This is a genomic window from Thalassovita aquimarina, assembly GCF_018219815.1.
In the GTDB taxonomy this organism is placed as follows: Bacteria; Pseudomonadota; Alphaproteobacteria; order Rhodobacterales; family Rhodobacteraceae; genus Thalassobius; species Thalassobius aquimarinus.
This window is the reverse complement of record NZ_JADMKU010000006.1, coordinates 1-55046: the sequence shown is the minus strand read 5'-3', so window position 1 is coordinate 55046 and position 55046 is coordinate 1. Positions and strand designations below refer to the sequence as shown.

General features: G+C 62.3%; 58 protein-coding genes and 1 tRNA gene (1 of these 59 running past the window's edge). 31 read left to right on the top strand and 28 right to left on the bottom strand.

Annotated elements, in window-relative coordinates:
- The 3 genes from IT775_RS08825 to IT775_RS08815 all read right to left on the bottom strand — a co-directional run.
- Positions 1-1304: the 5' portion of a xanthine dehydrogenase family protein molybdopterin-binding subunit gene (locus IT775_RS08825; protein ID WP_212700734.1), read on the bottom strand. 1072 nt of this gene lie to the left of the window's left edge; 1304 of the gene's 2376 nt are visible here — the first part of the coding sequence; the start codon lies at positions 1302-1304; its stop codon lies beyond the left edge, outside the window.
- A 94-nt stretch (positions 1305-1398) separates the two neighbouring features.
- Positions 1399-1884, bottom strand: coding sequence for a (2Fe-2S)-binding protein (locus IT775_RS08820; RefSeq protein ID WP_212700733.1), 486 nt, complete (start codon positions 1882-1884; stop codon positions 1399-1401).
- 54 nt (positions 1885-1938) lie between these two features.
- Positions 1939-2463, bottom strand: coding sequence for an SRPBCC family protein (locus IT775_RS08815; protein ID WP_212700732.1), 525 nt, complete (start codon positions 2461-2463; stop codon positions 1939-1941).
- 178 nt (positions 2464-2641) lie between these two features.
- On the opposite strand from IT775_RS08815, the gene IT775_RS08810 reads away from it, so the two are divergent.
- The 3 genes from IT775_RS08810 to IT775_RS08800 are packed head-to-tail and all read left to right on the top strand — an operon-like array spanning position 2642 to position 6779.
- Complete coding sequence (locus tag IT775_RS08810; protein ID WP_212700731.1) at positions 2642-3331, top strand: response regulator transcription factor; 690 nt, start codon at positions 2642-2644, stop codon at positions 3329-3331.
- Positions 3332-3373: 42 nt separating this feature from the next.
- Positions 3374-4555: an FIST N-terminal domain-containing protein gene (locus IT775_RS08805; RefSeq protein WP_212700730.1), complete on the top strand. Its 1182-nt coding sequence runs from the start codon at positions 3374-3376 to the stop codon at positions 4553-4555.
- A 4-nt stretch (positions 4556-4559) separates the two neighbouring features.
- Positions 4560-6779, top strand: a complete 2220-nt coding sequence (locus tag IT775_RS08800) for a hybrid sensor histidine kinase/response regulator (RefSeq protein ID WP_212700729.1) — start codon at positions 4560-4562, stop codon at positions 6777-6779.
- Between the two features lie 276 nt (positions 6780-7055).
- Here IT775_RS08800 and IT775_RS08795 read toward each other — a convergent pair whose 3' ends face one another.
- Positions 7056-7220, bottom strand: a complete 165-nt coding sequence (locus IT775_RS08795; protein WP_212700728.1) for a hypothetical protein — start codon at positions 7218-7220, stop codon at positions 7056-7058.
- On the opposite strand from IT775_RS08795, the gene IT775_RS08790 reads away from it, so the two are divergent.
- Positions 7219-9741, top strand: coding sequence for a hybrid sensor histidine kinase/response regulator (locus tag IT775_RS08790; RefSeq protein WP_212700727.1), 2523 nt, complete (start codon positions 7219-7221; stop codon positions 9739-9741). The genes IT775_RS08795 and IT775_RS08790 overlap by 2 nt on opposite strands.
- Here IT775_RS08790 and IT775_RS08785 read toward each other — a convergent pair whose 3' ends face one another.
- The gene (locus IT775_RS08785; RefSeq protein ID WP_212700726.1) at positions 9742-9981 is read right to left on the bottom strand and encodes an Lrp/AsnC ligand binding domain-containing protein; all 240 of its coding nucleotides are present in this window, start codon (positions 9979-9981) and stop codon (positions 9742-9744) included. It abuts the gene before it with no gap.
- A 145-nt stretch (positions 9982-10126) separates the two neighbouring features.
- Between IT775_RS08785 and hisB the strand changes: the two genes are divergently transcribed.
- The gene (gene hisB, locus IT775_RS08780; protein WP_212700725.1) at positions 10127-10714 is read left to right on the top strand and encodes an imidazoleglycerol-phosphate dehydratase HisB; all 588 of its coding nucleotides are present in this window, start codon (positions 10127-10129) and stop codon (positions 10712-10714) included.
- Between the two features lie 48 nt (positions 10715-10762).
- On the opposite strand, the gene IT775_RS08775 is transcribed toward hisB, so the two are convergent.
- The gene (locus IT775_RS08775) at positions 10763-11500 is read right to left on the bottom strand and encodes a helix-turn-helix transcriptional regulator (RefSeq protein WP_212700724.1); all 738 of its coding nucleotides are present in this window, start codon (positions 11498-11500) and stop codon (positions 10763-10765) included.
- A 93-nt stretch (positions 11501-11593) separates the two neighbouring features.
- Between IT775_RS08775 and IT775_RS08770 the strand changes: the two genes are divergently transcribed.
- Both IT775_RS08770 and hisH read left to right on the top strand, forming a co-directional pair.
- Positions 11594-12130 (top strand): peroxiredoxin-like family protein, encoded by a 537-nt coding sequence (locus tag IT775_RS08770; RefSeq protein ID WP_212700723.1) that lies wholly within the window; start codon positions 11594-11596, stop codon positions 12128-12130.
- Positions 12131-12261: 131 nt separating this feature from the next.
- Complete coding sequence (gene hisH, locus IT775_RS08765) at positions 12262-12900, top strand: imidazole glycerol phosphate synthase subunit HisH (RefSeq protein ID WP_212700722.1); 639 nt, start codon at positions 12262-12264, stop codon at positions 12898-12900.
- Here hisH and IT775_RS08760 read toward each other — a convergent pair.
- Entirely contained in the window at positions 12884-13279 is a 396-nt protein-coding gene (locus IT775_RS08760) for a DUF2147 domain-containing protein (RefSeq protein WP_212700721.1), read from the bottom strand. The genes hisH and IT775_RS08760 overlap by 17 nt on opposite strands.
- A gap of 105 nt (positions 13280-13384) precedes the next feature.
- Positions 13385-13768 (bottom strand): DUF2147 domain-containing protein, encoded by a 384-nt coding sequence (locus tag IT775_RS08755; protein ID WP_212700720.1) that lies wholly within the window; start codon positions 13766-13768, stop codon positions 13385-13387.
- Positions 13769-13923: 155 nt separating this feature from the next.
- Here IT775_RS08755 and hisA point away from each other — a divergent pair, with 155 nt between their 5' ends.
- The 6 genes from hisA (at position 13924) to IT775_RS08725 (ending at position 18232) form a co-directional block, all read left to right on the top strand.
- Positions 13924-14646, top strand: a complete 723-nt coding sequence (gene hisA / locus IT775_RS08750; RefSeq protein WP_212700719.1) for a 1-(5-phosphoribosyl)-5-[(5-phosphoribosylamino)methylideneamino]imidazole-4-carboxamide isomerase — start codon at positions 13924-13926, stop codon at positions 14644-14646.
- Entirely contained in the window at positions 14643-14933 is a 291-nt protein-coding gene (locus tag IT775_RS08745) for a hypothetical protein (RefSeq protein WP_212700718.1), read from the top strand. The genes hisA and IT775_RS08745 overlap by 4 nt, the downstream gene beginning before the upstream one ends.
- 105 nt (positions 14934-15038) lie before the next feature.
- Positions 15039-15509 carry a DUF2867 domain-containing protein gene (locus IT775_RS08740; protein WP_212700717.1) on the top strand — a complete coding sequence of 157 codons (471 nt, stop codon included), beginning with the start codon at positions 15039-15041 and terminating at the stop codon, positions 15507-15509.
- Positions 15510-15542: 33 nt separating this feature from the next.
- Complete coding sequence (hisF, locus tag IT775_RS08735; protein ID WP_212700716.1) at positions 15543-16322, top strand: imidazole glycerol phosphate synthase subunit HisF; 780 nt, start codon at positions 15543-15545, stop codon at positions 16320-16322.
- Positions 16319-16630 carry a phosphoribosyl-ATP diphosphatase gene (locus IT775_RS08730; protein ID WP_212700715.1) on the top strand — a complete coding sequence of 104 codons (312 nt, stop codon included), beginning with the start codon at positions 16319-16321 and terminating at the stop codon, positions 16628-16630. The genes hisF and IT775_RS08730 overlap by 4 nt, the downstream gene beginning before the upstream one ends.
- A 279-nt stretch (positions 16631-16909) precedes the next feature.
- Positions 16910-18232 (top strand): diguanylate cyclase, encoded by a 1323-nt coding sequence (locus tag IT775_RS08725; protein WP_212700714.1) that lies wholly within the window; start codon positions 16910-16912, stop codon positions 18230-18232.
- Positions 18233-18256: 24 nt separating this feature from the next.
- Here the strand turns inward: IT775_RS08725 and IT775_RS08720 are convergent, their stop codons facing one another.
- Positions 18257-18730 carry a CoA-binding protein gene (locus IT775_RS08720; protein WP_212700713.1) on the bottom strand — a complete coding sequence of 158 codons (474 nt, stop codon included), beginning with the start codon at positions 18728-18730 and terminating at the stop codon, positions 18257-18259.
- A 215-nt stretch (positions 18731-18945) separates the two neighbouring features.
- Entirely contained in the window at positions 18946-19191 is a 246-nt protein-coding gene (locus tag IT775_RS08715) for a hypothetical protein (protein ID WP_343231122.1), read from the bottom strand.
- A gap of 154 nt (positions 19192-19345) precedes the next feature.
- On the opposite strand from IT775_RS08715, the gene IT775_RS08710 reads away from it, so the two are divergent.
- Positions 19346-20179, top strand: a complete 834-nt coding sequence (locus IT775_RS08710) for a hypothetical protein (protein WP_212700711.1) — start codon at positions 19346-19348, stop codon at positions 20177-20179.
- A gap of 4 nt (positions 20180-20183) precedes the next feature.
- On the opposite strand, the gene rlmB is transcribed toward IT775_RS08710, so the two are convergent.
- A complete protein-coding gene (gene rlmB, locus IT775_RS08705) occupies positions 20184-20960 on the bottom strand; it encodes a 23S rRNA (guanosine(2251)-2'-O)-methyltransferase RlmB (protein WP_212700710.1) in 777 nt (258 codons plus the stop codon).
- A 133-nt stretch (positions 20961-21093) separates the two neighbouring features.
- Here rlmB and IT775_RS08700 point away from each other — a divergent pair.
- Positions 21094-21177: transfer RNA gene (locus tag IT775_RS08700), tRNA-Tyr, on the top strand.
- Positions 21178-21250: 73 nt separating this feature from the next.
- On the opposite strand, the gene IT775_RS08695 is transcribed toward IT775_RS08700, so the two are convergent.
- Entirely contained in the window at positions 21251-21781 is a 531-nt protein-coding gene (locus IT775_RS08695) for a hypothetical protein (protein WP_212700709.1), read from the bottom strand.
- A 93-nt stretch (positions 21782-21874) separates the two neighbouring features.
- On the opposite strand from IT775_RS08695, the gene IT775_RS08690 reads away from it, so the two are divergent.
- Positions 21875-22879, top strand: coding sequence for a hypothetical protein (locus tag IT775_RS08690; RefSeq protein WP_212700708.1), 1005 nt, complete (start codon positions 21875-21877; stop codon positions 22877-22879).
- 21 nt (positions 22880-22900) lie between these two features.
- Here the strand turns inward: IT775_RS08690 and IT775_RS08685 are convergent, their stop codons facing one another.
- Positions 22901-23314, bottom strand: a complete 414-nt coding sequence (locus IT775_RS08685) for a VOC family protein (protein WP_212700707.1) — start codon at positions 23312-23314, stop codon at positions 22901-22903.
- A gap of 99 nt (positions 23315-23413) precedes the next feature.
- Here IT775_RS08685 and IT775_RS08680 point away from each other — a divergent pair, with 99 nt between their 5' ends.
- Together IT775_RS08680 and IT775_RS08675 are read left to right on the top strand one after the other, a co-directional pair.
- Complete coding sequence (locus IT775_RS08680; RefSeq protein WP_212700706.1) at positions 23414-24706, top strand: O-acetylhomoserine aminocarboxypropyltransferase/cysteine synthase family protein; 1293 nt, start codon at positions 23414-23416, stop codon at positions 24704-24706.
- A 240-nt stretch (positions 24707-24946) separates the two neighbouring features.
- Positions 24947-27526 carry a hypothetical protein gene (locus IT775_RS08675; RefSeq protein WP_212700705.1) on the top strand — a complete coding sequence of 860 codons (2580 nt, stop codon included), beginning with the start codon at positions 24947-24949 and terminating at the stop codon, positions 27524-27526.
- 162 nt (positions 27527-27688) lie between these two features.
- Here IT775_RS08675 and IT775_RS08670 read toward each other — a convergent pair whose 3' ends face one another.
- Entirely contained in the window at positions 27689-28468 is a 780-nt protein-coding gene (locus tag IT775_RS08670; RefSeq protein WP_212700704.1) for a hypothetical protein, read from the bottom strand.
- Positions 28469-28689: 221 nt separating this feature from the next.
- Here IT775_RS08670 and IT775_RS08665 point away from each other — a divergent pair, with 221 nt between their 5' ends.
- Positions 28690-29256, top strand: a complete 567-nt coding sequence (locus IT775_RS08665) for a CDP-alcohol phosphatidyltransferase family protein (protein ID WP_212700703.1) — start codon at positions 28690-28692, stop codon at positions 29254-29256.
- A gap of 147 nt (positions 29257-29403) precedes the next feature.
- On the opposite strand, the gene IT775_RS08660 is transcribed toward IT775_RS08665, so the two are convergent.
- Positions 29404-30123: a helix-turn-helix transcriptional regulator gene (locus IT775_RS08660; RefSeq protein WP_212700878.1), complete on the bottom strand. Its 720-nt coding sequence runs from the start codon at positions 30121-30123 to the stop codon at positions 29404-29406.
- A gap of 87 nt (positions 30124-30210) precedes the next feature.
- Between IT775_RS08660 and IT775_RS08655 the strand changes: the two genes are divergently transcribed.
- On the top strand, positions 30211-31155 hold the full coding sequence (locus IT775_RS08655; protein WP_212700702.1) for an alpha/beta fold hydrolase: 945 nt from the start codon (positions 30211-30213) through the stop codon (positions 31153-31155).
- Positions 31156-31247: 92 nt separating this feature from the next.
- On the opposite strand, the gene IT775_RS08650 is transcribed toward IT775_RS08655, so the two are convergent.
- Positions 31248-32045: a glutathione S-transferase family protein gene (locus IT775_RS08650; RefSeq protein ID WP_212700701.1), complete on the bottom strand. Its 798-nt coding sequence runs from the start codon at positions 32043-32045 to the stop codon at positions 31248-31250.
- Positions 32046-32050: 5 nt separating this feature from the next.
- Complete coding sequence (locus IT775_RS08645; protein WP_212700700.1) at positions 32051-32494, bottom strand: cupin domain-containing protein; 444 nt, start codon at positions 32492-32494, stop codon at positions 32051-32053.
- A gap of 111 nt (positions 32495-32605) precedes the next feature.
- Here IT775_RS08645 and IT775_RS08640 point away from each other — a divergent pair, with 111 nt between their 5' ends.
- Positions 32606-33532 carry a LysR family transcriptional regulator gene (locus IT775_RS08640; RefSeq protein WP_212700699.1) on the top strand — a complete coding sequence of 309 codons (927 nt, stop codon included), beginning with the start codon at positions 32606-32608 and terminating at the stop codon, positions 33530-33532.
- Here IT775_RS08640 and IT775_RS08635 read toward each other — a convergent pair.
- Positions 33523-34509 carry an MBL fold metallo-hydrolase gene (locus IT775_RS08635; RefSeq protein ID WP_212700698.1) on the bottom strand — a complete coding sequence of 329 codons (987 nt, stop codon included), beginning with the start codon at positions 34507-34509 and terminating at the stop codon, positions 33523-33525. The genes IT775_RS08640 and IT775_RS08635 overlap by 10 nt on opposite strands.
- Positions 34510-34654: 145 nt before the next feature.
- Between IT775_RS08635 and IT775_RS08630 the strand changes: the two genes are divergently transcribed.
- Complete coding sequence (locus IT775_RS08630) at positions 34655-35506, top strand: helix-hairpin-helix domain-containing protein (protein WP_212700697.1); 852 nt, start codon at positions 34655-34657, stop codon at positions 35504-35506.
- Positions 35507-35555: 49 nt separating this feature from the next.
- Here IT775_RS08630 and IT775_RS08625 read toward each other — a convergent pair whose 3' ends face one another.
- Positions 35556-35888, bottom strand: coding sequence for a hypothetical protein (locus IT775_RS08625; protein WP_212700696.1), 333 nt, complete (start codon positions 35886-35888; stop codon positions 35556-35558).
- A gap of 133 nt (positions 35889-36021) precedes the next feature.
- Positions 36022-36549: a flavodoxin domain-containing protein gene (locus tag IT775_RS08620; protein WP_212700695.1), complete on the bottom strand. Its 528-nt coding sequence runs from the start codon at positions 36547-36549 to the stop codon at positions 36022-36024.
- A gap of 59 nt (positions 36550-36608) precedes the next feature.
- Between IT775_RS08620 and IT775_RS08615 the strand changes: the two genes are divergently transcribed.
- Positions 36609-36824, top strand: coding sequence for a hypothetical protein (locus IT775_RS08615; protein WP_212700694.1), 216 nt, complete (start codon positions 36609-36611; stop codon positions 36822-36824).
- Positions 36825-37058: 234 nt separating this feature from the next.
- Complete coding sequence (locus tag IT775_RS08610; RefSeq protein ID WP_212700693.1) at positions 37059-38783, top strand: hypothetical protein; 1725 nt, start codon at positions 37059-37061, stop codon at positions 38781-38783.
- 69 nt (positions 38784-38852) lie between these two features.
- On the opposite strand, the gene hppD is transcribed toward IT775_RS08610, so the two are convergent.
- Positions 38853-39950: a 4-hydroxyphenylpyruvate dioxygenase gene (hppD, locus tag IT775_RS08605; protein WP_212700692.1), complete on the bottom strand. Its 1098-nt coding sequence runs from the start codon at positions 39948-39950 to the stop codon at positions 38853-38855.
- A gap of 141 nt (positions 39951-40091) precedes the next feature.
- Between hppD and IT775_RS08600 the strand changes: the two genes are divergently transcribed.
- Together IT775_RS08600 and IT775_RS08595 are read left to right on the top strand one after the other, a co-directional pair.
- Positions 40092-40547: an Lrp/AsnC family transcriptional regulator gene (locus tag IT775_RS08600; RefSeq protein ID WP_212700691.1), complete on the top strand. Its 456-nt coding sequence runs from the start codon at positions 40092-40094 to the stop codon at positions 40545-40547.
- Positions 40548-40564: 17 nt separating this feature from the next.
- Entirely contained in the window at positions 40565-42439 is a 1875-nt protein-coding gene (locus IT775_RS08595) for a monovalent cation:proton antiporter-2 (CPA2) family protein (RefSeq protein WP_212700690.1), read from the top strand.
- A 115-nt stretch (positions 42440-42554) separates the two neighbouring features.
- Here the strand turns inward: IT775_RS08595 and cobT are convergent, their stop codons facing one another.
- A complete protein-coding gene (cobT, locus tag IT775_RS08590) occupies positions 42555-43568 on the bottom strand; it encodes a nicotinate-nucleotide--dimethylbenzimidazole phosphoribosyltransferase (RefSeq protein WP_212700689.1) in 1014 nt (337 codons plus the stop codon).
- 81 nt (positions 43569-43649) lie between these two features.
- Between cobT and IT775_RS08585 the strand changes: the two genes are divergently transcribed.
- A complete protein-coding gene (locus tag IT775_RS08585; protein ID WP_212700688.1) occupies positions 43650-44408 on the top strand; it encodes an adenosylcobinamide-GDP ribazoletransferase in 759 nt (252 codons plus the stop codon).
- Between the two features lie 56 nt (positions 44409-44464).
- On the opposite strand, the gene IT775_RS08580 is transcribed toward IT775_RS08585, so the two are convergent.
- The 6 genes from IT775_RS08580 to IT775_RS08555 all read right to left on the bottom strand — a co-directional run bounded on the left by IT775_RS08580 (position 44465) and on the right by IT775_RS08555 (position 50275).
- On the bottom strand, positions 44465-45082 hold the full coding sequence (locus IT775_RS08580; RefSeq protein WP_212700687.1) for a DUF6869 domain-containing protein: 618 nt from the start codon (positions 45080-45082) through the stop codon (positions 44465-44467).
- A 210-nt stretch (positions 45083-45292) separates the two neighbouring features.
- Positions 45293-45802 (bottom strand): CarD family transcriptional regulator, encoded by a 510-nt coding sequence (locus tag IT775_RS08575; protein ID WP_212700686.1) that lies wholly within the window; start codon positions 45800-45802, stop codon positions 45293-45295.
- A gap of 291 nt (positions 45803-46093) precedes the next feature.
- Positions 46094-46432 (bottom strand): ferredoxin FdxA, encoded by a 339-nt coding sequence (fdxA, locus tag IT775_RS08570; RefSeq protein WP_212700685.1) that lies wholly within the window; start codon positions 46430-46432, stop codon positions 46094-46096.
- Positions 46433-46484: 52 nt separating this feature from the next.
- Positions 46485-46859, bottom strand: coding sequence for an RNA-binding S4 domain-containing protein (locus IT775_RS08565; RefSeq protein WP_212700684.1), 375 nt, complete (start codon positions 46857-46859; stop codon positions 46485-46487).
- A gap of 31 nt (positions 46860-46890) precedes the next feature.
- Positions 46891-49746, bottom strand: a complete 2856-nt coding sequence (locus IT775_RS08560; protein WP_212700683.1) for a helicase-related protein — start codon at positions 49744-49746, stop codon at positions 46891-46893.
- 16 nt (positions 49747-49762) lie between these two features.
- Positions 49763-50275, bottom strand: a complete 513-nt coding sequence (locus IT775_RS08555) for a tetratricopeptide repeat protein (RefSeq protein WP_246525427.1) — start codon at positions 50273-50275, stop codon at positions 49763-49765.
- 128 nt (positions 50276-50403) lie between these two features.
- Here IT775_RS08555 and IT775_RS08550 point away from each other — a divergent pair, with 128 nt between their 5' ends.
- The 4 genes from IT775_RS08550 (at position 50404) to IT775_RS08535 (ending at position 54604) form a co-directional block, all read left to right on the top strand.
- Positions 50404-50694, top strand: coding sequence for an SCP2 sterol-binding domain-containing protein (locus IT775_RS08550; RefSeq protein ID WP_212700681.1), 291 nt, complete (start codon positions 50404-50406; stop codon positions 50692-50694).
- A gap of 24 nt (positions 50695-50718) precedes the next feature.
- On the top strand, positions 50719-51714 hold the full coding sequence (locus IT775_RS08545; protein ID WP_246525425.1) for an alpha/beta fold hydrolase: 996 nt from the start codon (positions 50719-50721) through the stop codon (positions 51712-51714).
- A 22-nt stretch (positions 51715-51736) separates the two neighbouring features.
- Positions 51737-52660 carry a hypothetical protein gene (locus tag IT775_RS08540; RefSeq protein ID WP_212700679.1) on the top strand — a complete coding sequence of 308 codons (924 nt, stop codon included), beginning with the start codon at positions 51737-51739 and terminating at the stop codon, positions 52658-52660.
- A gap of 123 nt (positions 52661-52783) precedes the next feature.
- Positions 52784-54604 (top strand): M3 family oligoendopeptidase, encoded by a 1821-nt coding sequence (locus IT775_RS08535; protein WP_212700678.1) that lies wholly within the window; start codon positions 52784-52786, stop codon positions 54602-54604.
- The last annotated feature ends 442 nt before the right edge of the window (positions 54605-55046 follow it).

The window sequence follows — 55046 nt, the reverse complement described above, 5'->3', positions numbered from 1 at the left end:
AGCGCCTTGTCGAGCGTGGCGTGGTAATTACCGGTGTCGTAGGCAACCGCGACCGGGGTTTCATAGGGGAACTGTTCCGGCTTGATGAAGTTGATCCGACGCAGTTCGGCCGGATCGACGCCCAGTTCGCGCGCCGCCTTGTCGATCACCCGCTCCAGCTGGAAGGTCGCCTCGGGGCGACCCGCGCCGCGATAGGCATCGACCGGCACGGTGTTGGTGAACACCGCCTTCACGTTCACATAGATCAGCGGCGTGGTGTAGTTGCCGGCCATCAGCGTCCCGTGAAGCCAGGTCGGAACCGAAGGCGCGAAGGTCGACAGGTAGGCCCCCATATTGGCATAGGTATCGGTGCGCAGCGCGGTGAACTTGTTGTCGGCATCCAGCGCCAGTTCGATCTTGGTCACGTGATCGCGGCCGTGCGCGTCCGAAATGAACGCCTCGGACCGGCTGGAGGTCCATTTGACCGGACGGTTCAGCGCCTTGGCGGCGAAGGTGACGAAGGCTTCTTCGGCATAATGGAAGATCTTGGTGCCGAACCCGCCGCCCACATCGGGAGCCACCACACGCAGCTTGTGTTCGGGAATACCCAGCACGAAAGCGCCCATCAGCAGGCGGATCACATGCGGGTTCTGCGACGTGGTATAAAGCGTGTGTTCATCGTTGGCGCGGCTGTAATCGCCGATCGCCACGCGCGGTTCCATCGGGTTCGCGACCAGGCGGTTGTTCACCAGTTCAAGCGTGGTGACATGGGCGGCGTTTTTGAACGCCTCGTTCACCGCTTCCTTGTTTTCCTCGACGAAGCCCCAGTCATAGCAAAGGTTGGAGGTCAGATCGTCATGCACCTTGGTGGCACCGTCTTCCAGAGCCGCCTTCATGTCGACCACGGCGGGCAGTTCATCGATGTCCACCACGATCGCCTCGGCCGCGTCGCGCGCCAGTTCGGGCGTTTCGGCCACCACAGCGGCGATCGGATCGCCGACATGGCGCACCTTGCCCTCGGCCAGGATCGGGTGTTTCGGTTCCTGCATCACCTCGCCGAACCGGTCGGTCACCTGCCAGCCGCAGGGCAGTCCGCCCACCGCTTCGAAATCCTTGGCGGTGAAAACCTTCAGCACCCCATCCATCGCCTCGGCTTCCGAGGCGTCGATGCTGTTGATCGTCCCATGCGCCACGTCAGAGCGCAGGAAATGGACATAGGTCTGCCCATGCACATTGATGTCGTCGGTGTAATTTCCGGCTCCGGTCAGGAACCGCACGTCTTCGCGCCGCTTCGGGCTGGCGCCGATGCCATGATCTTTCGGCATTTCAAATCCTCCCTGTGATCGGGTCCGGGGTCGCCCCCTGCCCTTTCATCGTTCTGAAAATACGTTTCCCCGCGCGAAACCCGCGCGGTGGCGATCATTCCGCGGCAACTGCCGGCACGTCCTGACCGCTGGCGGCCATGATCGCGCGAACGATGTTGTGATAGCCGGTACAGCGGCAGATGTTACCTTCGAGGTAATTGCGGATTTCCGCTTCGCTCGGCTTGGGGTTTTCCTTCAGCAGGGCCGCCGCAGACATCACCATGCCCGGGGTGCAGAAACCGCATTGCAGGCCGTGGTAATCCTGGAACGCCTGCTGGATCGCGTTCAGCGACCCGTCCGCATTGGCCTGGCCTTCGATGGTCGCCACGTCGGCGCCCGCCGCTTCCTGCGCGAACATGGTGCAGGATTTCACCGCGTTGCCGTTGACATGCACCACGCAGGCGCCGCATTGCGAGGTGTCGCAACCGACATGGGTCCCGGTCAGACCCAGGTTTTCGCGCAGGAATGTCGAAAGCAGCGTGCGCCCCTCGACATCGCCCGATACCTCGCGGCCGTTCACTGTCATTCTTACTTCTGTCATCGTGCCCTCCCTAAGCCGATAAGCGCCTTCAATTTCGTGAATGAATATCGGGAATTATGCCCCGAAAACCTTTTTCATCCAGCCTTTTTTCTGTTCGCCCTCCGCGCCCGGCTCGGTATCCTCGCCGGTTTCCGAGGGCCCTTCCACGACGGTCTGGAACCGTTCGAAGAACTGGTCCGCCATCTTGCGCGCGACACCGTCGATGATCCGGCTGCCCAGCTGCGCCAGCTTGCCGCCGACCTTGGCGTCGACGTCATAGCCCAGCAGCGTGCCGCCATCGGGCAGGTCGGACAGCGTCACCTTGGCGCCGCCCTTGGCAAAGCCGGCCGCGCCACCCTTGCCTTCGCCGGTCAGGGTCAGGCTTTCGCCCTCGACGATATCCGACAGGCTGACAGCGCCCTTGAAGGTGGCCTTCACCGGCCCGACCTTCTGAACCACGGTGGCTTCGAACCCTTCCTCGGGCGAACCGGCCATGGCCTGACAGCCGGGGACGCATTCCTTCAGTACATCCGCCGAAAGCAACGCGGCCCAGACGGTTTGCCGGTCCGCGGCGATTTCGCGGGAATCTGTCATTTGCATTTGCGAGCCCTCCTGATGTTTCGAAATCCTAGGCGCATTCGCAGCCATAAGGCTATTCGACTATCGGCGTAGACCGGCGATTGCGCAAGCACCCTCGCATACGACTTTCGCCCACTTTCCCGTGACCGCGCAGATTGCTAGTCTGATCCTCAGATCTGACCGACCGGAAGGGAATTCCATGTCCGACAGCGCCGCGCCTTCCGCGCCGACCGAAATCAAGTCGGCACTGGTCGTGGACGATCACCCTCTGTTCTGCGACGCGTTGGCGATGACCCTGCAGGCTGTGACCGGCACCGCCGAGATCCGCGCCACCGCGCACCTGCAGGCGGCGCTGGACGAAATCGCCCAGAACGGCAGCCCCGATATCGTCGTGCTGGACCTGAACCTGCCGGACGTGAACGGGTTCGACGGGCTGATCCGGTTGAAAACCGCGACACGGGCACCTGTGATCATCGTGTCTTCGATGAGCGACAGCAGGGTGATCAGTTCGGCCATCAGGGCGGGCGCGGCGGGGTTCGTACCCAAGCACAGCCAGCGCGATGTCTTCGCCGCCGCCTTCGACGCGATCCGCCGCGGCACCGTTTATGTCCCCGACGGGTACGACCTGCTGGACGATGACAACGATATGGGCTGCGAGGATGCCAGCGCGCGGCTGGCGACGCTGACCAATCAGCAGGCGCGCATCCTGCAGCTGATCTGCGAGGGCAAGCTGAACAAGCAGATCGCCTTCGACCTGTCGATCGCCGAAACCACCGTGAAGGCGCATGTCACCGCGATCATGCGCAAGCTGGGCGTGCAAAGCCGCACCCAGGCGGTTCTGATCGCCAAGGAAACGAGCTTCCGCGCGATCTTGCAAGACGGCGGTTAACCGGCAACAATCGCCGCCGGAGGAAACATGGGAGGACAAAGGATGGACCAGTTCGCGGGTCCGTCGCATTCGGTGCGCTGTGCGCCTGAAATCATGCGCACCGCCAATATCGCCTGCACCGCCCCCGATCCCGTGCTGACCCTGTCGCGTGAGCTTGGCGATGAGGCGTTCGACCTTGTGCTTCTGTTCGTGTCGCCGCAGGCCGATATCGAAAACGTGGCCGCGCGCGCGGCCGAACTGCTTCCCGACAGCCTTGTCCTGGGCTGCACCACGGCGGGGGAACTGACAAGCGAGGGCTATTCAGACGGCAATATCGTCGCGGTGGGATTTCCGCGGGCATATTTCCGTGCCCGGATGCTGCTGGTGGAAGATCTGGACGCATACGATCCGCAGGCGCTGATCGGGCGGATGGTCCAGAGCCGCAACGCCTTGATGCGCGACGTGCCCGACTGGGATTACGAATTCAATTTCCTGATGATCGATGGATTGTCGCGCTGCGAAGACAAGCTGACCGCCGACCTTGCGCTCGGGCTTGGCCCGGTGCCGCTGTTCGGCGGGTCGGCCGGCGATGGCGAAAGTTTCGAGACCACTTTCGTGATCGCGAACGGCCGCGCGATGCGCAATGCCGCCATCGTGGCGCAAATCCGCACCATCTGCCCGATCAAGGTGTTCAAGAGCGACCATCTGGTGCCGACCGAACGGCGCATGGTGGTGACCGGCGCCGATCCAGACCGCCGCATCGTGCACGAAATCAACGCCGAACCGGCGGCGCGCGAATATGCCCGGGTACTGGGCAAGGACCCTGAACAGCTCGACACGTTCACCTTTGCCGCCCACCCGGTGGTGGTGCGGATCGGCGAACAGCATCACGTCCGGTCGATCCAGCGGGTGGCGGATAACGGCGATCTGGTCTTCTTCTCGGCGATCGGCGAAGGGCTCGTGCTGTCGCTGGCCGAACCGATGGACATGGTGGGACATCTGGAAGGGGAAATCCGAAACCTGTCGGCAAACGGCGCCCCGGACGCGATCCTTGCCTGCGATTGCCTGTTGAGAAGGCTGGAAGCGGAACAGAAGCAACTCAAGGGCAAGCTGTCCGACATTCTGGCGTCAAACCATGTCGTCGGATTTTCCACCTACGGCGAGCAGCTGAATTCGATGCATGTGAACCAGACGCTCACCGGGGTCGCGATCTACCCGCCCGAACAGCCGCCGAAAACGGCCTGACCGCATGACCCATCCCCTGATCGATCCCCACGATTCCATCGAGCGGCAGAACCAGAAACTGGTCAAGATCGCCGATGCGCTGATGCGCCGGGTGGAACAGGGCGGCGACGCGTCCGACGCCGCCTATGCCCAGTTCCAGCGCGCCGTCATCCTTGAGGAAGAGGTCCGCGCGCGCACCCGCGACCTGGGCCGCGCGCTCGAATTGCTGAACGAATCCAACGCCAAGCTGGCGCAGGCCAACCGCGAAACCGAAGCCGCCCGCGCCAACCTGACCAACGCGATCGAGACGGTGCAGGAAGGTTTCGCGCTGTTCAATTCGGACGAACGGCTGGTCATGTGCAACAGCCGCTTCGGCATGCACATGCCCGATATCCGCGACAAGATGGTACCGGGGCTTAGCTTTGCCGAGTACATCCGCCTGGTCAGCCACTCGAAATTCCTATCGCTACGCCAGGACGAAACGCCGGAGACTTGGGCGGCACGGCGGATGGAACGACACACCGACAGCCATGTCATTTTCAACGTCCGCATGATCTGGAACCGCTGGGTGCAGGTCAGCGAACACCGCACGCCCGATGGCGGCACGGTGATCCTGCAGACCGACGTGACCGACATCATGCGGCTGGAACGGCGCGAACGCGACCGGATGCTGGACGATCAGGCCAAGCTGATCCGCGCCACGCTGGACCACCTCGATCAGGGCGTGTGCATCTTCGACAGCCAGGCGCGGCTGGTCGGCTGGAACGAACGTGCCAGCGAACTGCTGTCGATCCCGCTGGGGCGGTTCCGCATCGGCATCGGCTTCAACATGCTGTTCGAACGGTTCCGTCACGAACTTGCCTTCGAGGAGGGAATATCGGCGCAAGAGGTGGAAGACTGGGTTCAAACCGAAAAACAGCGCCCGCCGCTGTCATTCGAAGTCCTGCACCGCAACTCCAAAACCCTGACCGTGTCGGCGCAGGAAATGCCCGACAAGGGGTTCGTGTTTTCCTTCACCGATATCAGCGCCGAACGTGCTGCGGTGCAGGCGGTTTACGAGGCCAATGAACAACTGGAACAGCGGGTGATCGAACGCACGCTGGAACTCGAAGATGCGCTGGCCGATGCGGAACGGGCGAACGCGTCGAAATCCCGTTTCGTGGCGGCGGCGAGCCATGACCTGCTGCAACCGTTGTCGGCGGCCAAGCTCTATGTCGGGTCGGTCGCGGCCGATCATCCCGACGATCAGGTGCGTTCGGTATTGGGCCGCGCAAACAACGCGCTGATCAGCGTCGAGAATATTCTCGGGGCGCTGCTGGATATCTCGAAACTGGATTCAGGCCGGGCCTCGGTGCATGTCGGACAGGTGCCGTTGCGAAGGATGATGATCCAGCTTCTCGATGAAATGGCCCCGCTGGCGCAGAAAAAAGGGCTGGACCTGCGGCTGGTCGCGTCATCGGCGGTGGTCGCCAGCGACGCCACCTATCTGCGCCGCATTCTGCAGAACCTGATGGCCAACGCGGTCCGCTATACCCAGACCGGCCGCGTCCTTGTCGGGGTGCGGCATCTGAAACACTCCGTCCGGATCGAAGTGCACGATACCGGCCCCGGCATCCCCGAAGACCAGCAGGAGCTGATCTTCAACGAATTCCACCGCGTCGACAGCCCGAGCAGCGCCAGCGAAGGGCTGGGATTGGGATTGGCCATCGTCGAACGCGCCTGCGCATTGCTGCAACACCCGCTGCAGGTCCGCTCAAGGCCCGGCCGGGGCACGATGTTCGCCGTCGAAATCCCCCGGGCGCCGGCCGAACGAGACCCCGGGCGCGCAGTGGGACCGCAACATGCGGCAAAGACCGACAGCCTTGAAAACATGATCGTGCTGCTGGCGGAAAATGATGCCGAGCTTCGCAATGCGCTGACCGTTGTGATGGACAGCTGGGACGTCACCGTCCTGGCCTGCGCCGACGAGGTCGAGGCACGCGGATTGATCGAGGAATTCGGCGTCACCCCGGATGCGATCGTCGCCGATTATCAACTTGACGACGGCGAACTGGGCACCGATCTGATCGCCGCGCTGCGCCGCGACCTGGGCCCGGTCCCCGCCTGCATCGCCACCGCGACACGCGAGGTCGCAGTCACACAGATTTGCCAGGAGGCAGGGCTGCACTTGCTGCACAAACCGATCGCGCCGCGGGAATTGCGCACTTTCCTGATGCGATCGTTGCGGCAATCCGAAACGCCCTGAAACCGCCACCCCATACTTAGGACGAGCTTCCCTCCGTCTTATTTCATCAATCATTCTTTTGAGGAACAGACATGATCGCTGGTAAACGCTAGACTGATAGGAAAGACTTGGCCTATGTGGCCCGCTTTTTGCCCAGCGGCTTGAAGTCAGGACCTTTTCGGTTCACTTATCCAAACGGAAACGGATCGCGCATTCAGGAAGGTTCCGAGCCGAACAAAAGTACAGCGTATGGTTAGTTAAACCCTGGTTATGGTAAACAGTGCCCGATTCATCATTCTACACCCACCCCACTGAGCGCTCGACAGCACCGGATTCACCGCATAGATTGACCGCCAAAGCATCGCCTGAAAACGCCTTGGGCGAAAAGACGGTCGGCATGGGGAACCGGTTCAATATGGGCAGTACCCGATTACTGATGGCAATTGCGGCCGTCAGTTTCATGTTGGTTGTTTTTCAAACAATTGACGTCATCAACAAAGTCCGGGAACTGCGCATCGCGAATGCCGAAGAGGTGCAATGGTCGCTTGGCCGGGCCGAAAACGAATTCCTGAGGTTCCGCAACAGCGTGCTCCAGGCAGAAGCCGGAGATGCCGAAAGCCTCGACGCGGTGCGGCTTCAGTTCGACATCCTCTACAGCAGGATCAGCATATTCAGGGAATCCTCTTCCTACGAATTCCTGCGCGATATCGAAACGTTCCGGACGTCGACCGAAGCCGTCAGCGGTTTCCTGGATCGCACCCTGCCCCTGATCGATGCGGAAGATGCGCAGTTGGCGGCCGGGATGGCGGCCCTGGATCAAGACGCGGCTGAAGTCGCACCCGACCTGTATCGATTGGCGCAGGTGGGCGTCGCCCAATTCGCACAGGCCCGCGAAACCCGGCGCACCGAAATCGCATCGACCCTGCTGATCCTAACGGCCACGTCGGCCCTGTTGATGGGAACGCTGCTGCTGCTGGCCTATTACTTCAATACGCTCAATCGCCGGTCCGAAGAACGCCGCCGCCAGGTTATCGAGGCCAGCCAGAGAACCCGGGCCGTGATCTCGACCGCGCTGGATGCCGTGATCGTGACCGATTCAGACGGTGTCATCGAGGAATTCAACAATGCCGCGGTGGAAATCTTCGGCTACTCCTACAAGGAAGCGATCGGCCGCAACGTGGCCGACCTGATCGTTCCGGAACAATATGCCGACTCGCATAACACAGCGATGAAGCGCATCCGCAGCGGCGGTCCGTTCCACATCGTCAGCAAGGGGCGGGTTCGGCTGGATGCCAAGCGCTCCAATGGCGAAACGTTCCCGGTCGAACTGGCGCTACAGAAAAGCGATCTGCACGGCCGCCTGTTCTTCATTGCCTTCATCCGCGACATTTCCTTCCGGGTACGCGCCGAACAGGACCTGATCGAAGCCCGCGACCAGGCGCTGGCCGGTGAAAAGGCCAAGGCCCGGTTCCTGGCCGTGATGAGCCATGAAATCCGCACGCCGCTGAACGGCCTGATGGGCAACCTGTCGCTGCTTCAGGAAACGCCGCTGACGGGCAGTCAAAATGCTTACGTGGACAACATGTCCACCTCGGGCCGGCTGCTAATGGATCACATCAACGACGTGCTGGATATCGCCCGTTACGAGGCGGGCAAACCGATCCTGCGCAACCGCCCCACGAACCTGCCCGATGTCGTCGATACGGCGCTGAACAATCTCAGGGACCACGCCGACAAGCGCGGCAACACCATCAACAGCTACTTCCTGGGGCCGGAACGGAAATGGGTCAAAACCGATCCGGGCCGGATCCAACAGATCCTGATCAACCTCGTTAGCAACGCGATCAAGTTCACCAAGGACGGGGAAATCACCGTCGAAGTCATCGCAGAACCCGGAACCGATGTCATCGAATTCAAGGTCGCCGATACCGGCATGGGCATTTCGAACGACGACCTGGCGATGATCTTCGACGATTTCGTGACCAGCGACAGCGCCTACAACCGCGAAGCGGGCGGCACCGGGCTGGGCCTGGGGATCGTCAAGCGCATCACCTCGCTGCTTGGCGGCGAACTGGGCGTTGACAGCACCCTTGGCGAAGGTTCGACCTTCTGGGTCAGGATTCCGATGGAAGATGCCGAAGAACCGCCAGATCAGGCACGGCCCCGCGCAGCGGAAGTGATCGACAGGAACCGTCCCGCGCCGGAAGACGGAGTTGCCGGGCGGAAGCTCGACATTCTCGTGGTCGAGGACAACGAAATCAACCGCAACGTCGTGCGCGCCATGCTGTCGCGCGATGGCCACGGGATCAGCGAAGCCCCCGACGGTCAAAGAGGCGTCACCCAGGCCGCGGCCAAGAAATACGACCTGATCCTGATGGATATTTCGATGCCGATCCTCGACGGGCGCGAAGCCACGAGGCGCATCCGCGCGGGCAATGGCAAATCGAGCGACACGCCGATCATCGCCCTGACCGCGCACGTGCTGCCCGAAAACGTGTCCGAATTCCTGCAGGACGGCATGCAGGACGTTCTGCCCAAACCGCTGATGCGGCGGGACCTGCAACGCATCATCGCCACCTATACCCAGGCCCAACCCGAAGAGGTCGCCCCCGAGACTTCCGGTTCCTGCCCCGACGCCCCGGGTCAGCAACTGATCAACGCCGAAACCAACGGCGCCCTGCGCGACAGCGTCGGGGATGGCTATGCCACCCTGCGCGCGCAGCTGACCGAGGAACTGACCTCGCTTGTCGACTGGCTGCAGGAGGAATGCGGCGACACGATGGAAATCGCCGCGCGATGCCACAAATTCGCATCAAGCGCGGCGCTTTTCGGGGCCGAGAGACTGCGCCAAGCGCTGCTGGACATCGAAATCGCCGGCAAGAAAGGCGATATCGCGGTCATGGCGGTGCGGCGCGAAATGCTGCCCATCCTGCTGCAGGATACGCTCGACGCGCTCGACCGGCTGGACGCCGGTCAGAGCTGATCAGAACGCCTTGAACGTCAGCGTCGTCAGCGTGCGTTCTATCCCTGCGATATTCCGAACGTTTTCGTTGATGTATTTGCCGATATCCTCGCCCTCGGGGATATAGAGCTTCATCAGCAGATCGTATTCGCCGCTGGTCGAATAGAGCTCGGAATGAATTTCGCGCAGCGCGATTTCTTCGGCCACGTCATAGGTCGTGCCGGGTTTGCAGCGGATCTGTACAAATACGCAAGTGGTCATGTCGGCCTCGTTCGTCTTTGCGCCAAGCTGTCACGTCCGCGCCCCCGCTGCAACGGTCATTTGCATTCCCGCGCGGCGCCGCATTGCAGCCTTGGAAATGCCCCCGCCGCGGCCTATAAACCCGCGACAGCACACGGAGAACGACATGCGGACGTCCCAGATCACGCGCAAGACGGCGGAAACCGATATCTCGGTCGAAATCAATCTCGACGGGACCGGTTCCTATGACAACCAGACCGGCGTGGGATTCTTCGACCACATGCTGGACCAGCTGGCGCGTCATTCGCTGATCGACATGACCATCCGCGCCAAGGGCGATTACCACATCGACGATCACCACACGGTCGAAGATACCGGCATCGCTTTGGGCCAGGCGCTGACCCAGGCCCTCGGCGACAAGAAGGGCATCCGGCGTTATGGCGAATGCCATCTGCCGATGGACGACGCCCAGGTGCGCTGTGCGCTGGACCTGTCGGCGCGCCCCTACCTGATCTGGAACGTGGATTTCCAAAGCCCCAAGATCGGCACGTTCGACACCGAACTGGTGCGCGAGTTCTTCCAGGCGATCAGCACCCACGGCGGCATCACCCTGCATGTCGACCAGATTCACGGCTTCAACGCCCACCACGTGGCCGAAGCCGCGTTCAAGGCGGTGGCGCGCGCGCTGCGGCTGGCGGTGGAAACCGATCCGCGCAAGGCCGATGCGATTCCCTCGACCAAAGGGGCGCTGTGATCGGGGCCAGCCCCCGCGCATGATCCGCCTCACGCGACGGCGAGGCGCTCAGGCGGCTTCGCGGCCGGTGCGCAGCGCCGTCGGCGCGATGCCGTAGGCGCGACGGAAGGCGCGGCTGAATCCCTCGGGAGAGCCGTAGGCATAGCGGCGCGCCACGGCATCGACCCGGTCGCCGCGCAGCATGTCCTGCCGCGCCAGGATGAGGCGCCAGCGCCGCAGGTATCCCATCGGGGTTTCGCCCACCTGTTGCGCGAACAATTCGCAGAACCGCGACAGCGATAGGCCCGCCTCCTGTGCGAGGTCGGCGTTGGACCACAACCGCCCCGGATGGTCGTGCATAGCAACGATCGCCCGGCTGAGGCGCGGATCGGCCAGCCCGGCAAGCAACCCGGGTTCCGTCGCGCCGCGTTCGATCTGATCGCGCAGCAGGCGCACCATCAGCACGTCCCCCAGCCGGTTGACCACCGATTGCGCCCCGCAACGGTTGGCCCGCGCTTCGCGATACATCAGACGCACTAGGCCTTGAGTTTCAGCATCGTCTGTCAGGTTGAAATCTACGACTTCCGGCAATGCCGCCAAGAGCGGATTGCCGGGACCCGCCCAGTCGACACGGGCGGCCAGCAGCACATCACCCGCCGCCCCGCCCTGATGACCGTCGCGGGGAAAGAACAAAACGCGCAGCGGCGTTCCATCCGGCGCCTTCAGTATGATCAGGTTGGCCCCTCCCAGCGGCGCGATTTGCACCGACAGATGAAAGCGTTCCACCAATGTCGTCAGACGATCCATAGCATAATCGGGTTTATTGTCAGATTTTCAAGACTTATTAGATGATAACACCTGCAATAAGAGAGAAGCAAGCTAAACCGGAAGGAACTCCAAATGCTGATTCCCCGCCAGAAGACGCCGAACCTGACGCTCCCGACGTTGGACCACGGCCGTTTTGACCTCGCCACGGAACAAAGCGAGCGCGGCACGCTCATCTGCTTCTATCGCGGGCTGCACTGCCCGATCTGTGCAAACTACCTGAAAGAGCTGGAAAAGCGCGTCAGCGAATTCGCCGAACGCGGTGTCAACTGCATCGCGGTCAGTTCGGACGGTGAGGACCGCACCCGCGCGATGGCCGAAAAGATCGGCGCCACGTCCTTGCGTTTCGGGTATGACCTGCCGCTGAGCGTCGCCCGGGACTGGGGTTTGTACATCTCGACTTCGCGCGGCAAGACCTCGATCGGGATCGAGGAACCTGCGCTGTTTTCCGAACCGGGCCTGTTCATGATCACGCCGGAGCAGACGCTCTATTACGGATCGGTGCAGACCATGCCGTTCGTGCGCCCGCATTTCGCCGAACTGGTCGGCGCGCTGGATTTCGCCATTGCCAACGACTACCCCGCGCGCGGCGAATACACCGGTCCGGTCTGATCCGGCGCGATGTCCGGGGGCCGTGTCACACCGCAAACACCCCCGGCGGCAGAGCGCCGGGGCGCCCTGCCCCTTGACCCCGCCGGCGTTTCGTTTCAGGTGAAGGACGGAACGACAAAGGATACCGGCCCATGCTGACAGCGATTGTGGATTACGAAAGCGGCAACCTGCATTCGGCGGAAAAGGCGTTTCAGCGCATGGCGGCGGAAACCGGCGCCGGCGAGGTGACCGTGACCTCCGACCCCGAGGTGATCCGCACCGCCGACCGCATCCTGCTGCCCGGCGACGGCGCCTTCCCGGCCTGCCGCGAGGCGCTGTTCGATCATCGCGGCGTATTCGAAGCGATGGAAGAAGTCGTGATCAAGGGGGGCAAGCCGTTCCTGGGCATCTGCATCGGCATGCAGATGATGGCCACTCGCGGGCTGGAATATACCGAAACTCCCGGCTTCGACTGGATCGGTGGCGACGTGATCAAAATCGAACCAAGCGACCCGGCGCTGAAAGTGCCGCACATGGGCTGGAACGACCTTGTGATCGACCAGCCGCACCCGGTTTTCGACGGGATCGAAACCGGTAATCACGCCTATTTCGTGCATTCCTATCACATGCAGGTGACCGATCCGGCGCATCTGCTGGCGCATGTCGATTACGGCGGCCCGATCACCGCCATCGTCGGGCGCGACAACATGCTGGGCATGCAGTTCCACCCGGAAAAAAGCCAGAAGACCGGGCTGCGGCTGATCGCCAATTTCCTTAACTGGAAGCCCTGATCCGGCGCCAGGTCTGCGACTGGCAAACGAAGGCGATGCAGCCCCGGACCACCATACGATCGCCCTTGACCTTCATCTTGCCGTGAAAGGTGGCATCGAGCAGCGGCACCCAGCCGGTCCCCTGATATTCGCCCGGCGCCACCTGCTTCATGTCCCAGAACAACCGTTTGCCTAGATTGGGCGTGGTGATCGTTTTGCCCGTCTTGTCATAGGTCCGCACGATCCTGCCGCAAACCGCGTCGCCGCAGCGGCGCGCCTCGATATGGGCGGTCTGTCCCTTGCCGTCCGGGGGCGTCAGCCATGTGCCCAGGGCGGGTTCGGCCCAGACCGGCCCCGCCGCCCCAGTCAGCACGGCGCAAATCAGTAATCCGCGAAACATGCCGTACCTCGCTTTGGATTATGTCATCGCTCCAAGATAGGCGCATTTCTTAACATAATCACTTAACGCTATTCACGACACGGCGCAGATCGGCGGATCTATGGCCTATTTCACCCGGCTCCAGGTCTGTTTCTTGCAGATCGGCCCGATGCAGCCCGACACCTTCAGAACATCGCCATTCAGCGACATTTTCGAACTGTAGATCTTGCCGGTCGAGGGCTGCCAGATCTTGCCCTTCTTGTAGCTGCCTCCACCCCTTGCCTGCATATCCCAGACAAGCTTCTTGCCGACATTCTCGGACTGATATTCGCCGCCGGAATTGAAGGTGCGCGAAATGACGCCGCAGATATTTTCGCCGCAGGGCGAAATGGTGACATGGGCATAGGCCCCGTCATCCACCTGCGTTTTCCAGATGCCTTCGACCGGATCGGCAGATGCCGCGCCAGCGCTGGCAAGCCCCAGCACGGCTGCGAAGATGAGCTTCTTCATTCATATCCCTCCCTTGGACGGGGTGATCCTGACCCAAGCCACCGATTCCGATCAAGCCTGACATCGGGTCAAACCGGGTCATCATGCCACCCGCGTTGCATTTTCCGTCCGCCCATGCAAAAGACCGCCCAACGATTATTGTGAAAGGCCGCGCCATGATCCTCTACCCCGCGATTGACCTCAAGGATGGCAATGCCGTCAGGCTGTACAAAGGCGAAATGGATCAGGCCACCGTGTTCAACGACGACCCTGCCGCGCAGGCGATGGAATTCGTCGAAGCGGGTTGCGAATGGCTGCACCTCGTCGACTTGAACGGCGCCTTCGCCGGCGAGCCCGTCAATGCCGCCCCGGTCGAAGCGATCCTGAAGCGCACCAAGGTGCCGGCGCAGCTGGGCGGCGGTATCCGCGACATGGCCACGATCGAAAACTGGCTGTCCAAGGGTTTGGCGCGGGTGATCCTGGGCACCGTTGCGGTGGAAAACCCCGCTCTGGTGCGCGAAGCGGCACGTGAATTCCCCGGCCATGTCGCCGTCGGCATCGATGCGCGCGACGGCCGCGTCGCCACCAAGGGCTGGGCCGAGGAAACCGACGTCATGGTCACCGATCTGGCCAAATCCTTCGAGGACGCGGGCGTGGCGGCGATCATCTATACCGACATCAACCGCGACGGCGCGATGCAGGGCCCCAATGTCGAGGCCACCGCGGCGCTGGCCAATGCCGTTTCCATCCCGGTGATCGCCTCCGGCGGGGTCAGCTCGCTCGACGACCTGCGGGCGCTGAAGAACTGCGGCGCGCCGCTCAACGGTGCGATCTCGGGCCGGGCGCTTTACGACGGTGCCATCGACCTGAAAGAGGCACTGGAGCTGCTGAAGGAATGATCCGGCGGCGGCGCACCCTGCTGATATCCATCGTCCTGCTGATTAGCCTCGCCCCGGCGATCAGCATGTTCTGGGCCAGTTGGTTCGCCGAACGCCACGATTGCGTCCTGCATGAAGGATACGTCAATCCCTGCATCGTGGGCGGCAAGGATTGGGGCGAAACGCTCTATACCGCTTTCGTCATGGGCTGGCTGATGATGCTGACCTTGCCCGTGGCGGCGACCATTCTGCTCGTGTTGACCCTGAAAGCCGCCTTCAACCTGATCCGGCGTGTCATCCGCCGCTGAACCGCGCCACCCGCACACACGCAGGACGTGCATGAGACACTGCACCACAGCCCTGAATTTGTCGTTTTCGGCAAATATCGCCGCAGGTAACGATCGAGGCCACCGATGCAACACATCACTACCACCCCCCTGCCCGCGAAGTCCCGCCTGTGGTCCAAGGTGCGAAAGGGCGATTTCATTGACGGCTACGCGGTGGACAGCCCGCTTTCCCCGCGCGCGGCGGCGGATATCGGCTTCACCATGCCCGGCTGGACCAAGGCCCTGATGAACCTGCGCAACACGCTGATGAAACCCTTCGGCCTGAAGACGGAGAACAGCGATAGCGGCGACGGGGCGATCTTCCCGGTCGAATACGAGGGCGAAGACGAGCTGATCCTCGGCACCGATGACCGCCATCTCGATTTCCGCATCTGCCTGATGCAGGATGGCGGGCGGCTTCATATGGCGACCTGGGTGCACCGCAACAATGCGTTCGGCACCGCCTACCTGACGCTGATCAAACCGTTTCACATCCTGATCGCCCGCAGCACCATGCGCCGCATCGCCCGCGTTGCATCCGGCCCGACCGCGGAGTAAAGACGGGGCAATCCCGCCCGAAGGTGCTCCGACATGCTGAAAACCCGCATCATCCCCTGCCTCGACGTCGCCGATGGCCGCGTCGTCAAAGGCGTGAATTTCGTCGACCTTGTCGATGCCGGCGATCCGGTGGAATCGGCCAAGGCCTATGACGCGGCAGGTGCCGACGAAATCTGTTTCCTAGACATCCACGCAACGCACGAAAACCGCGGCGTGATGCTCGACGTCGTGCAGCGGACGGCGGAACAATGCTACGTGCCGCTGACCGTGGGCGGCGGCGTGCGCAGCGTGCAGGACGTGCGCAAGCTGCTGCTGGCAGGAGCCGACAAGGTTAGCTTCAATTCGGCGGCCGTGGCCAACCCCGACGTGGTAGCCGAAGCCGCCGACCAGTTCGGCAGCCAATGCATCGTGGTGGCGATCGACGCCAAGACCGTGGAAACCGATGCCGACGGCAACGGCATCCGCTGGGAAATCTTCACCCACGGGGGGCGCAAATCCACCGGGATCGACGCGGTCGAATTCGCCAAGCTTGTGGCGGAAAAGGGCGCCGGTGAAATCCTGCTGACCTCGATGGATCGCGACGGCACCCGCGCAGGATTCAACCTGCCCCTGACCAAGGCGATCAGCGACGCGGTGGATATCCCAGTCATCGCAAGCGGAGGCGTCGGCAATCTCGACCACCTGGTCGAAGGCGTCACCAAGGGCGGCGCCAGCGCCGTTCTGGCAGCTTCGATCTTCCATTTCGGCGATTACACCATCCGCGAAGCCAAGGAACACATGGCGCAAGCGGGCATTCCGATGAGGATCGAATGACACTCGACGATCTCGCACAGACCATCGCCGCGCGCGCAGCGGCCGATCCCGACACCAGCTGGACCGCGAAACTGCTGTCCAAGGGCCCGGAAAAATGCGCCGAGAAGTTCGGCGAGGAAGCCGTCGAGGCGATCATCGAGGCGGTCAAGGGCGACCGCGCGCGGCTGACCTCCGAAGCCGCCGACGTGCTGTTCCACCTGCTGGTGATGCTGCAATCGCGCAACGTGCCGCTGGCGGATGTCATGGCCGAACTGGCCCGCCGCCAGGGCACCTCGGGCATCGCCGAAAAGGCCGCGCGCAAACCCTGATCGGGGGCGTCGCAACAAAACACTTCCTTGTGCGTGAATGCGTTGCAACAGCAGAGGGGCAACGCACGCTGCCAATGCGGCAGAATTCGGTTATTTCCCGCTCCTGATCCGCATCCCCTTTCGTTGCAGGAGCTGCGGCACGCGGCAACCGACCGCCGCGTCATCCCGACTTGATCCTCCTCGAAACGGTCGCAGCAAACAGCACTTCTTAACCACATTTAAATCCGAACTGTTTTCAATGGGGCAGGACACGCGGCGGACATTCGGAAAGGCAGTGATGTGATCGGCTTGTTGAAAACCAGATCGTTCCGGTTTTGGATTGGACTTTACGCCGTCCTGGCCCTTTTGCCGATCGCGGTCTCCGCCATTGCCGGTTTCGTGCTCCTCAATCAAAGCGTTATCGTGCCGTTCGAGAATGTTGCGGAGCAACAGCGCTATCATGCCGGGCCGACGCAACAACTAAGCATCTTGATGAAAGATACTCTCGCCCCGGTGGATGAGTTCGCGAGTGGCGCCAATCCTACCGGGCCCCTCACCTATCGACGGTTGCGAGAACAGATCGAAGCGGAATTCGCGATTCTCGAACCGCACTTTCATATCGAGACCGGTGCGAGAGACCTGCTGCAGCGCGCCCGCGAGGACTGGATCGCAGCGGACCGCAGCGCGACGGAGCTGATTTCGTTATCCCCATCGGCCATGGAGAAAGATGCGGGCCGGCTCATGCGGCAGTTCCATGGCCATATCGCCGCCGCTTCCGACAAGCTGTCGGCGGTCTACAGGTTGATTTCCGTCGCGATTTCAGCCGATCACGACAAGGCGGTTTTATATTATGAACGGTCGATCTGGATCATGGGAATCGCCGGTGCCGCGTCCTTTATAACGACGCTCAGCGGGATTTTCCTTGTCGGCCGGATCATGACGCGCAGCGTGAACCGCCTGGTCGACGGGGCGGAACGGTTTGCCCAGGGCGAACGTGATTACCGGATCGAAATCCAGGTGCCGCCAGAACTGCGTCGCGTAGCCGAAGAATTTAACCGGATGATCGGTCGTATCAAAATGTCCGAAACAGCGTTGGCCGATCTTGCCGTCCGCGACAGCCTCACGCGGCTGCTCAATCGCCGCGCGTTCGAGAATGCGCTGACGGAAACCTTCGACCGGGTTCAGCGGCTTGGCGAAACCACCGCGCTTCTGGCGCTGGACATCGATCATTTCAAGTCCATCAACGATACTTACGGGCATGCCGCCGGGGACGTCGTGCTTCAGGAAATCGGCGTTGTCCTGGGCAAGAACCTGCGGTCGTTCGACCGCCCTTTCCGCGTTGGAGGGGAAGAGTTTTCGGTCCTGCTGCCAGGCACGACGATCGCCACGGCCCGCGAAACCGCCGAACGTCTGCGCAAGGCGATCGAAAATCATCAGTTCCGGTATGGCACCGATCGAATAGATGTCACGGTGAGCCTGGGCGTGGCGACCACGAACACCGAAATGGACCGGACAAGCCTTGTCGAGGCGGCCGATTCCGCGCTCTACGAAGCGAAACTCAACGGCAGAAACCGGGTCGAGGTGAGTATCGGAGCCGGCAGAAAGGGTGACAAGGTGGCCTGAGCCCCTGCCCCAGTCATCGACGCTTCAAAGCTTCGACGAGATCACCCCGGTTGCGAAACCACCCATGCGCAGTTCGCCATAAAGCCGCTGATATTCGATCTTGGGGCAGCGGTTCATGATCACGTCCACCCCGCGCGCGCGCGCCTTTTCAGCGGCTTGCGGATGTTCGACCCCGATCTGCATCCAAATCGTTTTCAAATTCGGAAAACAATCCAGCGCCTCGTCGACAATTGGCGGCACGTGATCCGAGCGGCGGAAGATATCGACCATGTCGATCTGTCCCTCGATATCCCGCAGCGATCCGATGACGGTGCTGCCGAACAGGGTCTCGCCAGCATGGCCGGGATTGACCGGCACCACCTTGAACCCCTTCAGCGAAAGGTAACGCGCCACGTAGTAGCTCGGCCTTACGGGATTCATCGACACGCCCACAACAGCAACGCGCTTGCTTTGGGTCAGGACCTTTTTCAGGAATTCGTCGGTATACTGTTCGCTCATACCCAAGCGATACCGCGCCCGCCGCGTCAGGGGAAGACTCTTTGAGCGCAAAGAAAAGCGCCCAAGCGAGCTTGGGCGCCAGTGTCGGAACGAGGGACAGTGAATGAGATCGCAAAGTTCCGGTTTCGCGTCTCTGCTACAACAGATAGGTGCGAATCCGGATTTTTCCAGAGCCTGTCAAAAAGCCGTGAACGAAATGTGAACGGACCCAGGCATCAATCGAATATGTCTTCCACCGCATCGAACAGTTCATCCAGCAGCCTGGCGCCGAAGCCCTTGCGCCGCTTGTAGCTCTTTGCCTTGAACTTCTGCGGTTTGCGCCTGTCCGGCTTGACCCTCGCCGGCTTCTGCGACCTTGACCGTGGCTGCACGGCATCCGAGCGCAACCGCTTGAGATCATGCAAAGGCGCGCCGCAGGAGGCGCAGCTCAGTTCGTGCCGGACTTCCCCGGACAGGACCAACTCGGCGCGGCGGCCGCAATAACAGCAGGTGGCTATTTTTCGACTGTGAGGCATCCGATCACAGATAGACACCGATGCCCCGAGCGCAAGACCGTTCTTGTCACCTTCGTTTCATGCTACCATGAGGTGCATTCCCAAACGCGGAGGACAGCCGATGCAAAGCATAGTGAATATGGTCACCAAAGGCCCGCTGACACGGACGGGAAATCCTTCGCCGGTTCCGCTCGATCAGAAACGGATCGCTCTCTATGTCGGGGTGATCGCCTTTGCTCTGCCCTGCCTGCTCTACGCCTCCTCGTTCATCGGCGACTTCTGCCGGATGAGTTCGATCAGCCATTATTACTACATCCCCTTCTGGGGCAGTTTCTTCGTCGGATGCATGGGATTCATCGCCGTGTTCCTGTTTTGCTACAGGGGACACACGAAGTGGGACAATTATTTTTCCACCGGCGGCGCCGTGGGCGCGCTGTGCATCGCCGTATTCCCCACGCTGGGCCCCGGCTGCGTCAAGGCCTATTCGGGCCGCGCCTTCGTCGCCTACGCCCCCCAGCCCGACAATCCGCTGACCATCACGACGCAGGCCAGTTATGACTATGTGGTGATCCGGGTCTTCGGCCAGCCGTTCAATTCCCAGTTCTTCCACTTCCTGGGCGCCTTCGTGCTGTTTTCGATCCTGGCCTATTTCGCGCTTTACGCCTTCCGCCGCGACAATGGCCAAGGCGTCGTGACAAGCGCCCGGGGCGAGACGGAAATGTCCTTGGCCAAGAAAATCAGGAATACGACCTATCTGTTCTGCGGCCTGACGATCCTGGCCTGCATGGCGGCGATCGGCGTGACCAAGGGTGCCCCCTTCGGCACCTCCGCGATCCTGCCGCCCGTCTTCACCTTCGAAGCAATCGCCCTGTTTGCCTTTGGCCTTTCCTGGATGGTGAAGGGCCGCTTCCTGCCCGTTGTGACGGAAAAACAGGGCCTGCTGGAAGCGGTCTGACGCCTCACCCTCTCGCGGCGTAGAGCGCCACGGCCGCCGCGTTGGACACGTTGAGCGATCCGAAACTGCGGGCGAAATCGATCCGCACCAGCTGGTCGCAGGTTTCCTTGGTCTTCTGCCGCAGCCCCGGCCCCTCGGCACCCAGCACCAGCGCAATGGGGCGATCGCGATGCCCCTCGACCGCCGCGTCGATGGTCACCTCTGCCTCGCCATCCAGCCCCAGGATCAGGTAGCCCATGTCGCGCAGTTCCTGCATCGCCTCGGCCAGGTTTTTCACCCGCAGATAGGGCTGGCGCTCCAGTGCGCCGCTTGCTGTCTTGGCCAGCGCCCCGGTTTCCGGCGCGCTGTGATGGCGCGGTCCAATCACCGCGGAAGCGCCGAACACCTCGGCCGAACGCAATATCGCGCCGACGTTATGCGGATCGGTCACCCGGTCCAGCATCACCACCCGCGGCACCAGCCCCGGCTGACCGGCACAGACCTGATTCAGCCGGCCCCAATCAAGTGGTTTGACCTCGAGCGCCACGCCCTGATGCACCGACTGCGGATCGATCGGGGCGGTGAATTTGCGCGGATCCGCCATTTCCGGTTCGATACCCGCTTCGTCCACTGCGTCGGCCAACTTGTCCAGCGCGTTCTTGGTCACGATCAGCCGCAGCTTTTCACGGTTCGGGTTCAGCAACGCATCGCGTACCGCATGCAAGCCGAACAGCCACACCGTTTCCGACGCGGCGGCCCTTTTCGCCTGCTCCTTGGCGACGACCCATTTCGGTTTTTTCATGCCCCGATCCTTTCCCAGAAGCGTGGCCGCGTTAATGCGCCGGGACATCGTCGCCTGCAAGGGATTTTCTGGTTGACGCCCGTTTCAGAGCACAGTAATCAGCCCATCACCAGACGGCAGTGCCGTCGGAAGTGGGCGACAGGCCGCAAGGTGTGGCAGGGGACTGTAACTCCCTCGCGGAGACGCACGCCTGGTTCGATTCCAGGGTCGCCCACCACTTCCCCCCCAGCAAAACAAGCGACATGAAACCCTTTCGGGACCGTGTGGTTTTCGGGATTGCGGAAAGATGATCAGGGCATCAGCACCGATTTGCGATCGAAGGTGGCCGAATCCGTGGTCATGTCGTCATAGAAAATTTCGACATAGACCTTCTGCACCGAATTCGGTGCCAATCCCATGATCGGCATCGCCTCGTCATCGACCAGAGCGTTGGGCGAGGCGGTGTCTTCGTGGCAAGCTGGCAGCGGATAGACCTGGATCGGCCCGTCATTGAACGAATATCGAATCGCGTTCAACCCGCAGCGCCAGCTGAGCAACTGGGTGAAGTAGACGATGTCCTGACCATTATATTCGCGCACCGCAATCCAGCTGGACTTGGTCATCCCTAATATTGGCTTCACCTCCTGCGCGGTGGTGAACTTGCCGCTGGGCACCTCGGTACTGGGCTGGGGTGTCTGGGTGGTGGCCTGCGGCGCGGCCTGTGTCATTTGCGTGGCGCTTTCGGTCATCGGCGCGGGATCCACCGCGGTACGCGACGTCGTCTTGCCATCGCCGCCCCCCTGGGCCGCCATCGCCACCAGCATCAGAAATACGTCGAGCATGAAAATCCCCTTTCGCAAAATCTGCCGCGGCCCCTTCTGTCGGCACCGCCTTGCCCCTATAGTGAAATGAAATGAGGTCAGGGCAGCCCGAGTATGACCAAAACGGACGAAAAAATCCAACCTTTCAACATCGTCATCGTCGGTCAAACCAACCGCCTGCAATACGAAGCATTACTGTTCGCCGCCTCGCTGCACGCCACCAATCCCGATTTCCCGGGGCGGTTTTTCGTCGCCGAACCGCAGCCCGGATCGCTATGGCAGGACGACCCGAGGATCACCAACGCCCACGTGCTGGACCTGCTTGCAGAATTCGGCGCGGAAATCCTGCCGTTCGAAAACCGGTATTTCGGACAGAAATATCCCCATGGCAACAAGATCGAGGCGCTCGCCGCCCTGCCCACGGGCGAACCCTTCGTTTTCTTCGACACCGATACTTTGATCACCGGTGACCTGACCGAGGTACCGTTCGATTTCGACCGCCCGTCGGCGTCGAATAAGGTCGAAGGCACTTGGCCCAAGCCGGAACTCTACGGCCCCGGATATACGGCGATCTGGAAATCGCTTTATGACCGATTCGGATTGGATTTCGAAAGCTCTCTCGACCTCGGCCAGCCCGACGAATACTGGCGCCGCTACCTTTATTTCAACGCCGGGTTCTTCTACTACAAATGCCCGAAACTGTTCGGCGATCGATTTGCCGACTACGCGGTCGACATCAAGACCGACCCGCCGGAGGAACTGGCCTGCCAGTCACTCAATCCCTGGCTCGATCAGATCGCCCTGCCGCTTGTGATCCACAGTTTCGGCGGCGGGCGCGATGCGCTGCCCGACGGGTACCTGGATGGCGATTACAGCTGCCATTACCGGACGATGCCGCTGCTTTACGCCCGCGAAAGCGACAAGGTGGTGGACCTGCTCGAAGACATCGCCGCCCCCAACAGGGTGAAAAAAGTGCTGAAGCAATACGAGCCGATCAAGCGCTTCGTCTTTCAGGGCAAGGGCGAAAAGGCCCGCGCCCTGTTCGACCGCGATCACCTGCCACGGCGCGAACAGCAGATCCGCCAGCAGCTGAAGAAAAACGGGCTGTGGCTGCGCTAGGGCGCGCGCGCCATCAATTCCCTAGCTTGCGAAGACCTGGTCGAAATCGGCAAACCCCTTGATCTCGATCGGGTTGCCGGACGGATCGCGGAAAAACATCGTCCATTGCTCGCCCGGCTCACCTTCGAACCGGACCGAGGGCGGGATTTCGAAATCGATCCCCGCCGCTTCCAGCCGATGCGCCAGCTGCTTCCATTCGGGCAGTTCCAGAACCACGCCCAGATGCGGCATCGGCACCATGTGATCGCCGACCTTGCCGGTCTTGGCGGTGGCGAAGGGTTCGCCCAGATGCAGGCTGAGCTGATGGGTGAAGAAATCGAAATCCACCCAGGTGTCAGTGCTGCGGCCTTCGCGCGCGCCCAGAAGATCACCATAGAAGGCGCGCGCCTCGTCCAGATCGCGCACGTGATAGGCAAGGTGGAAAACGGATCGCATCGGCAGACCTTTCGATATTTGACTGTTGTGGGGGCCATTTCTATGCCCTATCCAATTTCGGAACCCATCGCCGAACGCGGCTTTCGAGGAGGACACCCCATGACCGACACCCCCAGCTACGGCTTCGACACCCTGCAAATTCACGCCGGCAGCAGGCCCGATCCGGCCACCGGCGCGCGGCAGACGCCGATCTACCAGAGCACGGCCTATGTGTTCCGCGACGCCGAACATGCCGCCGCGTTGTTCAATCTGCAAGAGGTCGGATATATCTACTCGCGCCTGACCAACCCGACCGTGGCGGTGCTGCAGGAACGGGTGGCGACGATGGAAGGCGGCGTCGGTGCGGTCTGCTGTTCCTCGGGCCACGCGGCGCAGATCATGGCGCTGTTCCCGCTGATGGCGCCGGGGCTCAACGTGGTGGTGTCGACCCGGCTTTACGGCGGGTCGATCACCCAGTTCAGCCAGACCATCAAGCGCTTCGGCTGGTCCGCCAAGTTCGTCGATTTCGAAGACACCGCCGCCATCGAAGCGGCGATCGACGACGACACCCGCGCGATCTTCTGTGAATCCATCGCCAACCCGGGCGGCTATGTCACCGACCTGCCCGCGGTGGCCGCCATTGCCGACAAGGCGGGGCTGCCGCTTATCGTCGACAACACCTCGGCCACGCCCTACCTGTGCCGCCCGATCGAACACGGCGCGACGCTGGTGGTGCATTCGATGACCAAGTACCTGACCGGCAACGGCACCGTCACCGGCGGCGTGGTGGTGGATTCGGGCAATTTCGACTGGTCCGCCAGCGGCAAGTTCCCGTCGCTTTCCGAACCCGAACCCGCCTATCACGGGCTGAAATTCCACGAAACCTTCGGGCCGCTGGCCTTTACCTTCCACGGCATCGCCATCGGGCTGCGTGATCTGGGCATGACGCTGAACCCGCAGGCGGCGCATTACACTCTGATGGGGATCGAAACCCTGTCGCTGCGGATGGAACGGCACAGCCAGAACGCCCAGAAAGTGGCCGAATGGCTCGAAGCCAACCCGCATGTGGAAAAGGTCACCTATGCCGGGCTCGAAAGCTCCCCGTACAATGCGCGCGCCAAGGCGCTGTTCCCCAAGGGCACGGGCGGGCTGTTCACCGTGGCGCTCAAGGACGGCTATGACGCCTGCGTGAAATTCGTCGGCAGCCTGGACCTGTTCAGCCATGTCGCCAACCTGGGCGACACCCGCTCGCTGGTCATCCACCCGGCCAGCACCACCCACCGCCAACTGACCGAGGAGCAGCAGATCGCGGCAGGCGCAGGCCCCAACGTGGTGCGGATTTCCATCGGGATCGAGGATGCGGACGACCTGATCCGCGACCTTGGCCAGGCGCTGGACAAGGCCTCGGTCTGATCCGGGCCACGCCCCCTTACACCTAGCCCCGGACCAGCTCGCGCTGCCGGTCCGGGGCACCCATCGGCGGTTTTCCCCGTAGGAACAGGAGGATGGTTCGCTATCCCTTCCCCTGCAGCGGAAGCTGCTTTAGTATCCGCCGCGATAGAAACAGTACTCCCGCTCTCAGGGAGAAGGTGAATAAACGAAGCCATGAAGCCGAACTTTGCTTTAAAGCTCTCGTTTGAAGGCATTGACCTGTTGCATCGCGTGCCAACGGGCTGGCATCTTGTCGGCTCGGTCCGCTTCGACGATGACGACCTGACCGGGGCGCTGGACGACCTTCGCGAAGCCGCGTTCCGGCTCGAACCGGACGGGTTGACCAGCAAGCTGGTCCTGCCCGACGAGCAGATCAAGTATCTCGACATACCAGTCGGCGGCGCAGGTCCGAACAGCTATGAAGCGATGGCAAATCGCGCGATGGAAGGGGCTTCCCCCTACGATCTGTCCGAACTCGCCATCGACTGGGTTGAAAAAGACGGCCAGTTGCAGATCGCCGCCGTCGCCCGCGAAACCCTGGCCGAGGCCGAAGCCTTTGCGCATGAACACCAGTTCAATCCGGTCAGTTTCGTCGCCCGGACGAGCGACGGTGTCTTTTTCGGCGAACCGTTCTTCGGCGGCACCCACGCGGCAACCGAATTGTTCGGCGGCCCGGTCACCCCGGACAAGGAACCGATCAAGATCATCGGCAGCGCCCGGCCGTCCGAACCGGAAACGGCCCCGGAACCGACCCGTGCAGAACAACCGGAAACCGCCGCGGATCCCGCGCCCAAGCCCAAAACGCCGAAACAGGCACCGCTGATCGAGGAAATCGGCGTTCCCAGTTTCGACATCATCAACGGGCCGGAACAGGCGCCGGAAGCATCCCCGGAACCGGCCACCGACGCGACCAGCGAACCCGAGGACTACGAAGAAGCCGCCCGGCTGGCGGAACAGGAACTGGGACCAGACCGGCCGCTGACGCCGGAAGAAGAAGAGATGCTGAAGGCGTTCGAAGCGGAAGCGGCCGACGCGACGGCGGATCTGCCGGCTGCCCCATCGTCCGAACCGCCCGCGGCGGAAACGCCGGCATCGATCAAACCAGCGCCGGAAGCGGAAAACCCCGACGGCACCACCACTCCGCCGTTGTCCTTCTCGACCGTCCGGGCCAAGCGGGACGAGGCCCCGGACAGCGCGCCGCCGCTCAGCGGGGCGCAGCGTGGCTTGGCCGAAGCAAAGGATCCCGACAACCAAGGGCCTGACGTTTCCAAACCGATCCCGGTGGCAGAAACCCAGGCGGACGATCCTTCGGCCGCGATTCTGGACATGGCCGCAAGCCTGCGCCCGACCGAACCGCAGGAACCGGCACGCAGCAGCCGCAAGTCGTTCTTTAACCGTGGCAAGCGCAGCGGCGCCACTTCCGACCGTGGCAACAAAACCGCCACGCGGAAGGAACCATTGCCCGATAGCCTGCCCGCCACCGCACCGGTTTCGGTGCCTGAACCCGAAACCGAAGCGGAACGCCTGACCGTGTTCGGCGCTCGCGAAGGTGATGCCGTCGGCGGCAAACCGCGTTACCTGGGGCTCGTTCTGACCGCGCTGCTTCTAGTGTTCCTGGTTGTCATGGCGGCCTGGGCCTCTTTCAGCACGGACGGGCTTGCCTCCCTGTTCCGCCGCGATGCCGGCGACAGCGTGGCGGCGGCTCTGTCCCCCGAAATGGCCACCGAGGAAGAACTGGCCGAAGCCGGTACTCCGGCCACGGCAACCACCGAACCGCCGTTGGACGAAGCGATCGCCCTGCCCGCGCCGGAACTGGAACCGGAACCCGACCTGCCCGACGCTCTGCAGGACACGCCCGATCCGGCGGCCCTGCCGACGCTGCAGAGTACCGAGGAACGCTATGCCACCACCGGCATCTGGCAGGCGGCCCCGGATCAACCCGACGTGCCGGGAACGTCCGCGCTGGACGATCTTTACGTCGCTTCCATCGACCATCCGGTGCTGGCCTTCGATGCCGTTGCCCTGCCCGACCCGAAGCTGATGAGCGGCGATGCCTCCCCGGCGATGCCCTCCGATCCGGTCGCCGCAGGGACCCGCTTCGATTTCGATCAGCGCGGACTGGTCAAGGCTTCCCCCGAAGGATCGCTGACCCCCGAAGGCATAGTGATCTATTCCGGCAAACCGCCCGCGACCCCGCCGAAATGGCCAGAACGGCAGGAAGGCCGCAGTGAAGTCAACGAGTTAGAGAACACGCGCCTGGCCGCCCTGCGCCCCAGGACACGCCCCGAGGACCTGATCGAACAGACCGAGCGCAACAACCTCGGCGGCCGCACCCGGGTGGAACTGGCCGCGCTGCGGCCGCGGCTGCGGCCGGAGAGCGCGCAGGAACAGGCGGCGGATGACAAGCCGACGGCGAACGCGGTGGTGGCGTCGCTGCTGCCGAAAAACCGGCCGACGAATTTCTCCGACATCGTGGCGCGGACCGAAAAGCAGTCCGAGGTCCAGCTGGCCACCGGGTCGATCTTCAAGCCGGAGGCGGTGCAGCCCGCGCTGCCGACCAAGGCCTCGGTGGCCCGCCAGGCAACCGTCAAGAACCAGATAAACCTTCGCAAAATCAACCTGATAGGCGTCTATGGCCAACCCAGCAACCGGCGCGCGCTGGTGCGGTTGTCGTCGGGGCGCTACAAGAAGGTGAAGGTCGGCGACCGCATCAATGGCGGCAAGGTCGCGGCCATCGGCGAAAGCGAACTGCGCTACGTGAAATCGGGCCGCAGCATCACCCTGAAGATGCCCAAGGGCTGATCCGCCCCGGCAGTCCAGCGACCGCTTCCGCTGCACTTTTTCAGAGACATTTGCGCCTTTTGCAGCGGCAAACGGTACGTATACCCCCAACCGGTGCGCAGTGCGGTTTCCGGTCGAATTTACGGGCATGAACCCTGTGCCCCGCGGCATCGCCGATGGTGGTTATTGAGAAAAAACCTCCCGGATCTGGATCGGCACCTGCAGCACCGATACCAAAACTTCGCGCCCGTCGAAAACCGCCTCCAGCGCCGGGTCGTTCACCGAAAAACTGATCCGCCCCTCCAGCGCCTTCCCCATCGCCGTGCTCATCGCAAGACCCGTCAACTGATCGTACCTGAAGATACGGAATGCGTCCGGTGTCTGGGCGGAAAAGGGCCGGCTTTCCACCCCGGTCGACCATTGCAGTTCCCCCAACCGGTGTTCCAGATCGAGCTTCAGTTCACCCCCCGTTCGTGTCCGAACGGTCCAGACTTCGGATTGCACCCGGTCGCCGCCCCCGGCGTCCCTGTACGCTGCGTGACGATCGACATCGGCGGGGACCGAATTGCCATAGGGGTCGACCAGGGGCGGTTCTTCGTAGACGCGGATCACAAATGCCCGCACGTCCTTTGCGCCGTTCTTGCGCGCATAGGCAAGCAACACCACGATCGGCCCGGACGCCGGGTTTTCCGGTGCGCCCGCGCCATCGAGGATGATGTGCCGGTCGATCAGCGCCACGATCAGGTTCGCCCCTGCAATCGGGCCTTGCGGCAGGGTAAAGCTGTCCCAGCCACCGGGCAGCAAATCCTCAAGTGCTGCATCGTCTATCTTGAAGCCGAGCATCGTTCGGCTGTCCACGACCGATCCGACCTTGGTTTCCGCGAATGCGGGCGCACCTGTCAGCGCCATCACCAGCGCCAACACGGTTCGCGCGACCACGCGTTTGGGAAAAGCAGGCAGCATAATTCTCTCCTCGGGCGGGTATGGCATCAGTCATCGCCGGATGTATGTGATCCCGCCACAGCCTAACCGGCATTGACACATGTCATGGCGCAAGCTTGCATTCCTGTGCGACCGGTTCTGCTGCGCAGTTTTGCCTGGCGATGATCGCGCAGCTTGGCACGGATTGTCCGGGGTCGCGAACGGACCGCGTCGGTATAAAGAAGGTGAAAGGCGTTTCTCGCATGAACATCTCAGACCAGTTGTCCTATTGCAGGCTTGCAGCCGCTCCGGTCACGGCTTGGCTGGCCGCCGCCGGACAGCGCGACGCCTTCTTCATCCTTCTGGGCCTCAGTCTGCTGACCGACCTGGTCGACGGGCCGCTGGCCCGATGGTTGGGACAGGAATCGCGCCTCGGGGCGAAGCTCGACACGATCGCCGACGCGTGCACATTGCTTGCCGGGATTTTCGGGCTCTTCATCTTCGAGGGTCACAACCTTGGGTCCGAACGCGCGTGGCTCTACCTGTTCCTCGCCAGTTATGCCGCCGCCGCGCTTGCTTCGCTGGCGAAGTTCGGCGGGCTGCCGGCCTACCACCTGTACCTGTCAAAGACCGCCGCGTTTTGCGCGGCGGTGTTTTTCGCCTGGCTTTACCTGATCGACTATTCGCGCCAGATCTTCCTTGCCGTCGTCGTTCTCGGGATCCTGGCGAATATCGAGTCGCTGCTTGTCACGCTGCGCTTGCGGCGTTTTCGAACCGACATCACGAGCATCTTCGCCGCAGGTCGCCACGCCCGCGACGATGACAGCTGAAACGGTCGCATTGCGCCGCTTGGCCCCTTTCGTCAGCAAGGCCACGGCGCACATGCGGATGACCCGCAGCGGAAGACCCGTTTTCCGTGCATTGCGGCCGGCACAACAAGCGGCCGGGAGCTTTTGTTTTCTGCACCCAGTCGAAGGTCAGCCAGATGTGTGTCGAATTGGGCGGACGTTATCGTCGAAGGGCACATGCCGGCGGCGAAATGTTGTGCCGTCCATGAATGCCGGTTCGCTGATCCGGTCCATTCGGAAATGCCGAAAGTCCTGGCGCGACGGGTCCCAGGCAACCAAATACCAAAGTGGCGGCAAGATTAGCATGGCTTGCGGTTCGACCTGTCGCGTGGATTCAATTCCCTTCGCGTCGCGATAACGGAAGCGCAAATACAGCCGCTTGAGAAAAGCGGGTTCGAATGCGGGCAGGAGTGCGGGATCCATCGTCCCCATATCGGATATGTCGACTTGTGGCGCGAGCGTTCCGACGTAAAGGCAATCCAGAAACCGGCGCAGGTCCCGGACCTTGTCAGACGGCAGGGATTTCTCGATCTTGGCAAGCCCGGCGTCGGCCAGACCCGAAAATGGAAGGTTTCCGGCAGCGCGCATGCTCGCAACACTGATGAGAAGCGCAAAGACTTCGGCCACCGACAGACGTGCCGTGGTCTGAACCGATTGCGGATCGAGTTGCAGACCGCCCCCACGGCCCGGTTCGGAATGAATGACATACCCTTCGTCCCGCAACGCCGCGATGTCACGCAAGACGGTGCGCCGGGATGCGCCAACTTCCTCCGCCAGCTCAGCGACCGTCGAAGTGCCGTTGCGGCGAAGGCTGCGCACGATGGCGTCATGTCGGAGGCGAGTATTCATTTCAGCAAACCACCACACAAAGGTGCCAATTTTTGGCACCATTCCATTCTAAGCGGCTGTTGAATTGTTAAACAAGGAGACAAAGCAATGTTCAGCCCCGCAGATTTTCCCACGCCCACACTTGTTTCGGTGAACGGCGTCGAACTTGAAGTTTTTGAAACCGGACAGGAAAATGCCGGAAACCCGATTGTGCTTTGTCATGGTTGGCCAGAGCATGCCTTTTCCTGGCGCTATCAGATGCCCGCCCTCGCCGCAGCGGGCTATCATGTCATCGTTCCGAACCAGCGGGGTTATGGCAATTCATCCCGCCCGGCGGACGTGACGGACTATGACATTGAACAGTTGTCTGGTGACCTCGTCGTGCTTCTCGACCACTACGGGTACGAAGATGCCATCTTCGTCGGCCATGACTGGGGTGCGAATGTCGTTTGGGGGCTGACGCTATTGCATCCGGACCGGGTAAGCAAAGTCATAAGCCTGGCCCTGCCTTACCAAGCGCGCACGGAAAAACCCTGGATCGAGTTCCTGGAGGAATTTCTCGGAAGCGACTATTATTTCGTTCACTTCAATCGACAGCCGGGCGTTGCCGACGCCGTGCTGGACCAAAACACGTCCCGGTTCCTGCGCAATTTGTTCCGCAAGAATGTTCCCCCCGCACCGCCGGAACCCGGCATGATGATGATCAACCTCGCCAGGGCGGAAGCATCGCTTGGCGATCCCTTGATGCGTGATGACGAACTGGCCGTCTTCGTCTCTGCCTTTGAAAAAGTCGGGTTCACGGGCAGCATCAACTGGTACAGGAACCTTGACCGCAACTGGCACATATTGGCGGACGTGAACCCGATCATCCAACAGCCTGCGCTCATGATCTATGGCGACCGGGATACGATTCCGAAGTCAGAAAACCTTACAGAATTCGTGCCCAATGTAGACGTGGTCAGCCTTGATTGCGGCCATTGGATTCAGCAGGAAAAGCCCGAAGAAACGACCCGCGCGATCTTGAACTGGTTGGAGGACCAGAACGCTGCATAGACGCTGACAGATCCAAGCTTAACGGGCCTCCCCGCCCGCCTGCGATGATCCCGTCTGCTGTTCCCCGGGGCCGGGCGGGCGACGGCGCCGCCCTAGAGGAGCCCCAGCGCCGCGTCCGACACCGTTCCGGCATATTTGTCGCGCGGTGGCCAGGGGCGGCCCTGCCAGCGCGGGTCGAAGGTGAAGCTGGACACGGCCCGGCCCGCGACCAGAGCGCCGTTGCCGGCGCCCAGCGCGTAGTCGTAGTAGAGCTTGACGATTTCTTCGCGGCTGACCTGATCGGTCCAGGGATGCGCCATGCAGGCCTCGCGCCAGCGCCGCACGCGGGCATAGGCATCGTCCGGCGGCAGGTCGAAGCGTTCGTAGTAGTCGAGGAACCAGAACCGTTTGAAGAGCGGGGTGTAGACCGCCTCGGCCAGTCCGAAATCGTCGAACAGGAAGGTCCGGTCCGGGCTGTACTGCGTCAGGAACGCGTCGAGGCCACGATAGAGGCCGAGGAGCTTGTCGCGGTGGGCGTCGCGCTGACCTGGATCCTGATTCATCACGTAGAGGTAACCGGCCATGGTGAATGGCCCTTCCTGCGCGATCAACATCGATTCGACGGCATGTTCGGCGGCATCGATGCGCCGCAGCGGCGGGCCGGGCAGGATTTCGTCGAGATAACGCAGGATGACGAGGCTTTCCTTCAGGATCGTACCGTCGGGGGTTTCCAGCACCGGCAGGGCCGTGGTGCCACGGGTTTTCGCCAGCAGCGCCGGATCGCGCGGTTTGGTGATGTCGACCACCCGGAATTCGACCGCGCCGGTCAGCCCCCTTTGGGCCAGCAGGATTTCAAGGCGCTGCGAAAACGGGCAGACCGGGATGTGATGGACGATGTGTTTTGCTGTCATGCTGTTCAATCCAAAGGGGGGCCGGTGAAGGACATGTTGTGACGTCTGGCCGCGTCCCCGATCGCGGCCATGTCCCGCGGGATAACGTATTGGCCGGCGGCCATGTCGGCGAAGAAACCTTCGAACCCGCCGGGGGTCAGGATGACGAGGTGGCGCGAGGGTTCGTCGCCCACCACCTTGAAGGTGTGTTCGGTGCCGCGCGGGATGAACATGCTGTCGCCCGGCCCGGCGATCCGTTCCCGTCCGGCGATCCACACCCGGCAACTGCCGGTGATCATGACGAAGACTTCGTCCTCGGCATGATGGATGTGACGCGGCGGGCCGCTGCCCACCGGCGACAGGCTGTCCACGATGGACATGGCGCCGCCGGATTCATCGGGGCCGAGGATGGTTTTGTATATCACGCCGTTCCAATCGATGCTGGCCGGGTCGGTCGTCAGGTCTTTCATCGTTTCCTCCGTCTTGTTCGGGATGAAACGAAAGCGCTTCCGTTGACAGGAGCCTAGCGGCGGCACACGGTATCAGGCAAACCGTTATATTTGATAGAAGGTATCGCTGATATGAATTTCGCGACGCTCGACCTCAACCTGCTGCGGGTGCTGGATGCGCTGTTTCGCGAAGGATCGACGGTGAAGGCGGGCGCGCGGCTGGGCCTGTCGCAATCGGCGGTATCGGGGGCGCTGTCGCGTCTCAGGCATGCGCTGGACGATCCGTTGTTCGTGCGCCACAGCAACCGGCTTGTCGCGACGGATTACGCCGAAACGCTACGTGACGGGCTGCGCGATGAGCTCGAGCGGATCGAGATCCTGCTTTCGCCGCCCGGCACCTTCGATCCGGCCACCGCCACCGGGGCCTTCAAGATCGCCGCCAGCGATTTCATGGCCGAACTGCTGATGCCGCCGCTGGGCGATCTGCTGAACAAGACGGCCCCCAGCCTCAGGGCGCAGCTGATCGACCTGGTGCCGCATGATTACATCAACAGCCTGGAACGATACGGCGCCGATCTGGCGCTGATCCCCGACACCGAGCTGCCGGACTGGGCCAATCGGGAACCGCTGTTCCGATCGCCCTTTTCGGTCATCGCGCGGGCGGGACATCCCGGCATCGGGGCCACCGATGGCGACACCATGCCGATGGAGACCTTTTGCGCCCTGCCCCATGTGCTGTTTTCGCCCGAGGGCAAGCTGAGCGCGATGGGCGACGATGCGCTGGCCCGGGTTGGCAGGGCACGGCACGTCGCGATGACGATGCCGGTGTTTTCCGGGGTGTGCCGGGTGGTCAGCGAAAGCGACCTGATCGCGCTGATCCCGGACCAGTTGGCGCGCAAGGTGGCGGCAGGGTTCGGGTTGCAGGTGTTCCGGCCGCCGATGCTGATCGCCCCGGCGCTGATCGTCGGGGTCTGGCACAAGCGGGCCGACCGCACGCCAATGGCCGCATGGATGCGGCAGCGGGTGTTCGACCTGCTGAAGCCGCTGGATCAGGCGTGATCGAAAGCCGCCCGCATCTCGGTTTCGAAGCCTGAATAGTCATCGTAGCGCGCCGAATGGTGAAACAGCGTGACCCGCCGCACCCCGGTGGCACGGGCGATTTCGCCAGCCGCCCGCGCTGTCAGGTGGCGGGTGGCGGTGGCAAGGTCGCGGTCACGGTCGAGAAAGGCGGATTCGATGAACAGGTGATCGGCGCCGCGGGCCAGATCCGCGATCAGGGCGCGGTTTTCACCCGTGTCGGCGGCATCCGCGACATAGGCGAAATGCTGGCCCCGGGCGGATTGGAACGCGCCGTCACGCAGGACGGCGAGCGTCACCTGCCCCGCCCCGGGCACGACGATGACCTGATCGTCCGGCAGCCCGTCGCGCATCGCCTGCTTGGCGGTGTCGATCCACGGGCCCACCGGCAGGCCCAGATCGTCCAGCCGGTTGCGCAGGACGTTGAACCGCCGCGATTGACGGAAGGCGAAGGCAAGCGATGGCGTGCCGTGATCGAGCGCCGCGGCGCGAATGTCGAATTCCGGTTCGCGCAGCACGGTGCCCGGCGGCAGGTCCGGCGGCGGCAGGCCGCGGCGGCGGTATTGTTCCCGGGCGCGGAATTCGGCGGCTTCTGTGATCGTTTCGCCGTCGAAACTTTGCACGGTGAGCCGGAAGTCGACCGAGGCCTCATTGAGCAGGTTCCAGGTGAAGGAGCCGAGCCTGTTCTGCATCTGGTCCACGAACCCGGCCGGCCCGAGCAGGAGCAGCGGGCGCGGCCGGTGCAGCCGCAGCCGCAACAGACGGTCGAGCCCGGCAATGTGATCCATGTGGGCGTGGCTGACGAAGACATGCGAAACGCGCAGCAATTCCCGCGCCGACAGCGGCGCGGTGTCGCCCAGATCGAACAGGATCGCCCGGCGCCCGAAATGGAAATCCAAGTAAAGCCCCGGATCGCCGGCGGGATCGTTGATCAGGCGGGGCTGCACGAGAACGCTCATCGCGGGTCGGGTCCTTTCGCGGTCTATCCTTCCGGCCTTGGGGCAAGGATAGGTGGCCGGGGGACGCAAGGGAAGCGGTGCGGATTTACAAGCCGGGTAAGGCTGATAGTCTGATCCCGGCCATTCCGGCCAGCTTGGGGGAGCCATGGCAAGAGGATTGTCGCGCGAGCAGATCGCGGATCGGTTGGACGAGGCGGGCGAACTGCTGGAAGCGCAGGGCGCGAACCGGTTTAGGGTGCGCGCCTATCGCGTGGCGGCCGACACGGTGCGGCAGTTGGCGGAGGAGCCGGCGGAGATCCTTGCGCGGGAAGGTTTCGACGGGCTGGTGAAGCTGCCCGGGATCGGCGAGCGGCTGGCGCGCGCCATCGACGAGATGTCCTATACCGGCCGCTGGGTGCAGCTGGAGCGGATGCGCGGCGAGGCGGAACCCGAAGAGCTGTTTCAGGCCATTCCGGGCGTCGGGCCGGATACCGCGCAGCGCATCCATGACGCGCTGCATGTGGACACGCTGGAGGCGCTGGAAATCGCCGCCCATGACGGCAGCCTGGAGGACGTCCACGGCATCGGGCCGCGCAAGGCGGCGGCGATCCGGGCGTCCTTGACGGCGATGCTGGCGCGGCGGTCGCGGCGGGGCGAGGAGGAACACGAGGAACCGCCGGTCGCGGCGCTTCTGGAGATCGACCGCAGTTACCGGCGGCAGGCCGAAGCGGGCACCCTGCGGATGATCGCGCCGCGCCGGTTCAATCCGGACGGCGAGGCCTGGCTGCCGATCCTGCACGAGGAACGCGACGGCTGGGATTTCACCGCGCTTTATTCCAACACCGCGCTGGCGCATGAGCTGGGGCGGACCCGTGACTGGGTGGTGATCTACTTCGCCAAATCCGGCGGGCGCGAACATGTGCGCACGGTGGTCACCGAAACCCACGGGCCGCTGGAAGGGTCCCGCGTGGTGCGCGGCCGCGAGGCGGAGTGCCGGGCGCATTATTTCGACGGGTGAGGCGGGAGCGCAGATCGCCGGGATTGGGTCGCGGGATTGAGCGGGAGCGCTAGGACGTTATCTGAACGTCGAGGTCTCTGTATCCTTTTGGAACATCACAACCGCCCCATGAATGGCACTCGATCGTAAGCTCATGGTTTTCGACGAAAATTATAAATCCGGTCAGTATTTCGTCAGCTTCACCGACAAGTAAAGGCTGATCAAACACCGCTCTCTCGACCGGCAGGTCGTCATGGCGAACCGTGAGAAAATAATCCGTTCCCGAAACCCGGAGATCGACGCGAGTTGCTTCGTCGTTCAGCCTCGACCTCAAGCCTCGTGAGAGACTGCCTTCGGTCAGAAGGTCGACGACCTGTTTTTCGAAATTACTAAAAACAGCCATTCCGCAAAAATACTTCCTTTTCATCCCACGCTTTGCAAAAGCAAAGCCTCAGAACTTCGGACGAAGTTAGTTTGGTTTTCGGTATGGGATCAATCCGCGAAGCGCTGTTTACCGGCACCCGACTGCCCGTCCGTCACGCCCCCAGCCACTCCGCGATCAGGGCGTCGAGCGCGGGCCAGTCGGTATATTCCTTGTCCTGATCCAGGTCGGCCTCGGGGTCCTTTTGGGCCAGGATGCGGCGCATGACAAAGCGGCGGAACACGTCGTATTGCGACGGCATGTAAGCGCCGGCGATCTGTTCCACCCGGCCCGGCGTCCAGCCGGTGGCGTCCTGGAAATCGGCGAGGATCTTGTCGAGCCCGCGCCAGTCCTCGGCATCGTGGCCCGCTGCGGCAAGCGAGACCGACAGGAACAGCGACGGCTTCGCGCCCAGCTGCGCCGCGTGTTTGGCCGCGAACTCGGACACCGCGCGCTGGTAATGGCCGGCATGGACCGAGGCGGCGACGATGACTCGATCGAACCGGTCCAGATCGATATCGTCGGCGTCGTCGATATGGAGGAGTTCGACCATGTGACCGCTGTCGGCGATCCGGTCGGCGAGTGTGCGGGCGATCTTGCGGGTGTGCCCCTCGCTGGTGGCGTAGCTGACCAGAACTTTCATGACGTCCCTCCTATGCGTTTCACGGGCGTATTACGCATGGGCGCGCGGCGGGCGCATTGATGCGGGTCAAATCGGGGGGCGATTGGTGGTCCGGCGGCGTAAAGCGCCTTGTTCCGGGCCATGCGCGCGCGCTGGTGCGGCTTTCCAATGGCCGCTACAAGAAGATCAAGGTCGGCGACCGTATCGACGGCAGCAAGATCGCCGCCATCGGCGAGACCGAACTGCACTATGCGAAGTCGGGGCGTAGCATCACCCTGACCATGCCCAAAGGCTGATTTCCCACCACAACCTCCAACCACCATGCCGCATGCTTTTGTGGCCATTTGTGCATTTTGCAGGACGAAACGCTTCGGATTCCGTCAATGCCGCCAGGGTGGCTGAAACAGCAGATAGATGACGGGGTCACCAACGCCCGCAGGGAATCAATGAAACCCGCATTTGGCGTTTTTTCGATTTGATGATACCCTCATACGGAGATTTCAAACAAAATCATTATGGAAGGATAGAATGTGGCCTGCAGCATCACTATCAATCCTCCGATTGGGTCTTCAACTGGCGGCGTGCTGGACAAGATAAAAGTATCCGGCACTGCGGAAGGATGCCGCTCCGTATCGGTTACCATTTTCTGCCAAAATCAAAGCAAAACGAAATCGGGTATACCGGTCGATACGGGTGTGACGCCGAACACATGGGAGTTCGAATTTGATCCCGCCCTGGATACCTGCGCCTGTGGCAGCCGTATCGATCTGGTCGTCAAATGTGACGATGGCGAAGGAAACTGCGATAACAAGGCCGAGTTCAATCTTGATTGTCCCCCCACGGTGGGGATGTGCCCCACGGTTCAGTGGACCGGCATCTCGATTGGAGACTGCAATGCCAACGGCACATCCACGGTCAACATTTCTGCGCAGCTGAATTCCGCGGGGGCATATTCGGCCGATTTGAAAGACTCGGGCGGGACCGTCCTGGATACCGTGGCCGGACCGGGCGCACAGACCCTGTCTGTCGTCGGTGATTATTCCGGCAGCGAGACATTCACCGTTGAGGTGACATCGCCGGCGAATTGCCCCGGCATTTCCATTCCGCTGTCATTCCCCAGTTGCCAGCCCTGCCCGGACACGATCAGTTCCGATTATGAAATCGGACCGTGCGATGAAGACGGGAATAGGGAACTCACAGTTACCGCTACCCTAACGCCAGCATCGGGCGATCCCTATGCCGCGGAACTCCGTGATGCGGTGGGCAATGTTCTCGCACAACAATCCGGAACAGGCACACTGGTGCTGACCCACACACAGATGGCGCCCGGAGGCAGCTCTGTGGTTTTCAAGGTCGTGGTAACCGATCCGGCCCACTGCAATACCGACCACGAAATCACCATCGACATACCGCCATGTGTGTGCCCGGAAATATCATTCTTCCATGTTGTCGGCGAAAAATGCGACGATCAGGGACGGCGCAGCGTGACGATCCAGGCGACGTTAACCGCGCCAGCACAGTTCGATGCGGAACTGCAGGATTCGAACGGCACGGTTCTGGACCAGGTGTCCGGATCGGGAAGCCAGACTCTTTCGCATACCGGGCCGTATTCCGGAAACACGAACCAGACTTTCAACGTGGTTGTCACGTCCCCGGCGGGATGCGACGGCGGCAGCCTGCAGGTGCAGGTCCCGTCCTGTGAGCCTTCAGAGCCGCCGACGACACCGCCTACGGATGACGAAGGGTTCGGCTGTGGCTTGCTGAGGCTTCTGGTGGCGATCGCTGCGGCGCTCGCGATACTGGCCGGGCTGCTTGCCCTTTGCGTGCCGCCTGCCGCGACAGCGCTTTGGATTGCGGCCGCCGCAGCGGCCATCGCAGCGCTTGTAGGCGGGATCATCTATGCGATTTTCTGCCCCAACAAGCCGTGCAACGTGGCCTTGCTTATATCGGGTCAGTCGACCTTGGCCGCGGGCGTAGTCGCTATTGTCCTTTCCGGCTGCTGCCCCTGGGTGCTTTGGGCAGGTCTCGGGCTGGCCGTTTCCGGATTGGGATTGTTGGAATGGTGGCGCAGGAAATGCGACAAGTCGATCTGCGACCTAGCGAAGGAAATCACCAAGGTCATCGGCGGCGTTATCCTGCCCGTGCTTGGGGCGCTGGTCGGTATACCCGGGCTCGGCGCCTGCTTCAGCGCCATAGCTCTCGCCTGGATCAGCGCCATATTTGGCCCGATCGCGGCGTTTGCCAGCACATGCTGAATGCGCCACCCGGCGCGGTATGAAAGTCCCTGCATGCGCAGGGACTTTCAAAACCGGATGCGGACACCCCTATTCCGCGGCCTGAATCTCGCCGCTTTCGATCTGTTCGCGTTCGATCGATTCGAACAGCGCCTTGAAGTTGCCCTCGCCGAAGCCGTCATCGCCCTTGCGCTGAATGAACTCGAAGAAGATCGGCCCGATCACGGTTTTCGAGAAGATCTGCAGCAGAATCTTGGTTTCGCCGCCATCGACCACGCCTTCGCCGTCGATCAGGATGCCGTGTTTCTTCATCCGGTCGAGCGGTTCATCGTGCCCCACGACCCGTTCCTTCGACAGGTCGTAATAAGCATCGTTGGGGCCGGGCATGAACTTGATGCCGTTTTCGGCAATGGTATCGGTCGCGGAATAGATATCGTCCGACCCGACCGCGATGTGCTGAATGCCTTCGCCGTTGTATTTTTTCAGATAGGCAACGATCTGGCCGGTTTCGCCACGGTCTTCGTTGATCGGGATGCGGATACGGCCGCAGGGCGAGGTCAGCGCGCGGCTGAACAGGCCGGTGAACTTGCCCTCGATATCGAAGAAGCGGATTTCACGGAAGTTGAACAGGTCGCCGTAGAACTTGAACCACTTGTCCATGTTGCCCTTGAACACGTTGTGAGTCAGGTGGTCGAGGTAATAGAAGCCGACGCCTTCGGGCTTGGAATCGCACAGCCAGTCGAATTCCTCGTTATAGGGCGAGGTATCGTGATACTGGTCGGTGAAATAGATCAGCGATCCGCCGATGCCCTTGATCGCGGGCCAGTCCAGCGTCTTGTCGTCGCCTTCATAGGGCTCCGCCCCCATTTTCACCGCGTGATCGAAGGCGTGCTGCGCGTCCACTACGCGCCAGCCCATCGCCGGGGCACAGGGGCCGTGTTCCTCGACGAACTTGCTGGCGAAGCTGCCCGGTTCGTCGTTGATGATGTAGGTGATGTCGCCCTGCTGCCAAAGCTCGACGTTCTTGGTCTTGTGCTTGGCGACCTTGGTGTAGCCCATCTTGGTGAAGAGCTCGCGCAGTTCATCGGCATTCGGGTGGGCGAATTCGACGAATTCGAACCCGTCGGTGCCGGCGGGGTTTTCGGGGGTTATCTTGGCCTGCGGGGCGTCATGTGGGAAAGGTCCCATGCGCGTATCCTCCTGTTCGCTGTGTTGTCGCGCCGAAGATAGGAGCTAACTGGCCGGAAATTTGCGCATTATTTGTATAATTTCGCGGTTGCCATGCGGTGAATTTGCATTAGCTTTGAGAAAAATGGAAAAACCACGCATATGCTTGATGAAACCGATCAGCGGCTGCTGTCCGCGCTGCAGAAAAACGCCCATCTGACCGCGCAGGAACTGTCGGAGATGCTGAACCTGTCGCCGAGCCAGGCCGGGCGGCGGCGGCAGCGGCTGGAGGCGGAGGGCTATATCGTCAACTACGCCGCGAAGCTCGATCCGAAGCGGCTGGGATTGAACGTGCAGGCCTTCGTGCAGGTGCAACTGGGCACGCACGGGCCGGACCAGTCGAAGAGCTTCGCCCGGCTGGTGGGGCTGCGCCCCGAGATCACCAGCGCCTGGACCCTGACCGGGGATGCCGATTACCTGCTGCGGATATTCTGCACCGACCTGACCGCGCTCAACACCCTGATCCACGAAGTTCTGCTGCCCCATCCCGCCGTGTCCCGTGTTCAAAGCCAGATCGTGATGGACCAGTTCAAACAAGACGCCCCCCTGCCGACCTGAAAGGCCGACCCGACATCATGCATGAGTTTCTGTTTGCCGCCACCATCTACCTTCTGGCCGCCGTGATCGCGGTGCCCTTGGCCGCCCGGCTGGGGCTGGGATCGGTGCTGGGCTACCTGACCGCCGGCATCGTGATCGGCCCGGTCCTGGGGCTGGTCGGTGCCGAAACCCGCGACCTGCAGCATTTCGCCGAATTCGGCGTGGTGATGATGCTGTTCCTGATCGGGCTGGAACTGGAACCGCGCGCGCTGTGGGACATGCGGCACAAGCTGATCGGGCTGGGCGGGCTGCAGATCGGGCTGTCGACGGCGGCGATCATGGTGCTGTCGATGGTGCTGGGGCTGGATTGGCGCCCGGCGCTGGCGGTGGGGCTGATCTTCGCGCTGTCCTCGACCGCGATCGTGCTGCAGACCCTGTCGGAAAAGGGATTGATGCAGACCGGCGGCGGACGATCGGCCTTTTCGGTGCTGCTGACGCAGGATATCGCAGTGATCCCGATGCTGGCGCTGCTGCCTCTTCTGGCGCTGAAGCCCGCGGTCAGCCTGCAGCAAGACGGATCGATCGCGCGCGGCGGCGACCACGGCGAGGCGGCGCATAACGCGCTGTCGCTCGTCGAAGGCCTGCCGGGCTGGGGCGTGACTCTGGTCACGCTGGCGGCGGTTGCGGCGGTCATCCTGGCGGGGATTTTCCTGACCCGGCCGCTGTTTGCCTTCATCCATCACGCGCGGTTGCGCGAGATGTATACCGCGCTGGCGCTGCTGATGGTGCTGGGGATCGCGCTGGTGATGGCCTCGGTCGGGCTGTCGCCGGCGCTTGGCACCTTCCTGGCCGGCGTGGTTCTGGCCAACAGCGAATTCCGCCACGAGCTGGAAAGCGATATCGAACCGTTCAAGGGGCTTTTGCTGGGCCTGTTTTTCATCACCGTCGGTGCCGGCATCGATTTCGAGGTATTCCTGCGCGAACCGCTGGACCTGATCGGGCTGACGCTGACCGTCCTGCTGATCAAGGGGGCGGTGCTGTACCTGCTGGGGCTGCTGTTCCGGCTGAAGGGACGCAGCAAGTGGCTGTTCACCCTGTCGCTGGCGCAAGCGGGGGAATTCGGTTTCGTGCTGCTGTCGTTTTCGCGCCAGCAGCACGTGTTGCCCGAAGGGCTGGTCGACCGGTTGTCGCTTGTGGTGGCACTGTCGATGCTGGCGACGCCGCTTTTGTTCATCCTTTATGACGTCCTGTCGCGGCTGAGCGGCGAGGGCGAGGCGCAGGAACCCGACCTGATCGACGAACAGGGGCCGGTGATCATCGCCGGGATCGGCCGGTTCGGTCAGATCGTCAACCGGCTGGTGCAATCGAGCGGGTTCAAGACGGTGGTACTGGACCACGACATGGAAACCATCCGGCTGATGCGGCAGTTCGGCTTCAAGGGGTTCTTCGGCGATCCAACCCGGCCTGAGCTGCTGCATGCGGCGGGGCTGAAGGACGCGCGGGTGCTGGTGGTGGCGCTGGACGATCAGGCGGCGGCGACGCGGTTGGTGACTTTTGCCCGGCGCGAACGGCCCGACCTGCACATCATCGCCCGCGCCCGCGACCGCACCCACGTGTTCCAGCTTTATGCGGCCGGGGCCAACGACATCGTGCGCGAAACCTTCGACAGCTCGCTGCGCGCCGGGCGCTACGTGCTGGAAAACATCGGCCTGACCGAATTCGAGGCCGCCGAGGCCGAGAAGGTGTTTTACCGCCACGACCGGGTGGCGATCCGGGAACTGGCGCAGGTCTGGGATCCGAATGTGCCCTCGGCGCAGAACCCAGCCTATGTGAAACGGGCGCAGGAACTGGAAAAGGATCTGGAAACCGCGCTTCTGGCGCAGCTGGAAAAGCGCGAGGCGGAGCGGGAGTGAGCCGCACGCGCCGGTATAGGGCGGGCTGTACCGGGCATTGGGGGCGCTGCCCCCGCCGCTGAAAATCGGTGATTTTCAGCGGCTCCCCCGGGATATTTTCAAAAAGAAGAAGACCCTAGCCGTCCGAGACGCCAGCTTCGGCGAAGGTGGCCATGCCGGAATGGCAGGCGATGGCGCCTTTCAGCACGCCGATGGCCAGTGCCGCGCCCGACCCTTCGCCGAGGCGCAACCCGAGCGAGAGCAGCGGTTCCTTGCCCAGTTTGCCCAGAAGCGCCTGATGCGCGGCCTCGGCGCTGGCATGGCCCGCGACGCAATGGTCGAGCGCGCCATCCTCGGTGGCGGCGAGGCAGGCGGCGGCGGCGCAGCAGATGAAACCGTCGAGGATCACCGGGATGCGCAAGGACCGCGCCCGCGCGATGGCCCCGGCCATCGCCGCGACTTCGCGGCCGCCGAGACGGCGCAGCACCTCGATCCCGTCGCCCTGACCGCCATGCAGGGCGCTCGCCTCGGCCACGACGCGGGTCTTGTTGGCGAGCCCCGCATCGTCGACACCGGTGCCCCGCCCGGTCCAGTCATCCGCCGCGCCACCATAGAGCGCGTGCGCGATGGCCGCCGCCGAGGTGGTGTTGCCGATGCCCATTTCGCCAGTGACCAGCAGGTCGGTTTCGTCACCAACGGCGCTCCAGCCGGTCAGCAGGGCCGCGACCAGTTCCTGCTCGCTCATCGCGGGGCCCTGGGTGAAATCGGCGGTCGGGGTATCGAGCGACAGCGCATGCACGTCCATCGAGGCGCCAAAGGCTTTCGACAGCTGGTTGATCGCGGCGCCGCCATGTTCGAAGTTCAGCACCATCTGTTCGGTCACTTCCGCCGGGAAGGCTGACACGCCCTGCGCGGTCACGCCGTGATTGCCGGCGAAGACCACGACCTGCGGCGCGGCGAGCTCCGGCCGCGCGGTGCCGCGCCAGCCGGCATACCAGATCGCAAGGTCTTCCAGCCGCCCGAGCGCGCCGGGGGGCTTGGTCAGCTGGCCGTTGCGCGCCTCCGCCTCTTTGCGGGCGGTCAGGTCGGCGGCGGGGGCCTGTGCCAGAAGCGCGCGGAATTCGTCGAGGCTGCGGAAGGCTTGGGTCATGTGCTCGGGTCCTTTTTCCTTTGTTGCCTGCCTGTTTATCCCAATGCTATCGGGGGGCAAGGAATAGATTGGACCCATTCGATGCGCAAAAGCGACACGGTCAGAACGGCGTTGCGGGATATCGCGGTGGCAACGGGATTGCTGACCCGGCTGCCGCTGCGCCTGCCCGATGCCGCCTATGCGCGCGGGGCGCGCGCCGCCTGGGCCTATCCGCTGGCCGGGGTGGCCGTCGGCGCTGTCGCCGCTTTGGTGGCTGCCGGGACGCTGTGGCTGGGGCTGGCGGCGGAACCAACGGCTTTGCTGGTGCTGCTGGCACTGGTGATGGTGACCGGCGCGATGCACGAGGACGGTCTGGCCGACATGGCCGACGGGTTCTGGGGCGGCTGGACCCGCGAGCGGCGGCTGGAGATCATGAACGACAGCCATATCGGGTCCTACGGTGTGATCGCCCTGATCCTGGGGCTTGCGGCGCGCTGGTGGGGCCTGTCGGCGCTGTTGGGACAGGACGGCGGGCTGTGGGCGCTGGTGGCGGTGGCGGCGCTGTCGCGGGCGGGTATGCCGGTTCTGATGGCATGGCTGCCCAATGCGCGCGACGGCGGGCTGTCGAAGGCGCAGGGGCGGCCCGAGGCGCGGGTGGCGCTGATCGGATGCGGCGTGGCCCTGGCTGTGGCGGTGTTGTGCACCGGCTGGGCGGTGATCGGGTTGGCGGTTTTGGCGGGTTTGGCGGTGGCAGGGGTTGGGTTGTTGGCCAAGGTCAAGATCGGAGGGCAGACCGGGGATGTGCTGGGGGCCAGCCAGCAGGTTTGCGAAATCGCACTGTTGCTGGCGCTGAGCGTCTGAAAAGGTTTTCGGGAGGAAATTCAGCATGGCTGTGCTGTTTCCTTTTCAAGTCGCTGTCACCTTACTTTCCTCCAATTCCCCTCGGCATCACGGCGGTAGCGGCATCGGCTTTTATCTTCGTTTACTCGATCCTCTCGGCTGAGAGAGTGAGCCATATACTCCACACCATGTTCGAGCGGAATCATCGTGGACAAAGGATCGGGAACTTCGGCCTGCATCGCGCGCAGACGCATCCAGACATCATCGCTCATGCGATGCCGCCAAACGCCGGTTAACATACGCTTGAAGCGGCAATCTGTACGCGCCCGTGCCTCAAAGTGAGGCATCATTGATCCGTAATGCGCGAGAATATGTTCAGCAAGACCTGTCGCAATCTTGACCAAGTGTTCGTCGTTTTCAGCCACCGATAACGCGTCGAGCATGAAATCCCAGATGGCATGGGGGTGCCCCCAAAAACAAACCAAAACGATCCATTGTCCAACATCACCCTTGGCCAAGCCACTATTCAGGTGATGAACGGCTTGCTGAAGAACAGCATCGAAAACCAATAGGCGTTTTCCTTCGGCAAACTGCCTCAGGCATTCGATACCTCTTCTTTCATCTAGGATTTTCGGATCGTCTTGCAGCCAGTATGCGGCCAACAACTGCTCTACCGTAGCAGTGACGTCTGTCATGTTGTTCCGTGGCTATCACCACGTTTTCAAATATTAAGACTAAATGCCCTTCCAGAGCACAAACTTGGATAGAAAATCACAACAACCAAAGCAATCGTTTATTTTATTCCAATCGCCAGAAAGTTGGTGCCCTTCCAAGCGAAGTAAACTCCCAAAGAAAAAGCCGCGCTCCCGGAGGACCGCGGCCTTTCGTTTCCAATAGCCCGGCGCTTAGGCGGCGCGCGACACCAGAACGTCGTCGACCTTCTTGGCTGCGGCGACCTCGTCCCCACCGGCGACGGCGGCGACTTCGCGGGTCAGCCGTTCCAGCGCGGCCTCGTAAAGCTGGCGCTCGGAATAGCTCTGTTCGCGCTGATCGTCGGTGCGGTGCAGGTCGCGCACCACTTCGGCGATGGCGATCAGGTCGCCCGAGTTGATCTTCTGTTCGTATTCCTGCGCCCGGCGCGACCACATCGCGCGCTTCACCTTGGCCTTGCCCTTCAGCGTCTTCATCGCCTGGCTCACCACGTCGGGCGAGGACAGCGACCGCATGCCGATTTCGGTGGCCTTGTTGGTCGGCACTCGCAGGGTCATCTTGTCTTTTTCGAAGGAGATCACGAAAAGCTCCAGCGTGATGCCGGCGATTTCCTGTTCCTCGATCGACATGATCTGGCCGACGCCATGCGCCGGGTAAACCACGTAATCGTTCGGGCTGAATTCAGATTTCTTCGTTTTGCTCATGCAATCCTTCCTCGCAAGGACGCCTGGACCGGAGCGACAAAAAAACCGGCGAGGTATCAGGATACGCTCGTCATACGGAAAATTTGCGCAAGAAAATCCTTCCACGGGCAGCGGCGCGGCAGGATAATGGTTAGGCAGTCTTCGTCATGTTTCTGACATATAGCACAAAAATCGCCTTTTCGGAAGCACCCCAACCGGGGAAGGCCGCGAATCTCGGCGAGAATCGGCCGTAAATCGCCAGGATTTTACCAAACGGATGCAAATCCGCGTCGAATCGGCGAATCGGCCGGCTCAGCTGCCCTCGCCGGGTTTTTCCGAAAAGTACTTGTTCAGCTTGTCAGGCTCGCCGTCGCGTTCCTCGTAGCCCGGCAGCGGGTCTTTCTTCTCGATGATGACCGGCCAAGCTTCGGAATACTTGCGATTGAACTCGACCCATTTTTCCATTTCCGGCTCGGTATCGGGGCGGATCGCGTCGGCCGGGCATTCCGGTTCGCAGACGCCGCAATCGATGCATTCATCCGGATGGATGACCAGCATGTTTTCGCCTTCGTAGAAACAGTCCACCGGGCAGACTTCCACGCAGTCGGTGTATTTACAGGCGATGCAGTTATCGATCACGACGTAAGTCATATCAGTCTCTCATCTTTACAACTCGCCGAAGGAGTTAAATCAGCCCCCCCGATCATTCAAGCTCCCGCGTGCGATCAAGGTCGATCTTTCGTCTTTCGCGCTTGGTCGGGCGCCCCTTGCCCTCAAAGCGCGGCGCGGGCGGAACGCTGTCCCGCGGTTCGCTGAGATCGGTGTACAGCGTTTGCGCCTCGGGTGCGGGGCCGCGCCGTTCCCCCAGGGCCTCGATCCGCACCACGCGGATGGCGCGGCCTTGCGGGAAGGTCAGGACGTCCCCTGCCCCTACGGCCTGCGCGGGTTTCGACGTCTTGGCGCTGTTGACCCGCACGTGACCGCCCGACACCAGCTTGGCGGCGAGGCTGCGCGTTTTGAAAAAACGCGCATGCCACAGCCACTTATCAAGTCTCTGCTTCGGCGTCGGTTCGCTCACGCGACCTCCTTTTCCCCGGACTTTGCCGGGGTCAGGATTTGCCCTTCAGACCCATCAGCGCGGCGGCGAAGGGGTTGTCGGGATCGATCGGCTTGTCCTTCTTGGGCGGGCGGGCCTCGTAGCTCTTGCCGCCCTTGGCACCGCCACGGGGCTTGCCGCCCTGCGGTTTGCCCTTGCCGCGCGGCTTGCTACCGGGCTTGCCCTGACCACGATCCTGCTGACCGCGCCCCTTGCCGCGGTTGCGCGGCCCCTGCGACCGACGGCCCCAGGTGAAGGTATAGAAGACCTCCATTTCCGGCGCGTCCTCGGCGGGCTGCGATTCGGATGCCTCGGAAGATGTTTCCGCTTCGGGAGCGGCGGCTTCCTCTGCCGGCTTGGCTTCTTCCTGCGGGGCCTCAACCGATGCGGCTGCATCGGCCTCGGTCGGTGCGTCCGGGGTTTCCGAAGCCTCGGCGGCCGGGGTTTCTTCAACCGGGGTTTCGGCTGCTTCCGGCGCTGCCGCGACCGGCTTGACCTTCTCGCGCTCGCCCTTTTCGGCGTTGTAGCCCAGACCCTGCATCAGGTCGGCGAACTGTTCCAGCGTCATGCCGGTGATCGACAGCATGTCGGGCTTGGCCTCGAACCCGCCGCGGCTGTCCTCGGCGCGCAGCAGATCGGCGAGGCGTTCCAGCATGTCGATGCGGATCGCACGTTCGCCGGCAATCCGATAGCCCGACATGGTGTCGTAGCCTTCGGGCGCATGCGTATCGGTCGGCACCGTCACCAGACCCGGCGGCGGCGCTTCGGGGAACACGTCGAGCCCCTTGGCCAGCGACCACAGCACCAGCCGCAGACGGGTCGGCGCCGGTTTCAGCAACAGCGGCATGAAGATGGTGAACTGACCGAAGCGGATACCGTGCTTGCGCAGCGCGCCGCGGGCGTCCTGATCCAGCGCCTTGACCTCGTCGGCCACCTGCGCGCGCGGGATGATCCCGAGGTTTTCGACCATGCGGAAGGCGAAACCGCGCGCCAGCCCGGTCAGCGCCTCGTCGCGGCTGAGCGCCAGCAGCGGTTCGAACAGCGCCGCGATCTTGCGGTCGATGAAATGCTGCAACCGGCGCTGCACCTTCTGGGCGACGTCGGCCCCGGCCTCTTCGTCGACGAAGGCTTCGACCTGGGGTTTCAGCGGATCGGCACCGGGAACCAGCTTGCCCACCGCCTCGGTGCCCCACATCAGGCCACCCTGCTCGGTGTAGTCGATCTCGGTATCCGGGGCGTTGTAGAACCGGTCGGCGCGCAAGCTGAAATGCGGCGCCAGCGCCTGCAGGCTGGCCTGACGCAATGTCTTGGCTTCCTGGCCTGTTGCGTCCTTGTCCTGACGGAAACGGAACCCTTCCAAACGACCAACGAATTCGCCTTCGACGGTCACTTCACCCTGATCATTCACTTCGGCCAAAAGGGCCTCCTTCTGTTTGAGCCGGCGCAGCAACACGGATGTGCGCCGGTCCACAAATCTTTGCGTCAGACGTTCATGCAAAGCGTCCGACAACCTGTCTTCTACAGCGCGCGTTTCGCCGCGCCAATGGATTTCGTCATCCACCCAGCCCGATCTTTGCGCGACATATGTCCACGTGCGAATAAATGCGAGACGTTTCGACAATGTGTCAATGTCGCCATCGGTTCTATCTAGCCGCTGTATCCTTTGTGCCAGCCAATCGTTCGGAACCCGCCCCTTTTCGTGCAGGAAGGCATAGATATCTTCCAGCATCGCGGCATGCTCGGCATGGCTGATGCCGCGAAAATCGGGAATCCGGCAGACATCCCACAACAGTTTCACCGACGGTCCGTCGCTGGCGCGGGCGCGGATTTCGGCGGACTGGCCCAGCGACTTGAGCGCCATGAGGTCGTCGGCATCGCGCGATTTCATCAGCAATTCGTGGTCCGGTGCTTTTTCCAGCGACCGGACCAGCGCGTCGATCGAACCGAATTGCAGCGCCGCGTTGCGCCAGTTGAGTTTGCGGATCGGGGCGAACCGGTGATCGGTGATGGCGCGCGCCACTTCATCGTCCAGCAGACCGGCCTCGCCGGTCACCCCGAAAGTGCCGTCGGACATGCCACGCCCGGCCCGGCCGGCGATCTGCGCCAGTTCGTTGGGCATCAGGAACCGCATCCGGCGGCCGTCGAATTTCGTCAGCGAGGAAAACGCGACATGGTCGATGTCGAGGTTCAGCCCCATGCCGATCGCGTCGGTGGCCACCAGGAAATCGACATCGCCGTTCTGGTAGAGTTCCACCTGCGCGTTGCGGGTACGTGGGGAAAGCGCCCCCATGACGACCGCCGCGCCGCCCTTCTGTCGGCGCAACAGTTCGGCGATGGCATAAACGTCTTCGACCGAGAAGCCCACGATGGCGCTACGCGGTTTCATCCGGCTGATCTTCTTCGATCCGGTATAGCTCAGTTGCGACATCCGTTCGCGGCGGACGAATTCCACTCCCGGCACCAGCTGCGCAATGGCGCCGCGCATCGAATCCGAGCCGAGGAACAGCGTTTCGTGCAGCCCCCGCGATCGCAGCAACCGGTCGGTGAAGACATGGCCGCGTTCGGGATCGGCGCAGAGCTGAATTTCATCGACGGCGAGGAAATCGCAGCCCATGCCCTCGGGCATCGCCTCGACCGTGCAGACCCAGTACTTCGCGCGCTCGGGCACGATGCGTTCCTCGCCGGTGATCAGCGCCACCACCGAGGGGCCGCGCAGGGCGACGATCTTGTCATAAACCTCGCGCGCCAACAGCCGCAGCGGCAGGCCGATGATGCCCGTGCGGTGTGCCAGCATACGTTCGATGGCATAGGTGGTCTTACCGGTATTCGTCGGTCCGAGGACCGCCGCGATCCGGGCATTCTGGGCCATTGGCCGTTTCCCCGATTTACAATGACTGCCCCTGCACCCGGGTTTCGAGGCGTTTCAAGGCTTCCGCGGCCTCCTCGTAATGCGGGTGCATCTGTTGCACAAGCGTGTAGGCGCGATAGGCCAGTTCCGGCTGATCGAGCGTTTCCAGCATGACGGCGAGGCCAAACAGAGCCTCGTAATGATTCGGGTTCAGCGTCAGCACGTGTTCCAGATCGGACAGCGCCAGCCCGTAGCGGCCCTGCTGGAACCAGACGCTGGCGCGCTGATGCCAGCCTTCGGCGAAATCGGGGGCATGATCGATCAGCGCGGTCAGGTGACCGGCGGCCAGTTCCAGATCGCCGCGTTCCATCGCTTCGCGGCCCCGCTTGAGCAGCAGGTCCATCGCGGCGGAGCCGGACTTGGACCATTCCATCTTGATCTGCCGGTCGATCCGCTTGGCCTCGGCCGGATCGGCCTGTTCCAGCTGGTTCAGCAGCTCGCCAATCCCGTCCGTCACCGGTTCCTGCGCCGCGAGCGGCAGGGAAAACATGACTATTGCAGCGGCTGCCGCGACGATAAGCTTTGGTCTGACCGAAACTGTGCTCATAATAGGAACCAATTTAGTTCGTTACCGGGGAAATAACAGACCCCGCCGATCACAAAGCAAGGAAGGTTCACATGAGCGACAAGATTACAGCAGCCATCGAGGCCCTGAACGAAAAGCTGGCAGGCGCGGATTTCGACGGCTCGGCGAAATTCGTGATCGAGGGCGAAGGTTCCATCGTGGTCGATGCTGACGGCGTGCGCGCGGGCGACGATGAAACCGACGTGACCCTGACCGCGGATGCCGAAACGTTCGAATCGATGATGGCTGGCGACATCAACCCGACCTCTGCCTTCATGAGCGGCAAGCTGGCGCTAGATGGCGATATGGGCACGGCGATGAAGCTGGGTTCGGTCTTGAGCTGATTTGAACGTGAACCGAGAAACATGATGCAGACTGCGCCTTTCTTTACCGATTGTATCGAAGATTTCATGCCCGGCCGGGCCTTTTGGGCAGATACCGAAGACGGTGTGCGCATCCGGATGGGAGGATGGAACGAAACGGCGGAGAAAGGCACGGTTCTGCTGTTCCCCGGCCGCAGCGAATATATCGAGAAATACGCCCACACCGCGGGCGACATGGCCCGTGCAGGCTATGCCACCCTGGCGGTGGATTGGCGCGGCCAGGGATTGGCCGACCGGTTCCTGGACAATCCGCTGATCGGCCATGTCGGCGCATTCAGCGATTTTCAGCATGACGTGCGGGCGGCGATCGCGGCGGCGGCGGAACTGAACCTGCCGAAACCGTGGTTCCTGCTGGGGCATTCGATGGGTGGCTGCATCGGGCTGCGCGCATTGCACAACGGCCTGCCGGTCGAGGCGGCGGTGTTCAGCGCGCCGATGTGGGGGCTGCAGATCGCCCCCACCAAGCGCCCGGTCGCCTGGGCGCTGAGCTGGAGCAGCCGTTATCTTGGCACCTCCGAAAATCTGGCGCCCAGCACGCTGGAGGAAGCCTATGTCAGCGTCGCCCCCTTCGAGGACAATACGCTGACCACCGACCCGGCCATGTGGAACCTGATGCGCGACCAGCTGGTCAAGCATCCCGAACTCGGCCTCGCCGGGCCGAGCCTGAACTGGCTGCACGGGGCGCTGCGCGAAATGCTGACTTTGTCGCGGATGCCCTCGCCCGCCCTGCCCTGCCTGACCTATCTGGGCGGCAATGAACGCATCGTCGCGCTAGACCGCATCCGCGACCGGATGAACGCATGGCCCGGCGGAAACCTTGTCGAGGTGCCCGGCGCGGAACATGAAATCCTGATGGAAAAGCCCGAAATCCGGCAACGGGCCTGCGCGGAAATCCAGGGGTTCTATGCCGCCGTGGCGGCGGGCAAGCCGCCCTATGGCGCGCCCGGCCGCGCCGCCGACCACATCCTGAAATCCGCCTGACGCCGAAAATGGAGATGATTAGTTGACTGCGGATGGGCCGGTTTCTGATTGGGCGACGGCGGTAGTCTCGTTCCTCTCCGATAATCTCCCGCGCCTGGACAAGGGATTGGAACATGATTTCTCAACGGCCTATCAGATCGGATGCAGCGCCCTTGTCGCGCTTGGTCAGGCTGACGAAACAGAATATGGTGCCACCCCCCGACCGAATCCCGAGTTTCCCGAAAAGCTCCCTCGATGGGATGACATCTGCATTGCGGTCCTGAAGCTGGCCAAACATCAGAACAAGTTGTCCTATCGCCTTCAAAATGGCGACAAGCCGCCCGCCAGCGTAGTTGCTCCAGCCTTCACGATCGTTCCGCTTGGCAGGCAGCCCACACCACCGCCGCCAAACAATTCGCCCTCACGCAGGCTTGGAGCCGCGCAGGCCGATCCGGCCGTTATGTCAGCAATGAATGCCTTGGGGCTGGTTGCCGTCGCGCGCTGGACGGACGAAGCAGAAACCGTGCTCTGGCGCATTCAACCACGCGCTTGGGGCATGGATATCGCGTCTGATCCTCGCTTCGCCGAGGCAGTGAAGAATACCGTCTATACCGTCCCGAGCAACATTCAGACACAGTTCGACCAACTGGTGACGATCACTGAGGATGATGTGGCTTCTTCAATGGCAAGCCATGAAGCCGCGTTGAAAGAGCCGAGAGAAAAATGTGCACCGAACGCGCGCGCAGTCATGCCGAAAACTGCCGCAGAAATCCGACGGAGCCTCGCCTTTCAGCGGCGTAACACGCTCGACTGGATGTTTTTCCGACATTGGCGACTGTCCGATAACTGGCTCTCGGACGATCAGGTCGGCCGGGCCTTACCAATCTTTCATGATCCACTGGCGATCCAGATGCGGCAGGCTGTCATTGCGCGCCTCTATCCTGAGCTCCCGGATTTTGCCCAATAGCAGGCTTTGCACGGCCTGAGCGACGCGGTTGATGGCCAGGCCGGGACCATCCCGGACCATACCCCTTGAGGCCCCGGCCCGCCCGGCCTATGTCTGAACCGACACGAACAAGAGGTGACCCAGATGTTCCAACTTCCCTTCCCCGTCCGCGACGCCAATGCCGGTTCCGGTGCCAAGGACCTGGGCGACCTGCCCGAATGGGACCTGAGCGACCTCTACACGTCGCCCGACGCGCCCGAATTGCAGGCCGATCTGGACTGGCTGGAAGGTGAATGCGCCGCCTTCGCCTCCGACTACGAGGGCAAGCTGGCCGATCTGGATGCCGCAGGGTTGCTGGAATGCGTCAAGCGCAACGAAAAGATTTCCACCAAGGCTGGCCGCGTCATGTCCTATGCGGGGCTGCGCTATTACCAGCTGACGATCGATGCCGAACGCGCCAAGTTCATGTCCGATTGCCAGGAAAAGATCACCAATTTCACCACGCCGCTGGTGTTCTTCACGCTGGAACTGAACCGGATCGAGGATGCCAAGCTCGACGCGATGCTGGCCGAAAACGCCGAGCTGGGCCGCTACAAGGCCGTGTTCGACCGCATCCGCGCGATGAAGCCCTACCAGCTCAGCGACGAGCTGGAAAAGTTCCTGCACGACCTGGGCGTGGTGGGCGATGCCTGGGAAAAGCTGTTCGATGAAACCATCGCCGGGCTGACCTTTACCGTCGATGGCGAAGAGCACAATATCGAGGGCACGCTGAATTTCCTGACCGAACAGGACCGGTCGAAGCGCGAAGCGGCGTCGCGCGAACTGGCGCGGGTCTTCGGCGAGAACATCAAGACCTTCGCGCGGGTCCACAACACCCAGGCCAAGGAAAAGGAAGTCGTCGACCGCTGGCGCAAGATGCCCACCGCGCAGACCGGCCGGCACCTCAGCAACGACGTCGAACCCGAGGTAGTCGAAGCGCTGCGCAACGCTGTGGTCGAGGCCTATCCGAAGCTGAGCCACCGTTATTACGAACTGAAGCGCAAATGGCTGGGACTGGACCGGATGCAGGTCTGGGACCGCAACGCGCCGCTGCCGATGGAAGTCACCAAGACCGTGGGCTGGGACGACGCCCGCGCCATCGTGATGGAAGCCTATGAAGCCTTCGATCCGCGCATGGGAGAGATCGCGCAGCCGTTTTTCGACAAGGGCTGGATCGATGCGGGCGTGAAGCCCGGCAAGGCGCCCGGCGCCTTCGCCCATCCCACCGTGACCGAAGTGCACCCCTACGTGATGCTGAACTACCTCGGCAAGCCGCGCGACGTGATGACGCTGGCGCATGAGCTGGGCCACGGCGTGCACCAGGTGCTGGCCGCCGATCAGGGCGAAATGCTGTCCTCCACCCCGCTGACCCTGGCCGAAACGGCATCGGTGTTCGGAGAGATGCTGACCTTCCGCAAGATGCTGGAAAAGGCATCCACCCAGGAAGAGCGCAAGATCCTGCTGGCCGGCAAGGTCGAGGACATGATCAACACCGTGGTGCGCCAGATCGCGTTCTACGATTTCGAATGCAAGCTGCACGCGGCACGGCGCGAGGGCGAACTGACCCCCGACGACATCAACGCGCTGTGGATGTCGGTGCAGGCGGAATCCCTGGGCGGGGCGTTCGATTTCATGGAAGGCTATGAAACCTTCTGGGCCTATATCCCGCATTTCGTCCACTCGCCCTTCTACGTCTATGCCTATGCGTTCGGCGACGGGCTGGTGAATGCGCTCTACGCGGTCTACGAGGAAAATCCCGAAGGCTTCCAGGACAAGTATTTCGACCTGCTGAAGGCCGGCGGTTCGCAGCATCACAAGGAACTGCTGGCCCCGTTCGGGCTGGATGCGAGCGATCCCAAGTTCTGGGACAAGGGCCTGTCGATGATTTCCGGCATGATCGACGAGCTGGAGGCAATGGAAGGGTGAGGCCTGACGTCAGGCGGGTGTTCTCCACCCGCCTGATGGTCTGCGGTGCGGACAAAGTGAGTATTTGTATTAATTTAATACTTGTAACCGCTTTCGACCAACGGTCTTCGAATCTTTCGCCTATTTCAAGGCAATAATCTCGGCCATCACCCAATACCACCTCACAACCCAAAGCGCCGAACACACAAAGCCTAGCAACCATAAATAGCGTGACAGTCAGCTATGACTTCTTTACCTAGCTTTTCAGCCGAATCCAAAAACTCCAGATTTAAGGTTTTAAGATGAATTTCGCTAAGGTCGCCGCTTTCGTATTAATTTGCCTACCATCTTTAGCGTCAGCATCACAGCTGTTGAACGCTAGGGTCAGGACCCATTGATTTCCGCCGGGTGGCGTGATTCACCGTTCGAAAAACGAGCGGTAAAATGTCTGACCTTTTCTGGC

What these genes read in the sequence shown, in the direction of transcription:
- IT775_RS08820 (WP_212700733.1), bottom strand. Translation starts at nt 1,884, where the DNA reads ATGACAGAAGTAAGAATGACAGTGAACGGCCGCGAGGTATCGGGCGAT.
- IT775_RS08815 (WP_212700732.1), bottom strand. Translation starts at nt 2,463, where the DNA reads ATGCAAATGACAGATTCCCGCGAAATCGCCGCGGACCGGCAAACCGTC.
- IT775_RS08810 (WP_212700731.1), top strand. Translation starts at nt 2,642, where the DNA reads ATGTCCGACAGCGCCGCGCCTTCCGCGCCGACCGAAATCAAGTCGGCA.
- IT775_RS08805 (WP_212700730.1), top strand. Translation starts at nt 3,374, where the DNA reads ATGGACCAGTTCGCGGGTCCGTCGCATTCGGTGCGCTGTGCGCCTGAA.
- IT775_RS08800 (WP_212700729.1), top strand. Translation starts at nt 4,560, where the DNA reads ATGACCCATCCCCTGATCGATCCCCACGATTCCATCGAGCGGCAGAAC.
- IT775_RS08790 (WP_212700727.1), top strand. Translation starts at nt 7,219, where the DNA reads ATGTTGGTTGTTTTTCAAACAATTGACGTCATCAACAAAGTCCGGGAA.
- IT775_RS08795 (WP_212700728.1), bottom strand. Translation starts at nt 7,220, where the DNA reads ATGAAACTGACGGCCGCAATTGCCATCAGTAATCGGGTACTGCCCATA.
- IT775_RS08785 (WP_212700726.1), bottom strand. Translation starts at nt 9,981, where the DNA reads ATGACCACTTGCGTATTTGTACAGATCCGCTGCAAACCCGGCACGACC.
- hisB (WP_212700725.1), top strand. Translation starts at nt 10,127, where the DNA reads ATGCGGACGTCCCAGATCACGCGCAAGACGGCGGAAACCGATATCTCG.
- IT775_RS08775 (WP_212700724.1), bottom strand. Translation starts at nt 11,500, where the DNA reads ATGGATCGTCTGACGACATTGGTGGAACGCTTTCATCTGTCGGTGCAA.
- IT775_RS08770 (WP_212700723.1), top strand. Translation starts at nt 11,594, where the DNA reads ATGCTGATTCCCCGCCAGAAGACGCCGAACCTGACGCTCCCGACGTTG.
- hisH (WP_212700722.1), top strand. Translation starts at nt 12,262, where the DNA reads ATGCTGACAGCGATTGTGGATTACGAAAGCGGCAACCTGCATTCGGCG.
- IT775_RS08760 (WP_212700721.1), bottom strand. Translation starts at nt 13,279, where the DNA reads ATGTTTCGCGGATTACTGATTTGCGCCGTGCTGACTGGGGCGGCGGGG.
- IT775_RS08755 (WP_212700720.1), bottom strand. Translation starts at nt 13,768, where the DNA reads ATGAAGAAGCTCATCTTCGCAGCCGTGCTGGGGCTTGCCAGCGCTGGC.
- hisA (WP_212700719.1), top strand. Translation starts at nt 13,924, where the DNA reads ATGATCCTCTACCCCGCGATTGACCTCAAGGATGGCAATGCCGTCAGG.
- IT775_RS08745 (WP_212700718.1), top strand. Translation starts at nt 14,643, where the DNA reads ATGATCCGGCGGCGGCGCACCCTGCTGATATCCATCGTCCTGCTGATT.
- IT775_RS08740 (WP_212700717.1), top strand. Translation starts at nt 15,039, where the DNA reads ATGCAACACATCACTACCACCCCCCTGCCCGCGAAGTCCCGCCTGTGG.
- hisF (WP_212700716.1), top strand. Translation starts at nt 15,543, where the DNA reads ATGCTGAAAACCCGCATCATCCCCTGCCTCGACGTCGCCGATGGCCGC.
- IT775_RS08730 (WP_212700715.1), top strand. Translation starts at nt 16,319, where the DNA reads ATGACACTCGACGATCTCGCACAGACCATCGCCGCGCGCGCAGCGGCC.
- IT775_RS08720 (WP_212700713.1), bottom strand. Translation starts at nt 18,730, where the DNA reads ATGAGCGAACAGTATACCGACGAATTCCTGAAAAAGGTCCTGACCCAA.
- IT775_RS08710 (WP_212700711.1), top strand. Translation starts at nt 19,346, where the DNA reads ATGCAAAGCATAGTGAATATGGTCACCAAAGGCCCGCTGACACGGACG.
- rlmB (WP_212700710.1), bottom strand. Translation starts at nt 20,960, where the DNA reads ATGAAAAAACCGAAATGGGTCGTCGCCAAGGAGCAGGCGAAAAGGGCC.
- IT775_RS08695 (WP_212700709.1), bottom strand. Translation starts at nt 21,781, where the DNA reads ATGCTCGACGTATTTCTGATGCTGGTGGCGATGGCGGCCCAGGGGGGC.
- IT775_RS08690 (WP_212700708.1), top strand. Translation starts at nt 21,875, where the DNA reads ATGACCAAAACGGACGAAAAAATCCAACCTTTCAACATCGTCATCGTC.
- IT775_RS08685 (WP_212700707.1), bottom strand. Translation starts at nt 23,314, where the DNA reads ATGCGATCCGTTTTCCACCTTGCCTATCACGTGCGCGATCTGGACGAG.
- IT775_RS08680 (WP_212700706.1), top strand. Translation starts at nt 23,414, where the DNA reads ATGACCGACACCCCCAGCTACGGCTTCGACACCCTGCAAATTCACGCC.
- IT775_RS08670 (WP_212700704.1), bottom strand. Translation starts at nt 28,468, where the DNA reads ATGCTGCCTGCTTTTCCCAAACGCGTGGTCGCGCGAACCGTGTTGGCG.
- IT775_RS08665 (WP_212700703.1), top strand. Translation starts at nt 28,690, where the DNA reads ATGAACATCTCAGACCAGTTGTCCTATTGCAGGCTTGCAGCCGCTCCG.
- IT775_RS08660 (WP_212700878.1), bottom strand. Translation starts at nt 30,123, where the DNA reads ATGAATACTCGCCTCCGACATGACGCCATCGTGCGCAGCCTTCGCCGC.
- IT775_RS08655 (WP_212700702.1), top strand. Translation starts at nt 30,211, where the DNA reads ATGTTCAGCCCCGCAGATTTTCCCACGCCCACACTTGTTTCGGTGAAC.
- IT775_RS08650 (WP_212700701.1), bottom strand. Translation starts at nt 32,045, where the DNA reads ATGACAGCAAAACACATCGTCCATCACATCCCGGTCTGCCCGTTTTCG.
- IT775_RS08645 (WP_212700700.1), bottom strand. Translation starts at nt 32,494, where the DNA reads ATGAAAGACCTGACGACCGACCCGGCCAGCATCGATTGGAACGGCGTG.
- IT775_RS08640 (WP_212700699.1), top strand. Translation starts at nt 32,606, where the DNA reads ATGAATTTCGCGACGCTCGACCTCAACCTGCTGCGGGTGCTGGATGCG.
- IT775_RS08635 (WP_212700698.1), bottom strand. Translation starts at nt 34,509, where the DNA reads ATGAGCGTTCTCGTGCAGCCCCGCCTGATCAACGATCCCGCCGGCGAT.
- IT775_RS08630 (WP_212700697.1), top strand. Translation starts at nt 34,655, where the DNA reads ATGGCAAGAGGATTGTCGCGCGAGCAGATCGCGGATCGGTTGGACGAG.
- IT775_RS08625 (WP_212700696.1), bottom strand. Translation starts at nt 35,888, where the DNA reads ATGGCTGTTTTTAGTAATTTCGAAAAACAGGTCGTCGACCTTCTGACC.
- IT775_RS08620 (WP_212700695.1), bottom strand. Translation starts at nt 36,549, where the DNA reads ATGAAAGTTCTGGTCAGCTACGCCACCAGCGAGGGGCACACCCGCAAG.
- IT775_RS08615 (WP_212700694.1), top strand. Translation starts at nt 36,609, where the DNA reads ATGCGGGTCAAATCGGGGGGCGATTGGTGGTCCGGCGGCGTAAAGCGC.
- hppD (WP_212700692.1), bottom strand. Translation starts at nt 39,950, where the DNA reads ATGGGACCTTTCCCACATGACGCCCCGCAGGCCAAGATAACCCCCGAA.
- IT775_RS08600 (WP_212700691.1), top strand. Translation starts at nt 40,092, where the DNA reads ATGCTTGATGAAACCGATCAGCGGCTGCTGTCCGCGCTGCAGAAAAAC.
- IT775_RS08595 (WP_212700690.1), top strand. Translation starts at nt 40,565, where the DNA reads ATGCATGAGTTTCTGTTTGCCGCCACCATCTACCTTCTGGCCGCCGTG.
- cobT (WP_212700689.1), bottom strand. Translation starts at nt 43,568, where the DNA reads ATGACCCAAGCCTTCCGCAGCCTCGACGAATTCCGCGCGCTTCTGGCA.
- IT775_RS08585 (WP_212700688.1), top strand. Translation starts at nt 43,650, where the DNA reads ATGCGCAAAAGCGACACGGTCAGAACGGCGTTGCGGGATATCGCGGTG.
- IT775_RS08580 (WP_212700687.1), bottom strand. Translation starts at nt 45,082, where the DNA reads ATGACAGACGTCACTGCTACGGTAGAGCAGTTGTTGGCCGCATACTGG.
- IT775_RS08575 (WP_212700686.1), bottom strand. Translation starts at nt 45,802, where the DNA reads ATGAGCAAAACGAAGAAATCTGAATTCAGCCCGAACGATTACGTGGTT.
- fdxA (WP_212700685.1), bottom strand. Translation starts at nt 46,432, where the DNA reads ATGACTTACGTCGTGATCGATAACTGCATCGCCTGTAAATACACCGAC.
- IT775_RS08560 (WP_212700683.1), bottom strand. Translation starts at nt 49,746, where the DNA reads ATGGCCCAGAATGCCCGGATCGCGGCGGTCCTCGGACCGACGAATACC.
- IT775_RS08555 (WP_246525427.1), bottom strand. Translation starts at nt 50,275, where the DNA reads ATGTTTTCCCTGCCGCTCGCGGCGCAGGAACCGGTGACGGACGGGATT.
- IT775_RS08550 (WP_212700681.1), top strand. Translation starts at nt 50,404, where the DNA reads ATGAGCGACAAGATTACAGCAGCCATCGAGGCCCTGAACGAAAAGCTG.
- IT775_RS08545 (WP_246525425.1), top strand. Translation starts at nt 50,719, where the DNA reads ATGCAGACTGCGCCTTTCTTTACCGATTGTATCGAAGATTTCATGCCC.
- IT775_RS08535 (WP_212700678.1), top strand. Translation starts at nt 52,784, where the DNA reads ATGTTCCAACTTCCCTTCCCCGTCCGCGACGCCAATGCCGGTTCCGGT.